The organism is Microbacterium sp. CSI-V, assembly GCF_001984105.1.
Classification (GTDB): domain Bacteria; phylum Actinomycetota; class Actinomycetes; order Actinomycetales; family Microbacteriaceae; genus Microbacterium.
Map to the genome: position 1 here is coordinate 112553 of NZ_MTQM01000007.1, position 57255 is coordinate 169807.

Genomic DNA, 57255 nt, shown 5'->3' on the forward strand with positions numbered 1-57255 from the left:
GCCACGATCGAGGTGCCACCGGATGACGACCTGGGCCGGTGTCTTGCCGTACCGTGCGGCGATGTCGGCGAGGACGGGTTCGTCGAGCAGCCCGCCGCGGGCCAGCGGCGCCCACGACTCGGTGACGATCCCGTGCGCGGTGTTCCAGTCCACGAGCTCGCGCTGAGGCAACCGCGGGTGCAGCTCGACCTGATCGATGACCGGCAGTACGCCGGTTTCGTCGCGCAGCCGTTCGATGTGCGTCGCCGAGAAGTTGCTCACGCCGATCGAGGTCGCGCGCCCCTCCTCCCGGAGCCGCACGAGGGCGCGCCACGTGTCGACGTAGCGATCGGCACTCGGGATCGGCCAGTGGATGAGGTAGAGGTCGACGCGGTCGAGACCGAGCCGGTCCAGGCTCGCGTCGAACGCCCGCAGGGTCGCGTCGAAACCCTGATCGTCGTTCCAGACCTTGGTGGTGACGAAGACGTCCTCGCGCGCGAGTCCGGAGGCCCGCACGCCCTCGCCGACCTCCCTCTCGTTGCTGTAGAGCGCCGCGGTGTCGATGTGGCGGTAGCCCGCGGCGAGCGCCCCGGCGACGAGATCGGCCGTCACTTCGGACGGGACCTTGTACGTGCCGACGCCGAGCTGCGGGATGGAGGAACCGTCGGACAGGGGCACGCGGGGCGCTGCGATCATGGCATCCACGCTATCCGCCGTCGGCACGCGCCGGGTCGCGGTCTCAGCCCTGCAGGCGCGCGAGCGCCTCGGCCACCGGCAGCGTGTCGCGCTCCCCCGTCCGGCGATCCCACAGCTCGACCTCGCGGTCGGCCGCACCACGGCCGACGATGAGGATGCGCGGGATGCCGACCAGTTCGGCGTCGCCGAACTTCACGCCCGGCGAGACCTTGGGGCGGTCGTCGTACAGGACGTCGAGACCGGCGGCTTCGAGCTGCTCCGACACCGACGCGGCGAGGTCGAACGCGACCGCATCGCGGCCGGTCGCGACGACGTGCACGTCGAACGGGGCGACCGAGGCGGGCCAGATCAGGCCCCTCTCGTCGTTGTTGAGCTCGGCGATGATCGCGAGGATGCGCGTCACGCCGATGCCGTACGAGCCCATCGTGACGGTGGCGAGCTTGCCGTTCTCGTCGAGCACCTTGAGGCCGAGGGCCTCGGCGTACTTGCGGCCGAGCTGGAACACGTGTCCGATCTCCATGCCGCGCGCGAGCTCCACCGGGCCGGAGCCGTCGGGGGCAGGGTCGCCGGGGCGGACGGTCGCGGCCTCGACGAAGCCGTCGCCCGCGAAGTCGCGGCCCGCGACGAGCGAGTGCACGTGCTTCTGGTCGATGTTGGCACCGGTGATCCAGGCGGTCCCGTCGACCACGCGCGGGTCGAGCAGGTACCGGATGCCGGTCGCCGACTCCTCGCCGAGGACCGGGCCCGTGGGCGACCAGGGTCCGATGTACCCCTTCACCAGGAGCGGGTGCTTCGCGAAGTCCGCCTCGGTGGCGGCCTCGACCTCGGCCGGGGCGAAGGCCACCTCGACGCGCTTGTCGTCGACATCGCGGTCGCCGGGGATGCCGACGACGACGATCTCGCGCGTGCCGTCGAGGTGCGTGAGCGCGAGCACGACGTTCTTCAGCGTGTGCGCGGCCGTCCATTCCGCGGCGTCCGCCGTCGCGGGGCCGGCGATGCCGGGCGCGGGGACGTCCAGGTGCGCGTTGGCGTGGTCGACGAGGGTTGCGATCGTGGGGGTGTTCGGCGAATCGAAGATGACCGGCGCGGGCTGCCCCTCGATGGGGAGCGCCTCGGGCACCTCGGTGGTGAACGCCTCGACGTTCGCGGCGTATCCGCCCGCGGAGCGCACGAACGTGTCCTCGCCGATGGGCGTCGGGTGCAGGAACTCCTCCGACTTCGACCCGCCCATCGCGCCGGCGTCCGCCGCGACGATGACGTACTCGAGCCCGAGGCGCTGGAAGATGCGCTCGTACGCGTCGCGCTGCGCCTGGTACGAGGCATCCAGTCCCGCATCCGTCGCGTCGAACGAGTACGCGTCCTTCATCGTGAACTCGCGGCCGCGCAGGAGCCCGGCGCGGGGCCGTGCCTCGTCGCGGTACTTGTCCTGGATCTGGTAGATCGTCAGCGGCAGGTCCTTGTACGACGAATACAGGTCCTTCACCAGCAGCGTGAACATCTCCTCGTGCGTCGGGGCGAGGAGGTAGTCGGCGCCCTTGCGGTCCTGCAGGCGGAACAGCGCGTCGCCGTACTCCTCCCAGCGGCCGGTGACCTCGTACGGCTCACGGGGCAGGAGGGCCGGGAAGTGCACCTCGAAGGCTCCGGCGTTCGCCATCTCCTCGCGGACGACCGTCTCGATCTTGGCCTTGACCCTCAGCCCCAGCGGGAGCCACGCGAAGACGCCCGGGGCGTTGCGACGGATGTAGCCGGCGCGCACGAGCAGGCGGTGGCTCGTGACCTCGGCATCCGAGGGATCTTCGCGAAGCGTGCGGAGGAAGTAGTTCGAGAGACGGGTGACCACGATCATCGAGTCTAGAGCGGTGGATGCCGGGGCTCAGCCGAGCGCGGCGATCACGGCCGCACCGACCTGCCTCATCTCCTCCTCGGTCATGCTCTGGGTTCCCACCGTGAGGGTGTTCGGTCCCGACTGGACCACCAGCAGCGATGCCGTGGAGGTGAAGCCCGGCAGGTACCACGCGGCATCCGCTCCCGACACCTCGACGCTCAGGCCCCCGTGCCGAGAGATCGCGTCGAGATCGGGGGACGAACCCGGGCCGAACATCATGTCGACCACCGTGGTCGTGCCCTCGGGTGCGGAGAGATTGTCCACGGCGCAGTACGCCGCCGCACCGCGTTCGCGGAGCACCTCCCAGTCGAACCCGCGCGGGTAGTAGTCGCCCCGATGGTCGACGATGTCTCCCCGCCCGCGGGCCGCGTCGATCGCGTCACGGATGTCGGCGCACTCCGGCACGGTCCAGGCGCCGGCCGGAAGCGACCGCGCCGTACCCGGGGAGCGAGCCGCGCGTTCCCCCACGGCGTCCGTGAGCGCCGCCAGCTGGGCATTGGTCGATCCCCAGACCATGACCGCCGCGTCGCCGAAGCGGTCGACGTACTGGCAGGAGAACCCGTCGATGGTGCAGTCCGGCATGATGCTCGCCTGCGATTCGACGGTCTCCGGACTCGGTGTCGGTGTGTTCGCGATCGGCGGCGCCGACAGGGTGGAGGTCGCCACCACCCCGCCCGCGATCGCGACGACGAGCACCGCCGCGATCGAGCCGGCGATCCATGCGTTCCGATGTGCCCCGACAGGAGCGATGTCGCGGGCCCCGCCCACGATCGGGGCGCGCATCGCCGCGCGCTCGTCGGGCGTCAGTTCGTCGTTCACGACAGTGCCCCTTCCCACGCGAGCTCATCGCGCAACTTCGCCTTCGCCCGCGAGAGACGAGATTTGACCGTTCCCGCGGGGATGCCGAGGGCCTGGGCGACCTCCCGCTCGGAGTCCCCTCCAGCACCGACAGCACCACCACCGACTGCTCCCGCTCCGGCAGACGCCGCAACGCCACCATCACGTCACTGTCTTCACGCCACCGGGACCGCCGCGGACTCCGCGACCGGCGCCCGGTCCAGCAACGCCCGGTACCGCCGCCCCGACCGCTCCAGATTCCGCGCGCAATGCGCCACGGTGTTCAACAACCACGGCAACGGCGACCCCTCCACCAGCCGCACCGACGCACGCTTGCGCCGCAGCTCGAAGAACGCCACCGTCACGGCATCCTTCGCATCCTCCCGGTGCGTCAACAGCCGCGAGGCGTCCCGGAAAACCCGCCCCTCGTACCGATCGAACAGCGCGGCGAGCGCGAGCTCATCCCCCTTGGCGCACCCGAGCCCACAGCCCGGCGCCGTCATCTTCCACACCCTGTAGTGTCCGCGACTCCCGGATCGGTTCCCGCACGCCGAGCCGATTCGATAACGAAACGACAACGCGCGCCGGCCGGACTCGCTGCGACCTAGGGTGAGCACATGCGTCCCCGCTGGATCGCGCTGTTGAGCGCGTCGACCGCCGTCCTCCTGGGCGTGCTGACGTGGGTCGCCATCGGCGCCGGGGTGGGCGCCGGAAACGCTCTCGCGGGGGCCGGGCGGGAGAGCATCGAGGCGTCCCCCGAGTTCACCACGACCGACGTCTTCACCGTCACGAGCGACGCCACCCTCACCCCCACGCCCGACGGGCGGTCGAGCCGGGTCTGGAGCGAGCTCCTCCGGGTGACGACCCCCGAGTTCGCGGCATCCATGATCACCGGGTACGAGACCGGAGACGACCCCGACAGCGACATGCTCGCGTACGTCGCGAGTGCCGACGACCCCACCAAGTGGGTGTTCGCCGCCAACCTCGCCTATGCCGACGATCGCGATCTGTTGATGACGACGCTCATCCACGAGTACGCGCACATGCTGAGCCTCGGGGCGGACGACACCGACCCCTCGGCCGTCGAGTGCGCGACCGAATGGGCCGGTGCCGGATGCCTGCTCCCCGGCTCGGACCTCCAGCGCTTCGCCGACCGATTCTGGGCCGGCTACGCGGACGCCCCCGCGCGCGACAACGTCGACGCCGACGTGGCGTGGGAGTTCTACCAGGCCCACGAGGACGACTTCGTCAGCGACTACGCGGCGACGAACGTGTCCGAGGACTTCGCCGAGACGTTCACGGCGTACGTGGTCGAACCCGACGTGGATGCCACCGACTCGGTCATCACGCGGAAGTTCGCGTTCTTCGACGCGGTGCCCGAGTACGCCGACGCGCGCGATCGTATCCGCGCCGAGTACGACCTGGTCTGGAGGAACGTACCGTGAGGGGGTGACGACCATCCTCCTCACGGGCTTCGAGCCCTTCGCCGGTGACGCGACCAACCCGTCGGGCGATGCCGTGCGCCTGATCGCCGAACGGTGGGCCGGTCCCGAGACGCTCGTCTCGGAGGTGCTGCCGGTCGAGTTCGCCGGGGCTTCGGCGCGTCTCGGCGCGCTGATCCACGAGCACTCCCCCGACGTCGTGGTGGCCGTCGGCCTCGCGGGCGGCCGAACGGGCCTCACGCCCGAGCGGGTCGCCATCAACCTCGCGGACGCACGGATCCCCGACAACGCCGGAGACCAGCCGCTCGACCGACCGAGCGTGGCGGGTGCACCCGCCGCGTACTTCGCCACGCTCCCCGTCAAGGCGATGACCGCCGCGATCGCCGCGGCGGGTGTTCCGGCATCCCTCTCCCACTCCGCCGGCACGTTCGTGTGCAACCACGTGATGTTCACGGCGCTGCACGAGACCGCCGCCACCCCGGGAATCCGCGCCGGGTTCCTCCACGTGCCCTACGCGAGCGAGAACGCCCCCGACGGCGCGAGCTCACTGCCGATCGGCGACATCGTGCGCGGGCTCGAGGCGGCCCTCCGGGCGGCGGTCGACTCTCCGGTGGACGCCGCGCTTCCGGGCGGCACACTCCACTGAGCGCGGCTCAGACGGCCCGTCGCCGTCCCGCGTGCAGCACCGTGCGCACCAGCAGCCCGGCCAGCAACGCCCAGAAGGCCGCGCTGACCCCGGCCACCGCGACGCCCGAGGCCGCGACGAGGAACGTCACCACGGCCGGCATCCGCTCGCCCGGGTCGTCGATCGCCTGCTGGATCGCCGAGCCGAACGCGGCGAAGAGCGCGACGCCCGCGACCGCGGGGATCACGCCCGCGGGGGCGAGCAGCACGAGCGCGGCGAAGGCCGATGAGAGAGCCGCGAGCACGAGGTAGGACCCGCCCGCGGAGATGCTCGCGAGCCAGCGGCGCCGCGGGTCGGGGTGCGAGTCGGGGCCGGCCGCGATCGCGGCGCTGATCGCGCCGAGGTTGATCGCGTGCGCCCCGGCGGTCGCTCCGAGTGCCGACCCGAGGCCCGTGACGATCATGGCCGGACGCCACGGCACCGTGTACCCGAGGCTCCGCATCACGGCGACTCCCGGAACGTTCTGCGACGCCATGGTCACCACGAACAGGGGCAGACCGATGCCGACCACGGAGCCGAGCGTCAGGGTGGGCGCGACGAACTCGACGCGGGGCACGAGAGTCGTGGCATCCACCCGCGCGCCCGATTGCACGATGCCCACCACGATCACGACCGTGGCGGCGACGAACGCCAGCGGCACGGCCCAGCGCGGCAGCAGCCGCGCGGCGACGAGCCAGACCACGAGCACGGGGGCCACGCCCCACGGATCCGAGAGCAGCCCGGTGAAGGGGGCCACGCACAGCGGCAGCAGCACGCCCGCGAGCATCGCCTGCGCGATCGACGGCGGGATGCGGGCGATGAGGGCGCCGAGCGGCGGGAAGAAGCCGGCGAGCAGGATCAGGGCCGCCGAGACGAGGAATCCACCGACGACGGCCGGCCACCCGCCGTCCACCGCACCGGTGGCCGCGAGAAGAGCGACCCCGGGGGTCGACCACGCGATCGTGATCGGCATCCGGTACCGCGCACCGACGAAGAGGCATCCGAGACCCACCATGACGCACAGGGCCAGGAGGCCGCTGGCGGCCTGGTCGGCCGTCGCGCCGACGCCGCGGAGGCCCGTCAGGACGACCGCGAACGTGCTGGTGAACCCGACGAGGGCCGTCACGACACCCGCGATGAGCGGGCGGGACGCGGGCGCGTCGGAAGCGAGGGAGGCGGTCATACGGCCTCCGACGCTACCGGGTTCCGCAGAACCCGCGTGCGGGCCACGGCCGCACGGGTGGACTCGTCAGGCCGTGATGACCTGTGCGGTGCCGGGGGCTGCGTCGGGGCCCATTTCGTCGGCGAGGCGGTTGGCCTCTTCGATGAGCGTCTGGACGATGTCGGCCTCGGGCACGGTCTTGATGACCTGGCCCTTGACGAAGATCTGCCCCTTGCCGTTGCCGGACGCGACGCCCAGGTCGGCCTCGCGGGCCTCGCCCGGACCGTTCACCACGCAGCCCATGACGGCGACGCGGAGCGGGACGGTCATGTCCTTGAGGCCCTCGGTGACGTTGTCGGCGAGGGAGTACACGTCGACCTGCGCGCGACCGCACGATGGGCACGAGACGATCTCGAGCTTGCGCTCGCGGAGGTTCAGCGACTGCAGGATCTGGTGACCCACCTTGACCTCTTCGGCCGGGGGCGCCGACAGCGAGACGCGGATGGTGTCGCCGATGCCCTCGGAGAGCAGGATGCCGAACGCCGTCGCGCTCTTGATGGTGCCCTGGAACGCCGGCCCCGCCTCGGTCACACCGAGGTGCAGGGGCCAGTCGCCCCGCTCGGCGAGCAGGCGGTACGCCTTCACCATCACGATGGGGTCGTTGTGCTTGACCGAGATCTTGAAGTCGTGGAAGTCGTGCTCCTCGAACAGCGACGCCTCCCACACCGCGCTCTCCACGAGCGCCTCGGGGGTGGCCTTGCCGTACTTCTCGAGCAGGCGGCGGTCGAGCGACCCGGCGTTCACGCCGATGCGCAGCGACACGCCGGCATCCTTGGCGGCCTTGGCGATCGCGCCGACCTGGTCGTCGAACTTGCGGATGTTCCCCGGGTTCACGCGCACCGCGCCGCACCCGGCGTCGATCGCCTGGAAGACGTACTTCGGCTGGAAGTGGATGTCGGCGATGACCGGGATCTGGCTCTTCTTCGCGATGATGTGCAGCACATCGGCGTCGTCCTGCGACGGCACCGCCACACGGACGATCTCGCAGCCGGATGCCGTCAACTCGGCGATCTGCTGCAGCGTGGCGTTGATGTTCGTGGTCGGCGTCGTCGTCATCGACTGGACGCTGACGGGAGCGTCACCGCCGACGAGGACCTTGCCGACCTTGATCTGACGGGTCTTGCGACGAGGCGCGAGGACCTCCGGCACGCGGGGCATCCCGATGTTCACTGCAGGCACGCCCACAGCCTACGCCGCCGCACCCGGGCGGGGGCTGAGGGCCGCTCTGTGATAAATTCGGCGCCATGCGCGCGTATACCGGCTGGTGGCCCACCGTCTAGGCGGTGAGCACGCGTGCGACAGACCGCCCTCCCTCGGGATCGGGGCGGTCTTCGTGTTTCCGGCGGCCGCTCCGGACCTTCGATCACTGACGGAAGTACTTCGATGACCGGGCCCGACCCCTCCTCCTTGATCCACGACCTCCTCACCGGCAGTGCGCCGTTCGCGCTCATCGCCCGCGACGACGCGACCGTCGAGCTGCTCACCGGCACCGTCGTCGATGTCGAGCTGCTGGCCGACATCCCGCTCGTCGACGTCGACGGCGTCCCGCGCGAGGTGCTCGCGCTCGTCCCCTTCCGGCAGGTGCGCGAGCGCGGCCTCGTCTGTCACGACGACGGCGCACCGCTGCGCTGCCTCGTGATCGACGAGCGGATGCCGCTCCCCCGCGCCGAGGTTTTGGCATCCCTGCCCGCCACCCCGGTCGCCCTGGAGGGGGCCGGGTTCGACATCGACGACGAAGCGTACGCCGACATCGTCCGCCGGGTGATCGCCGACGAGATCGGGCGCGGCGAGGGGGCGAACTTCGTCATCCGTCGCGATTTCGTCGCCGGGGTCGACGCCGATCCGCGCGAGGCCGCCCTGACGTGGTTCCGCGCGCTGCTCGAGCACGAGAAGGGCGCCTACTGGACGTTCGCGGTCGTGACGCCGGGCCACGTCGCCGTGGGGGCGAGCCCCGAGGCGCACGTCAGCGCCCGCGACGGCATCGTGACGATGAACCCCATCTCCGGCACGTTCCGCCACCCGCAGGGCGGCGCGACGGCCGAGACGCTCGCGGAGTTCCTGCGTTCGACCAAGGAGACCGAGGAGCTCTTCATGGTCGTCGACGAGGAGCTGAAGATGATGAGCGCCGTGTGCAGCGACGGCGGTCGCATCACCGGACCCCATCTGAAAGAGATGTCGCGCCTGACGCACACCGAGTACATGCTGCGGGGCCGGAGCACTCTCGACCCGCGCGACATCCTGCGCGAGACGATGTTCGCTCCCACCGTCACCGGCTCGCCGATGCAGAACGCGTGCACGGTGATCGCTCGGCACGAGACGACGCCGCGCGGCTACTACTCCGGCGTCGCCGCCCTCTTCACCCCGAACGGCGCCGCCGAGGGCCCGACGCACGACCTCGACGCCCCGATTCTCATCCGCACCGCCTACCTCGTCGACGGTCGCCTGCGCGTACCGGTCGGCGCCACGCTCGTGCGCCACTCCGACCCGTACGGCGAGGTCGGCGAGACGCACGGGAAGGCCGCCGGCGTGCTGGGCGCGATCGGCGCGATCCCGCGCGACGCGGCCCCCGCGGCCGACCCCGACGCCGATCCCGACGCGCCGGTCGCCCCGCGCCGCCCGCTCGCCGAGGATCCCGCGATCGCGGAGCTGCTGGCATCCCGCAACGACCGGCTCGCTCCGTTCTGGATGAACCCGCAGGACCCCGACGGTTCGGGTCCCTTCGCCGGGCTCACGGCGCTGGTGGTGGATGCCGAGGACCGCTTCACCACGATGCTCGCCCACCAGCTGCGCCACCTCGGGCTCGACGCCCGGATCGTGCACTGGTCGGAAGTGACGGATGCCGAGGTGGACGGGGCCGACCTCGTGGTCGCCGGCCCCGGTCCGGGCGACCCTCGGGATGACGCGAGCGACCGCATCTCCGCGATGCACCACGTCGTCTCCCGCCGGCTCTTCCGTCGCGCTCCCCTGCTCGCGGTGTGCTTGAGCCACCAGATCCTCGCCGACCAGCTGGGCATCGATCTCGCGCCCCTCGCGCAGCCGCACCAGGGTCTGCAGAAGAGCGTCGACGTGTTCGGCGAGGACGCGTCGATCGGGTTCTACAACACGTTCACGGCGCGGGTCGCCCCCGGAACGACCGAGCGCGGGATCACGTTCGGGTCGGTCACGGCCGTCGCCGAGCCGACCGACGCGGTGTCCATCCTGCCCGCGGGCGACCGCGACATTCCGGTCGAGGTCGCGGCGGATCCGGTCACCGGCGACGTCTACGCCCTGCGCGGCGAGCGCTTCTCCAGCGTCCAGGGCCACCTGGAGTCGATCCTGTCGCGCGACGGCATGCGCACCCTCGAGCGTCTCATCGCCGCCGCCCTCTGACGCCGGGAGTCCCGCCTCAGAAGAGCTGGATCGGGTTGAAGACGTCCGCGAGGAACAGGATGCCGCCCATCCCGACGAGCAGGATGACCACGACGAAGGTCACGGGCACGAGCTTGGTGGCATCCACCGGTCGCGCGACCTTGCCTCGCACGCGGGCGAACCAGCGCTTCAGTCCGTCCCACAGCGCGACGACGACGTGTCCGCCGTCCAACGGCAGGAGCGGGATCAGGTTGAACACGAACAGCGCGATGTTCAGCGACGCGAGAAGGGAGACGATCGCCTGCACGCGGGCGAGGATCGGGGCGTCGACCGCGGCGAACTCGCCGGCGAGGCGACCGGCGCCCACGACGCTCAGCGGACCGTTCGGGTCGCGCGGCTGGCCGGTGAACAGGTCGACCGCGGTGTCGTAGACGCGCACGGGCAGCTGGGTCATGATCTGCGCCACCTGGCCGACCTGCTGGATCGTCGCCTCGGGGCCGTACCAGATGGGCTGCGGCACGAGGGCGGACTGCGGGCTGAGGCCCGCGAAGCCGACCGTCTGATACTCGGGCGACCCGGCGGCATCCAGGACGGGACGCCCGGTGGCATCCGTCACGGCCCGGTTCGACGTCGCCGGAGTGACCGTCACCGTCTGCTGCGCACCGTCCCGTTCGATGACGACGGGCAGCGCCTGACCCGGCGAACGCTGGATGATCGCGGCCATCTCGTCGAACGTCGAGACCGGGGTGCCGTCGACCGAGACGATGACGTCACCGGGAAGGATGCCGGCGGCCGCCGCCGGGGCGACCGGGTCGGTCGAGGCGCAGTCGGTGCGGTTGTCGCTCGCGGGGATGACGCACTGCGAGACGGAGGCGACCGTCGTCGTTCCCTGTGTCACGCCGATGGCGCTCACGGCGATGGCCGACAGCACGAAGGCGAGGATCAGGTTCATCACCGGCCCGCCGAGCATGATGACGATGCGCTTCCAGACCGGCAGCTTGTAGAAGACGCGGTCGGTGCCCGCGATCATCGTCTCGGCGTTGGCGTCGCGCACGTCCTGGATCATCGTCGCGAACAGCCGCGAGCGACGCGTGGGCTGCGCATCGCCGTCGGGGGCGGGCGGGTACATGCCCGACATCGAGATGAATCCGCCGAGCGGAAGAAGCTTGAATCCGTACTCGGTCTCGCCGATACGGCGCGACCACAGCGTGGGGCCGAATCCGATCATGTACTGGCCGACGCGCACGCCGAACAGCTTCGCGGGCAGTAGGTGCCCGATCTCGTGCAGGGCGATCGAGACGGCCAGGCCGATCACGAGCACGAGCACGCCGATGAGGAAGGCGATCGCGGTCACCCGCCGACGATACCGCCACGGCCCTTGGAACCTCCCGTGCGCCGCCGATGCGGGGCCTGTGCGGGGTCGGATGAGACAATGGAGGGGATGCCGATCGACACGCCCTCCCATCTCCCGCCCGTCCTCCGGCCGGAGCACCCGCCGCGCCGCGACCTGTCGGAGCTGGCCCGCCGTTTCGGCGAGCGCAGCGTCGGCGACGTCGAGGGCACCGTCCTCACGGGCATCACCCTGGCCACGGCGGATCTGCGCGCCGGAGAGGCGTTCGTCGCGATCCGCGGCGTCAACCGACACGGTGCGGAGTTCGCCGCCGCTGCGGCCGAGCGTGGCGCCGTCGCGGTCATCACCGACGAGGCCGGCGCCGAGATCGCCGCGGACGCGGGAGTCCCGATCGTCGTGGTCGCCGATCCCCGCGCGCTCCTCGGCGACCTGTCCGCGTGGGTGTACGGCACCGGACCCGACGATGAGCTCCCGCAGTTGCTGGCGACGACCGGCACGAACGGCAAGACCAGCGTGTCGCATCTGCTGGAAGGCATCCTGGGTCAGCTCGGGGTCGTCACGGGACTGTCGTCCACGGCCGAGCGCCACATCGCCGGCGAGGTCATCGTGTCGCGCCTCACGACGCCCGAGGCCTCCGAGTTCCACGCGCTGCTGGCCCTCATGCGCGAGCGCGGGGTCCAGGCGGTCGCTGTCGAGGTGAGCGCGCAGGCCCTCACGCGACACCGCGTCGACGGGCTCCTGTTCGACGTCGCCGGCTTCACGAACCTCACGCACGACCACCTCGACGACTACGCCGACATGCGCGAGTACTTCGAGGCGAAGCTCCCGCTGTTCCGCGCGGATCGCTCGCGTCGGGGCGTCGTGTGCCTCGACTCCCCCGCGGGCGCCGAGATCGCGGCGCGTGCCGACATCCCCGTCGTCACGATCGTCACGCCCGCGATCGCCGCCGACCCGACGGCCGAGGCGGACTGGACGGTCGAGATCGTCGACGAGCGCCAGGACGGCACGGAGTTCACGCTCCGTGACCGTGACGGGCGTTCGCTGACGACCGTGGTCCCGGTGATCGGACGCCACATGGCGGCGAACGCGGGCCTGGCGATCGTCATGCTGCTCGAGGCCGGTCACACGTGGGAGTCGCTGACCGCAGCCCTCCACGGCGGCCGGATCGCGGCATCCCTCCCCGGACGCACGCAGCTGGTGTCGGGACCCGAGGGCCCCGCGGTGTACGTCGACTTCGGTCACTCCCCCGACGCGTTCGAGAAGACGCTCGCCGCGGTGCGACGCGTCACGCCCGGGCGCGTCGTGATGCTCTTCGGCGCCGACGGCGACCGCGACGCGACGAAGCGCCACGACATGGGCCGCACGGCCGTCGAGGGCAGCGACATCCTGATCGTCACCGACCATCACCCCCGGCACGAGAATCCGGATGCCATCCGGGAGGTGCTCGTCGAAGGGGCGCGCCGCGCGCAGCCCGACGCCGAGATCCACGAGTTCACCCCGCCCGAGCGCGCCATCCTCGAGGCCGTCGCACTCGTCGGGGAGGGCGACGCGATCCTGTGGGCCGGCCCCGGTCACCAGGACTACCGCGACATCCGCGGGGTGCGGACGCCCTACTCGGCCCGCGAGCTCTCCCGCCGCGCACTCCGCGCCGCCGGCTGGCCGGTGCCCGATCCGCAGTGGCCGGTGCCGTACCCGACCGACCGCACGCCGTCGTCCGACCCCGAGCGCCCGGTCGACTTCCCCGCCTGACCGCGACCCCGGCCGCGCGCGCTCGCGGCCCCCGGCCCCGCTGACTTCGGGCGCGCGCGCGTCAGCGCGCGGCGATGACCGCGTCGGCCGTTCGGCGCGCCCACGCCTCCGCCTCGGCGAGGGATTCCCGCGTCAGCGCGTCGGGGGCTTCGTGCCGCTCCACCACGCGTTCGATGACCTCGACGATGTCGAGGAAGCTCAGACGCCCCTCGTGGAACGCGTCCACCGCCTGCTCGTTCGCGGCGTTGAACACCGCGGGGTACGTGCGCCCCGCGCGCCCGACGCGCTTGGCGAGGGCGACCGAGCCGAAGGCCTTCTCGTCGAGGGGCTCGAACGTCCACTGCGTCGCGGTCGTCCAGTCGAGGGGGACGCCGACGCCCGCGATGCGGTGCGGCCAGTCCAGACCGAGCGAGATGGGCAGGCGCATGTCGGGGGGCGAGGCCTGCGCGATCGTCGACCCGTCGAGGAACTCCACCATCGAGTGGACGATCGACTGCGGGTGGACGACGACGTCGATGCGCTCGTAGGGCACGTCGAACAGCAGGTGCGCCTCGATGACTTCGAGACCCTTGTTGACCAGGGTCGCGGAGTTCGTCGTGACGACGCGCCCCATGTCCCACGTCGGGTGGGCGAGCGCCTGCGCCGGAGTCACCTCCGCCAACTCGTCGCGGGAGCGCCCGCGGAAAGGGCCACCGGATGCCGTGAGCACCAGCCGCCGGACCTCGTCCGGTTCCCCCGAGCGCAGCGCCTGAGCGATCGCGGAGTGCTCCGAATCGACGGGGACGATCTGCCCTGGCGCGGCCAGTCGCGTGACGAGGTCGCCGCCGACGATCAGCGACTCCTTGTTCGCCAGCGCGAGCGTGCGCCCCTCTTCCAGCGCCGCGAGAGTCGGCCCGAGACCGACCGATCCGGTGATGCCGTTGAGCACCACATCGGCCGCGATGTCACGGACGAGCTGTTCAGCCTCGACGGCTCCGAGGGCGACGGCGTCGACGCCGAACTCCGCCGCCTGCGCCTCGACGCCCGCGCGGTCGCTGCCCGCGGCGAGGCCGACGACCTCGAATCGATCGGAGTTGGCCCGGATGACGTCGAGGGCCTGGGTGCCGATCGAACCGGTGGAGCCGAGGATGACGACGCGACGCATCCGCTCAGCCTACTGAGCGGCGGCCTCCGCGTGCTGGACGCCGAGGATGTCGATGACGAACACCAGCGGCGCATTGGCGGGGATGCTGCCCTGGCCGGATTCTCCGTATCCGTCGGATGCCGGCATCACGACCAGGACCTGGGAGCCCACGGTCTGCCCCTCGAGCGCCTTCTGGAAACCGGGCACGACGCCGGTCGTGGCGAACTGCGCGGGCGTGCCGCTGGTCCAGCTGGAGTCGAAGACCGTGCCGTCGTCGTACAGCGCGCCGGTGTACTGGACGATGACCTGGTCGCCGGAGTTCACCACGTCGCCGTCGCCCTGGCGCAGGTTGACCACGCGCGTCTCGGTCGGTGCCGGGGCGTCGGGCATCGTGATGGTCGGGGCGCCCGTGTCGTCGAACGTCACCGTGGGCATGCCCTCGGCGGGCGCGACCTCGGTGCCGGTGGCACGGGTCGGGAGCTCTTCGATCGCATCGGCGACGAGAAGGAAGGCGGGCGATCCCTCGCCCAGCACGCCGGCGGGGAAGGCCGAGACCGTGCGCGAACCGATGGTGGCGCACTCGAGCGCCGCACCGAAGATCTGCTGCGAGGAGATGAGGGTGTCCATCCCCTCGGGAGCCGTGGTCTGGGTCTCCAGCTGCACCTCACCGGTGGCGGCATCAACGAGGGTGAAGTTGGCCTTCAGGACGTCCCCGGCGCGCACCTGCTGGCCGGAACCGTCGACGAGCGTGGTGCGCTCGAGTCCTGCGGGCGTGTACCCGTCCGGGATCGTGACGGCGACCTTGCCCTGGAAATCGCCCGTCACCTGGACGTCGCTCGACACCTCACCCTGGGACAGGGCGCTCTGGCAGGTTCCCGCGTCGGCGGAACCACTGGCATCCGGGGTCGGGCTGTCGGGGGACGAACCCGTGCACCCCGCCAGGAGGAGCACCGCGGCAGCGGCGACGGACAGGGAAGCGATCGGGCGGATGCGCACGGCAGACCTCTCGGAGACGACGGGAACCGACCCATCATCCCCCATGCGGCTTTGGCGCCGCTGAGAGCCCCATGCACGGGGACGCATGCGGCGCGCAGTAGCCTCGACGAGTGAGTTCCGACGAACCGGGCGGCACCCCCACCGTCCCACCGAAGCAGATGGGCGCGGCCTACGGGCTCGGGCGCTTCTTCATCGCCCCGCTCGCCCGGGCCGTGTACCGTCCCCGGGTCGAGGGGCGGGAAAACGTCCCGCGGACCGGCCCGGTGATCTTCGCCAGCAACCACCTGTCGTTCATCGACTCGATCGCGATCCCCGTGGCCTCGCCGCGCCCCGTGCACTTCCTCGCGAAGTCGGCGTACTTCGAGAAGTGGGCATCGCGTCAGTTCTTCACCGCCATCGGCGCGATCCCGGTCGAGCGCGGCGCCGGACAGGCTGCTCTCGACGCCCTCGACCAGCAGCGTGCGCTGCTCGAGGACGGGCGCGCGGTGGCGCTCTACCCCGAGGGCACGCGCTCGCTCGACGGTCGCCTCTACAAAGGCCGGACGGGCGTGGCTTTCCTCGCGCTGCAGACCGGCGCCCCGGTCGTCCCCGTCGGCCTGATCGGCACCGACAAGGTCATGCCGGTCGGAGCCAAGGTCCCCTCCACGAAGGAACGGATCACCGTCCGCTTCGGCGAGGCGCTCGACCTGTCCCCCCATGGCGCGGCCTCCTCCGGCCGGGCACGACGCGGAGCGACCGACGAGATCATGTCGGCCATCCACGCCCTCAGCGAGCAGGAACTGGCCAACGCCTACAACGAGGTCCCCGCGCAGAATCCGATCGACAGGATCAAGCAGGTCCTCCCGCACGAGCGCATCTGAGCGGACGCCCTTGACGTGGCGGCCCGCGGCGAGCAGGGTCTGAAGGGGCGGGCCCGAACCCGCCGCAGCCACGACGAGGAGGCACCCGTGAAGAAGTTCGTGAACGACCCGGCCGACGTGCTGGCGGAGGCCCTGCGCGGCATCCACGCCGCTCATCCGGAGCTTCGCATCGACACCGAGAACCGCGTGATCCTGCGCGGTGAGCCCACGCGTGAGGGCAAGGTCGCCCTGGTCTCGGGCGGCGGATCGGGGCACGAACCGCTCCACGGCGGGTTCGTCGGCCGCGGGATGCTGGACGCCGCGGCCGCCGGCGAGGTGTTCACCTCGCCCACGCCCGATCAGGTGCTCGCGGCGACGCAGGCCGTCGACTCCGGAGCCGGCGTCCTCCACATCGTGAAGAACTACACCGGCGACGTGCTGAACTTCGAGATGGCCGCGGAACTCGCCGCCGCCGAGGGCGTACGCGTCGAGTCGGTCGTGGTCGCCGACGACGTCGCGGTGCAGGACTCCACGTGGACCGCGGGTCGCCGCGGCACCGGGACGACCGTGATCCTGGAGAAGATCGTCGGAGCGCTCGCCGAGGAGGGCGCCGACCTCGACGCGGTCGCGGCACTGGCCCGGCGCGTGTCCGAGTCGGGACGCTCGATGGGCGTCGCGCTCACCAGCTGCACCGTCCCCGCGGTCGGCCACCCGACCTTCGAGCTGCCCGAGGACGAGATGGAGGTGGGCGTCGGCATCCACGGCGAACCCGGCCGGACCCGCGTCAAGCTCGCCACCGCGCACGAGATCGCGAAGCTCATGGTCGACCCGATCGTGCACGACTTCGGCGAGGCCGTCGGGCCCGCGATCGTGCTGCTGTCGGGCCTGGGCGGCACCCCGCTCATCGAGCAGTACCTCCTGTACGGCGAGATCGCCCCGCTGCTCGCGGAGGCCGGGGTCGACGTCCAGCGCGTCCTGGTCGGCGACTACATCACGAGCCTCGACATGGCGGGCGCGTCGCTGACGGTCGTCAAGGCCGACGACGAGTTCCTGCGCCTGTGGGACGCCCCGGTGGTCACCCCCGGCCTCCGGTGGGGCGCATGAGCGGGGCCGTCTCGACCGACGACCTCGTCGCCTGGATCCGCGCGTTCCGCGACGCCGTACAGCAGCACCGCGACGAGCTCACCGCTCTGGACTCCGCCATCGGCGACGCCGACCACGGATCGAACATGGCCCGCGGCCTCGATGCCGTGGTGGCCAAGCTCGAGGCTTCGCCCGCTTCCGCCGCCGATCTCTTTAAGACCGTGGGCATGACCCTGGTCTCGTCGGTCGGTGGAGCGAGCGGGCCGTTGTACGGCACGTTCTTCCTGCGGATGGGGCCGGCTCTCGCGGAGGGGACGGATGCCGCCTCCCTCGGCGCGGCTCTCCGGGCCGGCGCCGAGGGCGTGGTCGCCCGCGGCAAGGCCGAGCCCGGCGACAAGACGATGGTCGATGCCCAGCTCCCCGCCGTCACCGCGTGGGACGACGCCGTCGCCGCCGGCGCGGACGCCGCCGGCGCGGCTGCGGCCGCCGCGGAAGCGGCCGCGCGCGGCCGGGACGCCACCGAGCCCCTCGTGGCACGCAAGGGCCGCGCGAGCTACCTCGGCGAGCGCAGCGCGGGGCACGTCGACCCGGGAGCGGCATCCACGGCGCTCCTCTTCCAGACGCTGAGCGACACTCTGGCGGCACGGGGGTGATCGGTATCGTCGCGGTCTCGCACAGTCGTCCGCTGGCCGAGGCCGCCGTGGATCTGGCGCTGCGGATGGGCGGAGGCGACCCGCCCACCGTCCTGGTGGCGGCCGGCGGTCCGGACGGCGATCTCGGAACTGATGCCGCGGCGATCGCGGAGGCCCTGGATGCGGCGGATTCCGGCGACGGCGTCCTGGTTCTGATGGATCTGGGCTCCGCCCTCCTGAGCGCGGAGATGGCGCTCGAGTTCGCCACGGCACCGGATCGCGTGATCCTGAGCCCCGCCCCGTTCGTGGAGGGTCTGGTCAGCGCGGTCGTCACGGCCGCGGGCGGCGCGACGCTCGCGCAGGTGGCGGCCGAGGTCGCGGGGGCGGCCGAGGCGAAGCGCGTGCACCTCGGCGCGACGGAGGCGGCCGCTCCGGTACCGGAGCGCGAGAGCGCGCAGTCGGGCGGCGAGCTCTCGTTCGAGACGACGGTCGTCAATCCCTCCGGATTGCACGCCCGCCCCGCCGCGACGTTCGTGAAGGCCGCCTCCCGGTTCGACGCCGATGTGCAGATCGCCGAGATCGGTGGCGAGACGCCCCCGGTATCGGCACGGAGCCTCCTCGCACTGATGGCCCTCGGCGTCCGCCAGGGCGCACGGGTGAGGGTGACCGCCACCGGCGCCCAGGCGGCCGAGGCGCTCGAGGAGCTGCGAACACTGATCGACGACGGATTCGGCGAGGTGTGACGCGCCCGGCGTCCCTCAGCGGGTGACGCTGAGCAGGCGCCGGGCCAGGGCCTCTTCGACGACGAGCTCGGTGACCAGTCCCGCCGCGAGCGCTCCGCGGAGCGCCGTCAGCTTGGACAGGCTGGACACCACGCAGAACCGGCGCGGGATGCGGCGCACGGTGTCGAGGTCGGGACCGCTGGACCGGGCGTTGAGTTCGGGGATGTCCCACGAGCCGTCGACACGGTAGAACACCGTCGCGCAGTCGCCGACGACGCCCTCCCGCTCGATGATCGCGCGGTCGCGCTCGTCGAAATAGTCGCCGCTGTAGACGTGCGAGGGGACCTCGGCGTGCGGGGAGCCGAGCCCGAAGACGAACAGGCCCACGCGCTGCTGGATCTCCAGGACCGACCGAACCGACCGCTCCCTCCACATGGCCTGCTTGGTGCGGGGATCGTCGAACAGCGCCGGCACCGGGAATTGGTGCACGGACGACGACCACGCCGCCCCCAGGCGGGAGAGGATCTCCCCCGCGTAGGGGATGCCGGAGGTGCGCAGGTTCGCGGCCCCGTTCATCTGCACGATGTGGGTGTCGTGCACGTCCTTCGCCGGCACGTGCCGCGCGATGGCCGAGAGCGTGGATCCCCACGCGATGCCGATCGTCATGGAGGATTCGATGCGCTCGGCGAGGATGCGCGCGGCGGTCAGGGCGGTGCGCTCGAGACGCTCGGCCTCGGAGGTGCGCGCCGGAGTGGGCACGACGTGGGCGGTGATCCCGAAGCGATCGGCGATGCGCTGCGCCATCTGACCGCGCGCATCGTCGGGCGGGCTGATCGAGATCGTGACGAGCCCCACGTCCCGGGCGTGCTGCAGGAGTCGGGAGACGGAGGACCGCGAGACGCGCATCTCATGGGCGATGGCATCCATCGTGAGGTCCTGCATGTAGTACAGCTGCGCCGCGCGCAGCGCGTCGCGCGAGCGTTCTTCCGTCTGCGTCGTCATGGCCGGCCTTTCTGCGCTTGCCCATTCTGCACGTTTGTTCAAGGGGCTTGCAACAACGTGCACGGACGCGCATTCTTCTTCGGTACCCACAACGAAAGGTCGCAGTCGACATGTCGTCCCCCTCTTCTTCGCTCCGCGCCGACGTCCAGGCGCTCCGTGACGCCGAAGACCTCGACGTCCTCATCATCGGAGGGGGAATCAACGGCATCGCCACCCTCCGCGACCTCGCCCTGCAGGGCGTGAAGGTCGCCCTCGTCGAGCGCGGCGACTTCGTCTCCGGCGCATCCTCGGCCTCGAGCCACATGGTCCACGGCGGCATCCGCTACCTCGAGAACGGCGAGTTCCGCCTCGTGAAGGAAGCGGTCACCGAGCGCAACGACCTCCTCAAGACCGCTCCCCACTACGTCAAGCCGCTCGAGACGACGATCCCGATCTACAAGACGTTCTCGGGCATCCTCTCGGCACCGTTCCGCCTCCTCGTGACCCACGGTCGCGGCAAGCCCAACGAGCGCGGTGCCCTGCTGATCAAGGTCGGCCTGATCATGTATGACACCTTCTCGCGCGACGGCGGCTCGGTTCCCCGTCACAGGTTCCTCGGCAAGAAGAAGTCGCTGGCGGAGCTGCCCCGGCTCAACCCCGACCTCGCCTACACCGCCACCTACTTCGACGCCTCGATGCACGACCCCGAGCGCATCGCGCTCGACGTGCTGCACGACGGCATCGTCGCCGGCGGCGGTCGCACGCAGGCCGTCAACTACGTCTCGGCCGTCGGTGCCGACGAGAACGGCGTCCGGGTGCGCGACGAGGTCTCCGGCGAGGAGTTCAGCGTCAAGGCCAAGGTGATCCTCAACACCTCCGGCCCGTGGACCGACCTGACCAACGGCGCACTGGGTCTCACCACGCAGTTCATGGGGGGGACCAAGGGCTCGCACATCGTGCTCGACAACTCGGAACTCCTCGCCGCCACCGGTGGACGCGAGATCTTCTTCGAGCACTCCGACGGCCGCATCGTCCTGATCTACCCGCTGAAGGACCGCGTCCTGGTCGGAACGACCGACATCGACGCCGACCCCTCCCAGCCGGTGGTGTGCACCGACGACGAGATCGAGTACTTCTTCGACCTCATCGGACACGTCTTCCCGACCGTGCCGGTCGACCGCTCGCAGATCGTCTACACCTTCTCGGGCATCCGCCCGCTCCCCCGCCACGACGACACCGCCCCCGGCTTCGTCTCGCGCGACTACCGCATCGTCGACGACGAGATCGGCGGCATCCCGGCCATGAGCCTGGTCGGCGGCAAGTGGACCACGTTCCGCGCCCTCGCCGAGCACCTCAGTATGAAGGCGCTGCAGAGCCTCCGCCGTCCGCACCGGGTCAGCACCCAGGGCCTGCCCATCGGCGGCGGCAAGGGCTTCCCGACCACTCCCGAGGAGCGTCGCCGCTGGGTGTCGGCTCGCACGAATGCGCACTCGACCGCGGTCGTGGAGGCCATGCTGGAGCGCTACGGCACGCGCGCCGACGCGATCCTCGGCGTCCTGCCGGCGGAGCCCGCCGCCCTCGAGCACGCTCCCGGCTACTACCGCGAGGAACTCGTCTGGATCGCGGAGCACGAGCAGGTCGTCCACCTCATCGACGTGCTGCTGCGGCGCACGCACCTCGCCTTCGTCGGCGGGATGAGCGAGCGCACGCTGCGGGAGGTCGCCGAAGCGGTCGCCGGGCCGCTCGGATGGGATGCCGCCCGCGTCGACGACGAGATCGCGACGACCACCGAGGCGCTGCGGACCGCGCACCGCGTCGATCTGGCCGAGGCCGGGGTGGCGCGAATCTGAGAGAACGTGCGGGCGCGCCGTCTGTTGCGCGCCCGCACGGCGGTCGTAGGTTCAGAACAACCGAGCCGCTACATGCCCGAGCCGATGGCGGCCGGGCACAACAGAAAGGTCGATGACGACATGCAAGAAGTGAATCTGGGGCTGTACTTCCTCTCGGAGGTCGTCGGCACCGCCATGCTGATCCTGCTGGGTTGTGGCGTGGTGGCCAACGTGGCACTGGCCAAGACCAAGGGCAATGCCGGTGGATTCCTGATGGTCAACTGGGGCTGGGGTCTCGCCGTGTTCGCCGGTGTGATCGTGTCGGCGTACTCCGGCGCTCAGCTCAACCCCGCCGTCTCCATCGGGCTCCTCGTCGCGGGCAAGATCGGCTTCGTCCAGTTCCTCGTCGCGGTCGCCGCGCAGCTGGTCGGCGCCATCATCGGTGCCGTCCTGGCCTGGGCCTCCTACAAGCAGCACTTCGACGACGAGCCCGACCCCGCCGCCAAGCTGGGCGTGTTCTCCACCGGTCCCGCCATCCGTTCGTACGGCTGGAACCTGGTCACCGAGATCATCGCGACCTTCGTCCTGGTCTTCGTGATCTTCGGATTCGCCGACTACGGCGTCGCCGACATCGGCGTCCCCGGCGGCATCGGCGGGCTCGCCGCCGTCCCGGTGGCGCTGCTCGTGGTGGGTATCGGCGCGTCCCTCGGTGGCCCGACCGGTTACGCGATCAACCCCGCCCGTGACCTCGGACCTCGCATCGCGCACGCGATCCTGCCCATCAAGGGCAAGGGTTCGAGCGACTGGGGCTACTCGTGGGTGCCGGTCGTCGGCCCCCTCATCGGCGGTCTCCTCGCCGGTGTCCTCTCCCCGGTCCTGCTGCACCTCAGCAAGTGACCTCCCACGGGGGCGCCCTGTCGGCGCCCCCGTGCCCACCCCTTCCCTCCTCCGTTCCACCTCAACCCACCACTGACAAAGGAGTCCATCCATGGCCGACTACGTCCTCGCCATCGACCAGGGCACGACCTCGACGCGCGCGATGATCTTCAACAAGTCCGGGGGCGTCGTCGCCGTCGGTCAGAAGGAGCACGAGCAGATCTTCCCCAAGGCCGGGTGGGTCGAGCACGACCCGCTGGAGATCTGGCGCAACACGCAGGAAGTGATCGGTCTGGCCCTCAGCCGCGCCGACATCACCCGCCACGACATCGCCGCCGTCGGAATCACGAATCAGCGCGAGACCGCGGTGGTCTGGGACAAGAACACCGGAAAGCCGGTGTACAACGCGATCGTCTGGCAGGACACGCGCACCCAGTCGATCGTCGACCGTCTCGCCGACGGCGACACCGAGCGCTACAAGAGCATCGTCGGCCTGCCGCTGGCGACCTACTTCTCGGGCACCAAGATCGTGTGGATCCTCGAGAACGTCGACGGCGCACGCGAGAAGGCGGAGGCCGGCGACCTGCTGTTCGGCACCACCGACACCTGGGTGCTCTGGAACCTCACCGGCGGCATCGACGGCGGCGTCCACGCGACCGACGTCACCAACGCCAGCCGCACGCTGTTCATGGACCTCGAGACGCTCCAGTGGCGCGACGACATCCTCGCGGACTTCGGCGTCCCGAAGTCGATGCTCCCCGAGATCCGCTCCTCCTCCGAGGTCTACGGGCAGGTCGAGTCCTCCTCGCTCCTGCGCGAGACCCCCGTCGCCGGCATCCTGGGCGACCAGCAGGCCGCCACGTTCGGTCAGGCCGCCTTCGACCCGGGTGAGAGCAAGAACACCTACGGCACGGGCAACTTCCTGATCTTCCAGACGGGTGAGGAGATCGTCCACTCGGAGAACGGCCTGCTGACGACGCTGGGCTACAAGCTCGGCGACCAGCCCGCGCGCTACGCCCTCGAAGGGTCGATCGCCGTGACCGGATCGCTGATCCAGTGGCTGCGCGACCAGCTCGGCATCATCTCCTCGGCTCCCGAGGTCGAGGCGCTCGCGAGCTCGGTCGACGACAACGGCGGCGTGTACTTCGTGCCGGCGTTCTCGGGTCTGTTCGCTCCGTACTGGCGTCCGGACGCCCGCGGCGCGATCGTCGGGATGACGCGCTACGTCAACAAGGGGCACATCGCCCGCGCCGCCCTCGAGGCCACGGCCTTCCAGACGCGCGAGGTGCTCGACGCGGTCAACGCCGACTCCGGTGTCGACCTGACCGAGCTCAAGGTCGACGGCGGCATGACCGCCAACGACGCCCTGATGCAGTTCCAGGCCGACATCCTCGGTGTGCCGGTCGTCCGCCCGGTCGTCGCCGAGACGACGGCGCTGGGTGCCGCGTACGCGGCCGGTCTGGCCGTCGGCTTCTGGGACAACCTCGACGACCTCCGCGCCAACTGGCAGGAGGACAAGCGCTGGGAGCCCGACATGGACTCCGCCGAGCGCGACCGCGAGCTGCGCCTGTGGAAGAAGGCCGTCACCAAGTCCATGGACTGGGTCGACGACGACGTGCGCTGAGCGCCCCCGTCACAACGGAACCCCGTCGGCTCGCTGCCGGCGGGGTTCCGTCGTTCCCGGGAGTTCCGGCATCCGGATGCCGAGGCTCACCGACCGCGCTTGGGGAACGCCGCTCGCACGGCATCGGACTGCAGGTAGTCCGAGACGCCGATGAGGAGGATCGCGAAGAGGATCTGCTCGGTGACGACCCAGAACGGGTACAGGCCCGGGATCGCGGCCAGGACGAGGGCGACGACCGGGAAGATCCGGCTGAACAGCTGGAGGCGCCGGAACGCCCAGTACCAGCCCGCCCGCGCCCGCCAGAGGAAGTAGAAGAGGGTCGTCGTGATGCCGAGCACGACGAGGCACCGCATCCACACGGCGAACCCGACGTCGTCCCCGCCGATCGTCATGACCGCGGCGACGACGACGGTTGCCACACCCAGGAGGAATCCGGCGGCGAGGAGGAGCGTGATCGCCCGGAAGGCGCGGCGGACCCGCGGATCGTCCGACGCGGGGACACGATGGTCGGCCTGTCGTCCGCCCGCGAGGCGGTCGAGGCGTCGCAGGGCGGGTTCGAGCTGCATGGCCCCACTGTACGACGCGCGAAGCGTCAGGCCGCGGTGACCACCGGCTCGTGACGCACCGGGAAGTTCACCGAGTTGGCGATGAAACACCACTCGCGCGCCTGCCGGTGGGCTGCGACCGCGGCGGCGACCATCGACTCGTCGGCGACGACGACGCGGGGACGCAGCAGGACGTCGGTGAACGCTCCTCCGCCCTTGCCGTCCTCCACCATCGTCCCGGTCGCGTCGTCGCTGTAGGAGACCACCACCACTCCCGTGGTCACGCAGGCATGCAGGTACGACAGGAGGTGGCACTCGCTGAGGGCGCCCAGGAGCAGCTCTTCCGGGTTCCACTTCGCCGGGTCGCCGCGGAACGGCTTGTCCGCGGACGCCTCCAGCAGCGGCTTGCCGTCGACCTCGAGCGAGACCGAGCGGTCGTAGTCCCGGTATCCGCTCGTGCCGCTCCCCCGGTCGCCGGTCCACGTGGCGTGCAGGCGGTACTGGTGCTCTCCGATCATGGTGTCCATCCTGCCCCCTCCCGTGTCGTCCGGAGCCGCCGGATACGATGGACGGATGCCTCTCACAGCCCCGGATGCCGTCGAACTCGCCGTCGTCGAGCGCAACGGATTCATCGAGTCGCGCCACCACGGCGTCGCCGTGGTGCTCTCCCCCGACGGGTCGGAGCATCTCGCTCTGGGCGACCCCTCGGCCCTGTTCCTCCCCCGCTCGAGCATGAAGCCCCTGCAGGCCCTCGCGTGCCTGTCCGCGGGTGCGGAACTGAGCGGAGAACGCCTCGCGCTGTCGATGGCGAGCCACTGCGGCACGGACCGCCATGTCGAGGTGGCCCGCGGCATCCTGCAGTCGGCCGGCCTCACCGAGGACGACCTGGGCTGCCCCGCGGCCTGGCCGAGCGACCCGCAGACCCGCGACGAACTGGTGCGCGACCACGGGGTGCCGTCGCCGCTGCGCATGAACTGCTCCGGCAAGCACGCGGCCATGCTGCTGACGTGCGTCACCAACGGCTGGTCCACGGCGGACTACCTCGACCCGCAGCACCCGCTGCAGGTCCACATCCGCGAGGTCATCGAGCGTCTGGTCGGCGAGCGCCTGACCACGACCGCGATCGACGGGTGCGGCGCACCCGTCTACGCCATGACCCTCACCGGACTCGCCCGTGCCATCCAGCGCATCGCAACCTCCTCGGAGCGGTCACCGTTTGCGCTGCACCGCAGCGCCGGCGCCCTGGTGCGCGCGGTCCGGGAGAACCCCTGGACGATCGACGGGCCGGGCCGGGCCGACACCGTGGCGATTGAGCGACTCGGCGTCTTCGCCAAGATGGGCGCCGAGGGCGTGCAGGTCATGACGGCGCAGGACGGCACCACCGTCGCGCTGAAGATGCTCGACGGGTCGAACCGGGCGGGGCACGCCGTGGCCCTGCGGCTTCTCGAGCGCGCGGGCGCACTGGAAGCCTCCGCGGTCGCCGACACGCTCGCGGCGCTGCCGCTCGGCGTCCTCGGCGGGGGTCAGCCGGTCGGAGCGATCCGCGCCGCAGTCTGACGCGGAACCGCGCTGACGGACGGCGACCTGGTCGCACGCGCGGCCGCGCCGGGCGCCCCCCGAGGAGGCGACCGGCGCGACGTGGATCAGATGCCGCCGTCGACCGACCGCGGGTAGGCGATCGGCTCCTCGGGCACGAGCACCTCGGTCTCGCGGTTCAGGCTCTCCCCTCGGAAGAACGGCTTCGACCGCGGGAAGGCGTACCAGAGCACCATCAGCACGACGCCGATCGCGAGCGAGCCGATTCCCAGCACGAACGTCCCGCCGATCCCGAACAGTACCGTGTTGCCGTACTCGGGGTCCCACATGTCGATCGCGGACTGCACGAACGCGTACGTGAGCATGAGCGCGCCCAGCAGGGGCAGGATGCCGCGGTAGAAAAGGTTCTTGGCCGAGGTGAACAGGTCGCGGCGGAAGTACCAGACGCAGGCATAGCCGGTGATCGCGTAGTAGAACGCGATCGCCAGCCCGAGCGACAGGATCGAGTCCTGCAGGATGTTGTCGCTGATGAGGGTCATGCCGACGTAGTAGACGCTCGCGACGATCCCCATGACGAGCGTCGAGAACGACGGCGTCTGGAAGCGCGGGTGCACCGTGCTGAATCGCTTCGGAAGCGCCTTGTAGGCCGCCATCGCCAGCGTGCCGCGAGCGGTCGGGAGGATCGTGGTCTGCGTCGACGACACGGCCGAGATCAGCACGGCCACGATGAGGATCCATCCGAAGGGGCCGAAGAGACCGTCCTTGAGCGCGAGGAACACGTCGTCGGCGTTGTCGACGTTGGCCAGTCCCGTCCCGTCCTCACCCACGCCCGCGTACATCATCGCCGCGACCGTGACCGCGACGTAGGTGCCGAGCAGGATGACGGTGGTCAGCAGGGCCGCGCGTCCCGGGATGCGCTTGGGGTCCTTGGTCTCCTCGTTGAGGGCGAGACACGTGTCCCACCCCCAGTAGATGAACAGCGCCAGCAGCACGGCCTCGGTGAACCCGCTCCAGTCGGTGAAGCCGAGCGGATTGAACCAGGCCAGGTCGAACGGCGTCGGGTTCGGGGCCGTTCCGTCGAAGAACTTCCACAGCGCGACGATGACGAACAGCGCCAGCACGAGGTACTGCACGCCCAAAAGGATGTTCTGGATGCGCTCGCCGATCTCCACGCCGCGGTAGCTCACCCAGGTCATGGCGGCGATGAATGCGACACCGGTCGCGGTCACCAGCGGGACGTTCTCGGCGAGCGAGCCGTCGCCGATGAGGGTCCAGAGGTAGATGCCGGCGATCTGCGCGAGGTTCGCCAGCACGACCATGCCGGCCACGGCGACGCCCCATCCGCCCATCCAGCCGACCCACGGACCGAATGCCTTGGTCCCCCACGTGAAGGTCGTGCCGCAGTCGGGGACGTCGTTGTTCAGCTCGCGATACGCGAAGGCGATGAACAGCATCGGGATGAAGGCGATGATGAAGGCGATGGGGGCCGAGGCTCCCACAGCGAGGACGACGAAGCCCAGGGTGGCGACGAGCGAGTACACCGGCGCGGTGGAGGCGAGACCGATGACGGTCGATCCCCAGAGGCCGAGAGTACCCGCGGCGAGGCCCTTGCCGGCCGTCCGTTCGGGTGCGGTGGTCATCTGCTGAACGTAGGAGTCAGCAGGCCCCCGGGTCAAGCACCGCGCTCAGGCGGCGCGTCGGGCCACGTCGAGCACGACGATGGTGATGTTGTCGCGGCCGCCGTTCTCGAGCGCCGCCGCCATCATGGCCTCGACCGCGTCGGCGGGGTCGGGGTTGGCCTCGAGGAAGTGACGGATGCCGAAGTCGGTGAGTTCCTTCGTCAGACCGTCCGAGCAGATGACGAAGCGGTCGCCGTCGAGCACCTCGAGTCGGAGGTAGTCGGGTTTCACGCTGTCGCTCGGGCCGACGGCACGCGTGATCACGTTGCCGTACGGGTGGTTCTCGGCTTCCTCGGGGCTCAGACGGCCCGCGGCGATGAGCTCCTGCACGACGGAGTGGTCGGTGGTGATCTGCACGATGTCGTCGTCGCGCAGCAGGTAGACGCGCGAGTCTCCGATGTTCAATGTCACCCAGTGGGGCTCGTCTCCCCCGGCCTCGAGGTAGAGGCCCGTGAGGGTCGTCCCCGTTCCCTCGTCGGTGGTCTCGGGGTGGGCGACGATGTCCTTCACGGCGCGGGAAAGCGCCTTCTCGATGTTCTTCGGCGACACGATGCCGCTCTCGACGACGGCGCGGAGGCGGTCGACGGTGCTGGCGCTGGCGATCTCACCGCCGAGGTGGCCGCCCATGCCGTCGGCGACGACGAACAGGGGGAACTCGGCGAGCAGCGCATCCTGATTCACCTCACGGCGCTTGCCGGTGTCGGTGGTCGCCGCCCAGGAGAGATCGAGTGCGCCGCCCGTCAGGGGAACGGTGCGCGTGTGCGTGGTCACCTCGGGCACGAAAAGATCCTCCGGTTGGCCGACATCTCCGCCGGCGGAACCGCGCGGCCCTGTCATCCTAGTCGACCGCCGGACGGTGCCCACGGATGCCACGGGCGCGGCGTTCCCGGGGGAAACGATGACGAGCTCCCCGCGACGGACGCGGGGAGCTCGTCATCGTGTGCGTGTCAGACCTGCGGGCCCGCCGGGGGCGGGGGCGTCGGACCGGCCGGGGGTGCCGGCGGGGGCGGCGTCGTGCCCGCAGCGGGCGGCGCCTGCGGCGGCGCGTAGGGCTGGGCCGGCGGCGCGTAGCCCGCGGGAGCGCCGGGGCCGGCGGCAGGAGCTGCCGGCACCGGCTGACCGGGCTGCACGGGGACACCGTTCCACACCGTCTTGTCCGCGAGGAACGAGTTCGCCCACGGCGAGGGCTGGATGTTCGGGTTCCACGGGTTGCTGCCGAACGCCAGGATGCCGAGCCAGATCCACTGTCCGAGCGGGCCGAGGATGAACAGCAGGAGGATCGGCCACTCGCGACCGAACTTGGCGTTGACCCGGTAGGCGACCATGATCAGCGCGACGAACAGAGCCAGACCGGACAGGTACTGGAGGATCGGGATGACCGAGGCGACCACGAGGGCGAGGATCACCCACGGCGAGAGGTCGCCGAGCTTGGCCAGCACCAGGTAGTTGTAGACCGGCACCCAGGCGCGCCACTTGCCCTGCACGCCCGCCTTCTCGAAGACCTTCGACAGCAGGAACGCGCTGATGAGGTAGCCGACGATGGCGAACAGGAAACCGAACAGGGCAAGGATCAGGAAGGCGGCGGCCGACGCGGCATCGCTGGCGCCGTAATCGTTGTAAGCCAGATGGATCATGGTGACGAAGTTCCTCTCGGGCCGGATGCGAGCTGGCGCTCGTATCAGCGACGGGTGTCTCCCGCGTACGTCATGCTAGCGAAGCTGAGTGTTGGCTGACAGTACCTTGACCCGTGGATCTCAGACCAGCAGCTCGACCTCGCCGACCCCGCGATCGCGCATCACGATCCCCTGCGACCGGGCCCACCCGACGAGGGCTCCGCGCGAGCCGATCTGCGCGTGCGTGCTCGCGAGGGCGCGGGCGAGATGCCCCTTGGCCTTCTTGTTGAAGTGGTTGAGCGCGCGCACGGTTCCGTCGGACGACTCCGACACCACCCGGACGTAGACGCCGTCCACGTCCGCGGGGACCGGCCCCAACGCGGCGTACGCCTCGGACCTCAGGTCGACGACGAAATCCGGTCGGGCCCGCCCCATCGCCGTCGTGACGGCATCCGCCCAGATCCGTCGCGGGGACGGCAGGCCGGGCAACGACGTCGAGGCCGCGAGCCGGTAGACCGGGATGCCGTCGAGCGCGCCCACCGGGCCGAACGGCGCCGAATGGATCAGGACATGGGAGCCCAGCCACGCGCGGGCGGACGCGTCGAGGGTCCCGGCATCGAGAGCGTCGAAGAGCACCCCGGTGTAGCGGTCCACCGCGGGGAGGGTTGCGGCGGAACGCAAGGCCGCGTTGTCGGCGATCTCGTGCAGACGGCGCGCGCTGAGCTTCAGGACGCGGGCGGATGCGTCCTCGTCGGCGCTCAGGGCGATCAACCCGTCGACGACCTGCTCCCGGAGCGGGCGGAGCGAGGGCAGCGCGAGCGCGCCCAGATCGATCGGCGGGCCGTCGCCGCCGGGACGTTTGGTCTCGGAAGGGGGCAGGAGAACGAACATGCGACCTCGGAGGAACGAACGACGCGCGCCGCCCGGCGAACCGGACGACGCGCGTCGAGGAGAAGAGTGTCAGACCAACGAAGCGTGACCGGCGACGATCGTCAGCTCATCGCCCGCCATCGACAGGAACCCGTCCTCCGCGTTCGCGAGGACCTTGGTACCGTCGACGCCCGTGATGCGGACCTCGCCCTGGGCGAGGATCGCGAGCACGGGTTCGTGACCCTGCATGAAGCCGATCTCGCCTTCGACCGTCTTGGCGACGACCAGCGACGCCTCCCCGGCCCAGACCTCGGCGTCGGCCGAGACGAGGTTCACGCGCAGCGGCATGTCAGCCGTTCTCCTTCTGGATCTGCGCCCACTTGGCCTCGACGTCGGAGATGCCGCCGACGTTGAAGAACGCCTGCTCCGCGACGTGGTCGAAGTCGCCCTTGACGATCGCGTCGAAGGACTCGATGGTCTCCTTGATCGGGACCGTGGAGCCCTCGACACCGGTGAACTTCTTGGCCATGTAGGTGTTCTGCGAGAGGAACTGCTGGATGCGACGTGCACGCGACACGACGATCTTGTCTTCCTCGGAGAGCTCGTCGACACCGAGGATCGCGATGATCTCCTGCAGTTCCTTGTTCTTCTGGAGGATCTGCTTGACCGACGTGGCCACACGGTAGTGGTCGGCGCCGATGTAACGCGGGTCGAGGATGCGGCTCGTCGAGGTCAGCGGGTCGATGGCCGGGTACAGGCCCTTCGACGCGATCTCACGGGAGAGCTCGGTCGTGGCGTCCAGGTGCGCGAACGTGGTCGCGGGAGCCGGGTCGGTGTAGTCGTCGGCGGGGACGTAGATCGCCTGCAGCGAGGTGATCGAGTGACCGCGCGTCGAGGTGATGCGCTCCTGGAGCACACCCATCTCGTCGGCCAGGTTCGGCTGGTAACCCACGGCCGAGGGCATGCGGCCCAGCAGCGTGGAGACCTCGGAGCCGGCCTGCGTGAAGCGGAAGATGTTGTCGATGAAGAGCAGCACGTCCTGCTTCTGGACGTCGCGGAAGTACTCCGCCATCGTCAGGGCCGACAGCGCCACGCGCAGACGCGTCCCCGGCGGCTCGTCCATCTGGCCGAACACGAGGGCGGTCTTGTCGAAGACACCGGCCTCTTCCATCTCGCCGATGAGGTCGTTGCCCTCACGGGTGCGCTCGCCGACTCCGGCGAACACCGACACACCGCCGTGGTCCTGCGCCACGCGCTGGATCATCTCCTGGATGAGGACGGTCTTGCCGACGCCCGCACCACCGAAGAGGCCGATCTTTCCACCCTGCACGTAGGGGGTCAGGAGGTCGATCGACTTGATGCCGGTCTCGAACATCTCGGTCTTGGACTCGAGCTGGTCGAAGCTCGGCGCCTTGCGGTGGATGCCCCAGCGCTCGGTGACCTCGATCGTCTCGCCGGGAGCCGCGTTGAGCACCTCTCCGGTGACGTCGAAGACCTTGCCCTTGGTGACGTCGCCGACCGGCACCGAGATGGGGCCGCCGGTGTCGCGCACCTCCTGGCCGCGGACCATGCCGTCGGTCGGCTTCAGGGAGATGGCGCGGACGAGGTCGTCACCGAGGTGCTGAGCGACCTCGAGGGTGATCTCGGTCGAGTCGTCCCCGATGGTGATGGTGGTCTTGAGCGCGTTGTAGATCTCGGGGATCGCGTCGTGCGGGAACTCGATGTCGACGACGGGCCCGGTGACACGCGCGACGCGGCCGACGACGGCTGCGTCGGTCTTCTCGGCGGTGAGGCTCATGGCTTCTTCTCTCCTTGGGAACTTACTTGCCGGATGACAGAGCATCGGCGCCGCCGACGATCTCGGCGATCTGCTGCGTGATCTCCGCCTGACGCGCGTTGTTGCGCAGGCGGGTGTAGTCGGTGATGAGCTTGTCGGCGTTGTCGCTGGCCGACTTCATCGCCTTCTGCGTTGCGGCGTGCTTGGCCGCGGAGGACTGCAGGAGGGCGTTGAAGATGCGGCTCTGGATGTACACCGGCAGCAGCGCATCGAGCACGGTCTCGGCGTCGGGCTCGAACTCGTAGAGGGGGTAGACCTCCGCCTGGGCGGGGGCCTCGTCCGCCTCGAGAACCTCGAGCGGCAACAGACGAACAGACTCGGGAGACTGCGTCATCATGCTGACGAAGCGGTTGTAAACGAGGTGGATCTCGTCGACGCCGTCGTTCTCTCCCCCGGCGCGGTAGGCCTGGAGCACGGCATCCGAGATCGCCTCCGCGGTCGAGAACTGCGGTGTGTCGGTGTCGCCGACCCACTGCGCTGCACTCGGCATGCGGCGGAACTGGAAGTAGCCGACGGCCTTGCGCCCGACGAGGTAGAACACGACCTCTTTGCCCTGCGTCCGCAGGAGCTCGGCCAGCTCGAGACCCTCGCGGAGGATCTGCGAGTTGAACGCGCCGGCGAGGCCGCGGTCGGAGGTGAAGATCACCACGGCGGAGCGACGGATGTTCTCGCGCTCCGTCGTCAGCGGGTGGTCGATCGAGGAGTGCGTGGCCACCGCGGAGACGGCGCTCGTCACGGCTCGCGCGAAGGGCGACGCCGCGCGCACACGCGCCATCGCCTTCTGGATGCGCGAAGCCGCGATGAGCTCCATCGCCTTCGTGATCTTCTTGGTCGTCTGAGCAGAACTGATCTTCTGCTTGTAGACCCGCAGTTGTGCGCCCATGATTCCGTTCTCGTGTCGTCGCTGTTAGCGACGGCCCTTGACGATTCGCTCCTGGTTGACGTCCTCGGCCTCGGCGGCGTCGACCTGCTCGGCACCCACGACGCCCTGGTCGTCACCCGGCTGGAACTCGAGGAGGAACTCGTCGATCTTCTTCTCGAGCTCGGCGACGGTGTCGTCACCCAGCGCGTTGGTCTCGCGCAGCGTGTCGAGGACGGTCGAGTTGCGCCGCAGGTAGTCCAGCAGCTCGCGCTCGAAGCGGAGCACGTCGGACACCTCGACGGTGTCGAGCTTGCCGTTGGTACCGGCCCAGATCGAGACGACCTGCTCCTCGACCGGGTACGGCGAGTACTGCGGCTGCTTCAGCAGCTCGGTCAGACGCGCACCACGGGCCAGCTGACGGCGCGACGCGGCGTCGAGGTCGCTCGCGAACATCGCGAACGCCTCGAGCGAGCGGTACTGCGCCAGCTCGAGCTTCAGCGTTCCCGAGACCTTCTTGATCGACTTGACCTGGGCGTCGCCGCCGACGCGCGAGACCGAGATACCCACGTCGACCGCGGGACGCTGGTTGGCGTTGAACAGGTCGGACTGGAGGAAGATCTGGCCGTCGGTGATCGAGATCACGTTGGTCGGGATGTACGCCGAGACGTCGTTGGCCTTGGTCTCGATGATGGGCAGACCCGTCATCGAACCGGCGCCGAGCTCGTCGGACAGCTTCGCGCAACGCTCGAGCAGACGCGAGTGGAGGTAGAAGACGTCACCGGGGTACGCCTCGCGGCCCGGCGGGCGACGCAGGAGCAGTGAAACGGCGCGGTAAGCCTCGGCCTGCTTCGACAGGTCGTCGAAGATGATCAGGACGTGCTTGCCGCCGTACATCCAGTGCTGGCCGATGGCCGAACCCGTATAGGGCGCGAGGTACTTGAAGCCGGCGGGGTCGGACGCGGGGGCCGCGACGATGGTGGTGTACTCCATCGCGCCGGCCTCTTCGAGGGCGCCCTTGACCGAAGCGATCGTGGAGCCCTTCTGGCCGATGGCGACGTAGATGCAGCGGACCTGCTTGTTGACGTCGCCCGACTCCCAGTTGGCCTTCTGGTTGATGATCGTGTCGATCGCGATGGCCGTCTTACCGGTCTGGCGGTCGCCGATGATGAGCTGGCGCTGGCCGCGACCGACGGGGATCATCGCGTCGATGGCCTTGATGCCGGTCTGGAGCGGCTCGTGCACGCTCTTGCGCTGCATCACACCCGGCGCCTGGAGCTCGAGGGCACGACGCCCCTCCGTCGCGATCTCGCCGAGACCGTCGATCGGGTTGCCCAGCGGGTCGACGACGCGACCTAGGTAGCCGTCGCCCACGCCGACCGAGAGGACCTCGCCGGTACGGGTGACGCTCTGGCCCTCTTCGATGCCGGAGAACTCGCCGAGGACGACGACGCCGACCTCGTGCTCGTCGAGGTTCTGGGCCAGGCCCAGGGTGCCGTCCGCGAAGCGGATGAGTTCGTTCGCCATGACGCCGGGCAGTCCCTCGACGTGGGCGATGCCGTCAGCCGCATCGACGACGGTGCCGACCTCGGTCGCACCCGCGCCCGTCGGCTCGTAGGCGTTGACGAAGTCCTTCAGCGCGTCACGGATGACGTCGGGGCTGATAGAGAGTTCTGCCATTGTCTTCCTTCGTTCGTGGGGCGCGAGCCCCCAGATCTCCACCCGCTCGGGCGGGAAAGTCTTAGCCGGCGATGCGCTGGCGAAGGTCGGCGAGACGTGCGGACACGCTCGCGTCGATGACGTCGTCGGCGACCTGCACGCGCAGTCCACCGACCACCGTCGGGTCGATCACGGTGTTGAGGCTGACCGCCGACCCGTAACGCGCGCAGAGCGCGTTCTGGAGTCGCGTCTGCTGCGCGTCGTTCAACGGCGCCGCCGCGTAGACGGTGGCCACGATGCTCGAGCGCTGATCGGCGACGATCGACTCCGCCCGGCGCAGGAGCGACCGGACGCGACGACCGCGCGCGTTCTGCACGAGCGAGGACACGATGAGCGCGGTCGGGGCGCTGGCACGGCCGTCGAGCAGCGTCGAGACGAGCGACGCCTTGCCGGACGCGTCGCCCAGGCGACCGCCCAGGGCGAGCTCGAGTTCGCCGTTGGAGGCGACGGTGCGGGAGAACTGGAACAGCTCTCCTTCGATGTCCACCGACGCGTCGGCGACGGTGGCAGCACGCACGGCCAACTCCTCCAGCCCGTCCACGAACTCCGCCGCGGTCGACCACCGCTGCTCCGCCGCACGGCGCAGAAGCGAAACGGTCGTCTCACGGTACGCGGAGCCGAAGACGGCCGTCACCAGAGCACTGCGAGCGGCAGCCGGTGCCGACGAATCGGAGAGCGCGCCGCTCAGCTGCGCCGACCCGTTCACGGCGCCGACGGCCGCGAACAGCTCGCGGGCGACGTCGAGGTCGACACCGGAGGCGTTCGTGAGCGCCTCCGCCGTCGCGGTCCGCGCCTGAGTGGTCGCGCTGCCCATTACTGGGCCGCCTTCTCGGATGCCTCGAGCTCGGCGAGGAATCGATCGACCACGGCCTGCGCGCGGGCATCGTCGGAGAGGGTCTCACCGATGACGTTGCCGGCCAGGTCGACCGCGAGCGTGCCGACCTCGGCGCGGAGCGACACCAGCGTCGACTGACGCTCGGCCTCGATCTGCGCGTGCGCCGCGGCTGTCAGGCGTGCAGCCTCGGAGGAAGCGGCTTCCTTCGCCTCGGCGACGATCTTCTTGCCGTCCTCGCGGGCGGCCTCGCGGATCTCGCCGGCTTCCTTGCGGGCCTCGGCGAGCTGAGCGGTGTACTGCTCCAGCGCGGCCTCGGCCTGACGCTGCGCCTCATCCGCCTTGGCGATGTTGCCCTCGATGGCGGCACCACGCTCGTCGAGGAGCTTCGCCATGCGGGGCAGGACGACCCTCCAGAACACGAAGAGGATGATGACGAAGCACACCAACGACCAGACGATGTCGTAGACAGCCGGAATCAGCGGGCTGTGCGCCTCTTCGCCGGCGGGTTCGGCGGCGAGGGTGACAAGAGCACTCAGCATCTCGTCTCCTTTACGTAGATCGTGCGCCGGATCAGAAGCCGAAGATGAAGCCGGTCGCGATACCGATGAACGCGAGCGCCTCGGTGAAGGCGATACCGATGAACATCAGGACCTGCAGGCGACCGGCCAGCTCGGGCTGACGGGCCACACCCTCGATCGTCTTGCCGACGACGATGCCCACGCCGATGGCCGGGCCGATGGCGGCGAGGCCGTAGCCGACGGTGGCGATGGAACCGGTGACCTGGGCGAGAACCGTAGTTGCGTCCACGGGTTTTTCCTTTCGGTTGGGTGGCTCGGCGTGCGCCGGGCCGCTCAGTGCTCTTCCGCGACCGCGAGCTGGATGTAGACCGCGGTGAGAATTGCGAAAACGTAGGCCTGGAGGAAAGCCACCAGGATCTCGAAAAGGGTGAAGGCGAAGCCGAACGCCAGGGTTCCTGCGCCGAGCGCCGTCCACCAGCCGCCGAGGCCGAAGACGAAGAACTGGGTGGCGGCGAAGAAGAGGACCAGCATCAGGTGGCCGACGATCATGTTCATCAGCAGACGGAGTGTCAGCGTGATCGGTCGGATGATGAAGGTCGAGAGGAACTCGAGCGGGATGATGATGATGTACAGCGGCCACGGCACGCCCGAGGGCATGAGCGCGTTGCGGAAGAACTTGCCGGGGCTCTTCTTCACACCCGCGTAGATGAAGGTGACGTACGCCACGATCGCGAGCAGGAGCGGAACGGCGATGACGCTGGTACCGGCGATGTTCAGGCCGGGGATGATGCCCGTGATGTTCATGAACAGCACCATGAAGAAGATGGTGGTGAGGATCGGCAGGAAGCGGCGACCGTCCTTGCGACCGAGTAGGTCTTCCGCGATGTTGACGCGGACGAAGTCCAGCCCCATCTCCACGACGCTCTGGAAGCGCCCGGGGACGAGCTTCATGCGACGGGTGCCGACCACGAAGAGGATGACCAGCACGGCGGTGGCCAGCATCTGCACCAGGTTGATGCGGGTGATCGCGAAGATCGTGCCCTCGAACAGGACCGCGTCAGGGAAGAACTCGTTGATGGAGGGCGGATGGAACTCCGCACCCGCAGACGCGAAGTTCGTGATCAGGGTCGCAGCTTGAGTGGACAGCGCTGGCTCCAGCTTCGGGGCATCGGTGTGAACCGTTGCGACGATGGTCGGTGATGGCACCCGAAGTGCGAGTCTGGGGAGAGTCCCCGTCGCGGGTGGGTACTTACCCCACCCTATCAAACTCCCGGCTGATCCATGAGTCTCGGCCGATCGTTCGTCTCGCCGACGGACTAACGTGCCCGCGGTACGAGAACCCCGGGTTATAGAGGGTCAGGCGCGACGGTCGCCCTCATCGGGATCGGTCGGCAGGTCCACGTCGCTGGCGCTGGGCACGCGCATCCGCAGGAGCACGACGACGTCGACCGCGAGGGAGGCGATGACGCTGACGACCAGGGCCACGAAGAACACCTTCGGATCGACCCAGTCCTGGCCGCGCAGGATCACGATAGCGACGATGAACAGCACGAGCTTGAGCAGCCACCCGCCGAGCACGATGCCGAAGAAGATCGGGACGTAGAGCGGATCGCCGAACCAGCGGTTGGCGATGAGGATGCTCGCGGCCGTCACCGCGAGGAAGACGGCGCTCACGCCGACGCCGGACACCGCGCTCCCCACTCCTCCGGGGCCGGCCACGGCGAAACCGATCACGGCGCCGGCCACGAGGAGGACCGCGGTGACGATCCCGCCCCAGACCAACGCCGTTCTGAGGAACGGCGTGCTCGAGAGGGGACGGCGGGCGGCGGGGGAAGCGGTGGTCATGAGGAGGTCTCCGGGGATGCGGGCTGCGCACGACGGGCACGCCGACGCGAGGGACGGTAAGAGGGAAGCAGGGTCAGCACGACGCACGCCGCGACGCCCACGGCACCGAAGCCGATGCCGATCCAGTAGTCGCCGGGCCAGCTCTGCTGCGTGCCGATGTACATCAGGAGGAACGACAGGCTGACCACGGCCGTCCAGGCGTAGAAGATGAGCACCGCGTCGCGGTCGCTGTGCCCCATGTCGAGCATGCGGTGGTGCAGGTGCTTCCGGTCGGGCGAGAACGGCGAGCGTCCGGCCCACTGGCGCCGGATGACGGCGAGCCCGAAGTCCAGCAACGGCAGCAGCACGATGACGACGGGCAGGAGGATCGGGATGAAGGCACCGAGCAGCTGGGAGCGGCCGAGCTGCTCCGGGTCGAGGACGGCCGGGTCGAGCTGCCCCGTGATGGCCACGGCCGAACTGGCCATCAGCAGGCCGAGCATGAGTGCTCCGGAATCCCCCATGAACAGCTTGGCCGGCGTCCAGTTCATCGGCAGGAATCCGAGACACGCTCCGATGAGGACGGCGGCGATGAAGGATGCCAGGTTGAAGTACGTGCTCGCGCCGGTATCGCGCACGAGCAGGTAGGAGTAGGCGAAGAACACCCCGTTGGCGATGAGGCAGACGCCCGCGACCAGACCGTTCAAGCCGTCGATGAAGTTGACGGCGTTCATGACGACGACCAGCGCGAAGACGGTCAGGAGGAAGCTCACCCAGCTCGACCCCACCGTGAGCGCCCCCATCGGCAGCGACAGGATCTGCAGTTGCCCGAACCACGCGATGATGCCCGCGGCGATGAACTGCGCACCGAGCTTGATCATCCAGTCGAGATCCCACAGATCGTCGACGACCCCGACCAGGACGATGAGCAGGACCGCGCCCAGCAGCGACAGCACCGGCACGGGATCGGTCCAGAAGATCGCGAAGTAGGGGTTCCGGCTCGACAGCGCGAAGGCCGCGACGACGCCCAGGAACATCGCCACCCCGCCGAGGCGCGGAGTGGGGGTCTTGTGCACGTCGCGATCCCTGATACCGGGGTACAACCGGAAGCGCAGGGCGAACTTCCACACCACCCACGACAGGGCCAGAGTCACCGCCGCCGTGAACAGGATGGTGAGGAGGTACTGGGTCACGGACCCGGCGCCTCGGCATCCGCGGCGGTGTCCGGCGCCGACGAGGCGGCACCGTCGGCGGGGCCCGTCTCGGGATCCGGCTCGAGCAGGTCGCCCAGCACCTCGCGCAGACGCGCGCGGGAGATCGTGCCTTCGCGGAGCACGCGGATCAGCGGCTCGCTCCCGCCGACGAGGGACGTGGCATCCACGATCGTCGAGGCGAGGCCCCACTCGCTGGGTCCGGCGTCGAGGTAGACGGCGACGCTGTCGCCGAGCATGTCGCGCGCCTCGTCGATGCTGACCGCAGCGGGCATTCCGGTGCGATTGGCGCTGGAGACCGCTAGCGGCCCGGTCTCTTCGAGCAGCTCGAGCGTGAGGTTCTGCGCGGGCATGCGGACCGCGACGGTGCCGTGCGTGTCACCGAGGTCCCAGGACAGGGACGGCTGCGCGGGCAGGACGATGGTCAACCCGCCGGGCCAGAACGCGTGGACGAGGTCGTCGACGGCGGTGGGCACCTCGGCGACCAGAGCACGGAGGGTACCGACGCCGGGGACGAGGACCGGCGGCGGCTGCTGCCGTCCGCGTCCCTTCGCCTCGAGCAGGCCCGCGACGGCGCGCGCGTTGAACGCGTCCGCGGCGATGCCGTAGACGGTGTCGGTGGGGAGCACGACGAGTTCGCCTCGGCCGATCGCCTGACGCGCATGGCGCATCCCGGACAGCAGCTGCGACTCGTCACGGCAGTCGTAGACGGGTGACATGTCGGGCGACAGTCTACCGAGACGCGGACCGCTGCGCGGTCAGGGGCGGACGGCGGTCGTGGCGCGGTCGCGCGTCGTCAGGTCGGGGTGGGTCGCCGCGGACCGCCACCCGTCCGCCGTGAGGATCTCGCGGATCGCGGCGCCCTGCCACTCGCCGTGCTCGATCACGATGGTGCCGCCGGGATGCGCGAGGCGCAGACCGACGCGGCTCAGCACGCGCACGGCATCCAGCCCGTCCGGTCCGCCGTACAGGGCCGCCGGCGGGTCGAACAGCCGCACCTCGGGGTCGCGCGGGATCGCGTCGTCCGGGACGTAGGGAGGGTTGGATGCCACGACCGAGACCGTTCCGTCGAGCTCGGGGAACGCATCGGCGAGGTCGATGAACGCGAGCGTGAGGTTCGTCGCGCCGATGCGGGCGACGTTCTCCTTCGTCCAGATGAACGCGTCGACGGAGTTCTCGGCGGCGAACACCCGCGCGTGGGGGACCTCGGTCGCCAGGGCGAGGGCGATGGCTCCGCTGCCGGTGCCGAGGTCCACGGCGATCGGCGATCCGGGTGCCGCCGCGCGCAGGGCGTCGATCGCGAGCTGCGCGACCATCTCGGTCTCGGGGCGCGGGACGAAGACCCCCGGTCCGACGGCGAGTTCCAGGGACCGGAAGGGGGCGAGCCCCGTGAGGTGCTGCAGCGGCTCGCGCGCGCAGCGCCGGTCCACGAGCGGGGCGAGGGCCGCCGCGGCATCGGCGGACAGACGATCGCCGCGGACGGCGGCGGCCTGCACTCCCCCGCGCGACGTGGACAGGACGTGGGCGACGAGGAGTTCGGCATCCACCTGGGGGTCGGGGATGCCCGCGGCGGCGAAGCGCGCGGCGGTGGCACGGACGACGTCGGCGACGGGGGACGGGGCGAAGGGTACGGGCTCGGGCATGACGGCTCCCGAGCCTAGTCGCGCAGCGTCACACACGGCCGCGGTGTCCGGCCGCTCACCTAGGATTGTCGCGATCCGACCGACGGCGAAAGGCGAGCCATGCCCGGCATCCACTCCGACATCACCTCCGCGTTCGGCGACACCCCGCTGGTGCGCCTCAACCGCGTCGCGGAAGGCGCCGGGGGCCAGATCCTGGCCAAGCTCGAGTTCTACAACCCCGCCTCGAGCGTCAAGGACCGCCTGGGCATCGCGATCGTCGACGCCGCCGAAGCCTCCGGCGAGCTCAAGCCCGGCGGCACCCTCGTGGAGTCCACCAGCGGCAACACCGGTATCGCGCTGGCCATGGTCGGCGCGGCGCGCGGATACAAGGTCATCCTGACGATGCCCGCGTCGATGTCGAAGGAGCGTCGCGTGCTGCTCCGGGCGTTCGGCGCCGAGCTCGTGCTCACCGACCCCACCAAGGGCATGTCGTTCGCGGTGGAGGAGGCCAAGCGCATCGTCGCCGAAACGCCCGGCGCCGTCTGGGCCCGCCAGTTCGAGAACGAGGCGAACCCCGCGATCCACCGCAAGACCACCGCCGAGGAGATCCTGCGCGACACCGACGGCAAGGTGGACTACTTCGTGGCCGGGATCGGCACGGGCGGCACCATCACCGGAGTCGGTCAGGTGCTGAAGGAGCGCGTCCCGGGTGTGAAGGTCGTCGCGGTCGAGCCCGCCGACTCCCCCATCCTCACCAAGGGCCACCCCGGCCCCCACAAGATCCAGGGCATCGGACCGAACTTCGTCCCGGCGATCCTCGATCGCAGCATCATCGACGAGGTCATCGACGTCGAGTTCGACGACGCCATCCGGCTGGCCCGCGAAACGGCGGCGAAGGACGGCATCCTGGTGGGCATGTCCTCCGGCGCCGCCATCTGGGCCGCTCTCGAGATCGCACGTCGCCCCGAGGCCGAGGGCAAGAACATCGTGGTCATCATCCCCTCGTACGGCGAGCGTTACCTCTCCACCGCCCTGTACGAAGACCTGCGCGACAACTGACGTGGGGGCCCTCTCCCGCGTTCGCGAGGATGTCGCCGCGGCGAAGTTCCGCGACCCGGCCGCCCGTGGCGGCCTCGAGATCGCTCTGCTCTACCCCGGCCTGCACGCCGTCTGGTCGTACCGCGTGTCGCACCGCCTGTGGCTGCGGGGCTTGCGGTTCCCGGCTCGGGCGATCTCGCAGGTCACGCGATGGCTCACGGGCATCGAGATCCACCCCGGCGCGACGATCGGGCGCCGTTTCTTCATCGACCACGGCATGGGCGTCGTGATCGGTGAGACGGCCGAGGTCGGCGACGACGTCATGCTGTACCACGGCGTCACTCTCGGGGGACGCCAGCGCGAGGGCGGCAAACGCCATCCGACGCTGCACGACGGTGTGGCCGTGGGGGCGGGGGCGAAGATCCTCGGCCCGATCACGATCGGGGCCCACAGCCTCGTCGGCGCCAACGCCGTGGTGACCCGGGACGCGGCCCCCGAGAGCGTGCTGGTCGGGGTCCCGGCGAAAGCGCGGGCGCGCCGGTCGAGCGACGACACCCGAGCGCTGCTCACCGCGCCCGAATACTGGATCTGATCGGGTTCAGCGCGTCGTCGACGGCAGCGTCCGGGCCCGCCGGTCGATCAGGACGACTGTCAGCACCCACGTCACGACGGCGGACACGATCCACACGACGAGCGGCGCCAGGAACCAGGCAGCGGCGGTCGTGATCCGCACGCCCGCGGAGGGCAGCACCACCACGACCAGCAGTGAGACGAACGTCGCGATGATGCCGATCCCCCCGAGGAGGAGCGGAGCGTGCTTCTGCGCCAACCGGGTGGCCAGCGGCGTCGCGAGGCTCTGGACGATCGCGAAGACGACGATCGCGACGAGGAAGCCCCACCAGTCGAGCCACGAAATCCGGAAGCCGCCGACGAACAGGTCGGCGAGCACGAGCCCCGCCGCCGCCGAGGCGAGGTAGACGAGCACGCGCAGCAACCGGGTCTTCATGCTGCGAGGTTAGCGGAGCGACGGGCCTAGGCTCGAAGAATGACGCGCCTGCACGATCTGTCCCTCGTCGCACAGGTCGCGGCGCTCCGGGACGGCAGGATCGGGCCTGTCGAACTGACCTCCCACTACATCGACCGCATCGCTCACGCGTCCGATCTGGGCGCCTTCGCCGAAGTCAGCGCGGAGTCCGCGCTGGCGCGCGCCACCGCGCTCGACGGGGGCGGACACCGTGGCCCGCTCTGGGGCGTGCCCTCGGCGGAGAAGGACCTCGTCGCGCGGGCGGGTGTCCCCACGCGGTACGGATCGCGCGCCCGCGCCGACCACGTGCCGGCGGTCTCGGACGCCCTCGCGGAGGCGATGGATGCCGCGGGCGCGGTGAGCCTCGGCAAGACCAGCACCTCGGAGTTCGGTCTGACCGGCTTCACGGAACCGCTCATCCACGCCCCCGCGCGGGACCCCTGGCGCCCCGAGGCCGGTGCGGGCGGCTCGAGCGGGGGTGCCGCCGTGGCCGTGGCCGCGGGACTCCTCCCAGCCGCGGTCGGATCGGACGGCGGCGGCTCCATCCGCATCCCCTCGGCGACCGTCGGCGTCGTGGGGCTCAAGCCGTCACGCGGACGGCTGCCCATCGGGTCGGGGTTCGACTCCCCCGACGGGCTGTCCGTCACCGGTCCCATCGCCCGCACCGTCGAGGACGCAGGCCTGCTTCTGGACGCGCTCGTGGGGCTCGCGCCGTTCCCCTACGCGACGGCGGCCCCGGGGCACGGCCCCTTCGTCCGTGCCGCACGCACCGGATCCGGGACGTATCGGATCGGCGCGACGACCGTCTCCCCCTGGGACGACGACGAGGACATCGTCCTCGACCCCGCCGCCCGTACGGCGTTCGAGACGGCGGCCGTCTGGTTGAGCGACGCCGGACACCCCGTCACGGATGCCGATTGGCATCCGGTCGGCTATCCCGCCCTGTTCCGCGTGCTGTGGCGCGCGAGCGCTGCGCGCATCCCGCTGAGCGCCGACGACATGGACCTCGTCGAGCCGCTCACCGCCTGGCTCGTGAGGGAGGGCCGGGCGCTCTCGGCGCCGGAGCTGCTCGGAGGACTGACCGAGGCGCGCGCGTTCGAACGGCGGACGATCACCGACTTCGCGGCCTTCGACGCCGTCCTGACCCCCGCCCTGGCCCAGCCTCCGCAGCCCGTCGGCGGGTACGCCGGCCACGATCCCGAGCGCACCTTCGCGATGCAGGTGGAGTACGCACCGTACTCGAGCTTCGTCAACGTGGCGGGGCTGCCCGCCCTCACGCTCCCGGTGACCGTCGACGCGACGGGGCACCCGGTCTCGGTGCAGCTGATCGGACGCCCCGGCGGGGAGGCGACGCTGCTGGCTCTCGGCGCCGAGCTGGAGCGGCGACGAGGCCCGCTCCCCCACCCGCCCGCGTGGGACGCCTGAGCCTGCATCCGGCGCGGACTCAACGAAGGAGAATCGGGAACCGGTCCGCGAGAGACAGCGGTTTCTGCCCCGCCGGGGACAGCTTTCCTTCGTTGTGTACGCGACACGCACGAAGGGGGCGCCGCCGACCTGAGCATCAGCCCTCGGAGAGTGCGGCGAGGCGCGCTTCCTCGTCGGCGGTGATCGCCGACTCGATGATCGGGCCGAGGGCGCCGTCCATGACCTGATCGAGGTTGTACGCCTTGTACCCGGTGCGGTGATCGGCGACGCGGTTCTCGGGGAAGTTGTAGGTGCGGATGCGCTCGGAGCGGTCCATGCCGCGGATCTGCGAGCGGCGCGCATCGGCGGCCTGCGCGTCGCGCTCCTCCTGCTGCTTGGCGAGCAGCCGGGCGCGCAGCACGCGCATTCCGGCCTCGCGGTTCTGCAGCTGCGACTTCTCGTTCTGCATCGACACGACGATCCCCGTCGGCACGTGCGTGATGCGCACCGCCGAATCGGTGGTGTTCACCGACTGGCCGCCCGGGCCCGACGAACGGAACACGTCGATCTTCAGGTCGTTGGGGTCGATCGCGACCTCTTCGGGCTCGTCTACCTCGGGGAAGACGAGCACCCCGGTCGTGGACGTGTGGATGCGTCCCTGCGACTCGGTCGCCGGCACGCGCTGCACGCGGTGCACACCGCCCTCGTACTTCAGGTGCGCCCAGACGCCCTGCGCGGGGTCGCTCGAGGATCCCTTGATCGCGACCTGGACGTCCTTGTAACCACCGAGGTCGGACTCGTTGCGTTCGAGCAGCTCGGTCTTCCAGCCCATGGATGTCGCGTACTGGAGGTACATCCGCAGCAGATCGGCCGCGAACAGGGCACTCTCCGCGCCGCCTTCGCCCGCCTTGATCTCCATGATCACGTCGCGGGCATCGTCCGGGTCGCGCGGGATCAGCAGGCGACGCAGCCGCTCCTGACTCTCCGCCCACCGCTGCTCGAGCGCGGGCACCTCCTCGGCGAAGGCCTCGTCCTCGCGGGCGAGTTCGCGCGCGGCATCCAGGTCGTCCGCCGCGGACTGCCACGCCTCGTAGGCGTGGACGATCCGGTTCAGTTCGGCGTAGCGCCGGTTGACCCGCTTCGCGCGCGCCGCATCGGCGTGCACGGCGGGGTCGTTCAGCTCGAGCTCGACCTGCCGGTGCTCGTCGATCAGCCCGCGGACGGACTCGAGGATGCCGGAATCCGACACGGCTCAGCGGATGCCGTTGTCGTGCCCGTTGTCTCCGCGCGCGGGAGCCGGGATCGACTTCTGCATCTGGACGAGGAACTCGACGTTGGACTGCGTCTCCTTGAGCTTGCCGAGCACGACCTCGAGGGCCTGCTGGGGGTCGAGACCCGCGAGGGCACGACGCAGCTTCCAGGTGATCTTGACCTCGTCCGGCGACAGCAGCATCTCTTCGCGCCGGGTCGAGGACGCGTTGACGTCGACGGCCGGGAAGATGCGCTTGTCGGCGAGCTGGCGGTTCAGACGCAGCTCACTGTTGCCGGTGCCCTTGAACTCCTCGAAGATCACGTCGTCCATCTTGGAGCCGGTCTCCACCAGAGCGGTGGCCAGGATCGTGAGCGATCCGCCGTTCTCGATGTTGCGCGCCGCGCCGAAGAAGCGCTTCGGCGGGTACAGCGCCGACGCGTCCACGCCACCGGTGAGCACGCGGCCCGAGGTGGGCGCCGACAGGTTGTAGGCGCGACCGAGACGGGTGATCGAGTCGAGCAGCACGACCACGTCGCGACCGAGCTCGACGAGACGCTTCGCGCGCTCGATGGCGAGCTCGGCGACCGTGGTGTGGTCTTCCGCGGGCCGGTCGAAGGTGGAGGCGATGACCTCGCCCTTGACCGTGCGCTGCATGTCGGTGACCTCTTCGGGCCGCTCGTCGACGAGCACGACCATGAGGTGGACCTCGGGGTTGTTGTGCGCGATCGCGTTGGCGATCTGCTGCAGCACGATGGTCTTGCCCGCCTTCGGGGGCGCCACGATGAGCCCGCGCTGACCCTTGCCCACCGGGGCGACGAGGTCGATGAGACGCTGCGTGAGCTTCTCGGGGGCCGTCTCCATGCGGAGGCGCTCCTGCGGGTACAGCGGCGTCAGCTTGCCGAACTCGACGCGCGCGGCGGCGTCCTCGACCGACAGCCCGTTGATGGAGTCGACCTTCACCAGGGCGTTGTACTTCTGACGGCTGGACTGCTCATTCTCGCGCGGCTGCTTGATCGAGCCGACGACCGCGTCGCCCTTGCGCAGGTTGTACTTCTTCACCTGGCCGAGCGAGACGTACACGTCGCTCGGACCGGGGAGGTATCCCGTGGTGCGCACGAACGCGTAGTTGTCGAGCACGTCGAGGATGCCGGCGATCGGGATCAGGACGTCGTCCTCGCCGATCTCGCCCTCGAACTCGTCACCGGTGGTGGGCTGACCGCGGCGCTTGTTGCGCTGGCGGTTCCGGCTGTTCGCCTGGTTCTGCTGCTGGGCCTGCTGGCCGTTCTGCGCGGGCGCCTCGGCCTCTTCGGCGGGGGCGGGGGTGCTCGCCGCCGGGGCGGCGGCATCGGCGTTCTCGGCCTTGTTGCGGTTGCGGTTGCGCGACCGGCTGCGGCTGCGGCTGCGCGACGGCGTCTCGGTCGACTCGTCCGCCGACTCGCCGTCGGCGGCGGGGGCTGCGGTCTCGGCGTTCTCCTCGGCCTCGGGGGTCTCGGCGGCGGCCTCTTCGGCGGCGGGCGCGTCGGCGACGACCTCGGGCGCCTCCGCGCGGGCGGCGGGGCTCTCCTCGACCGGAGCCTCGACCGTCTCGGCCGGGGCCTCGGCCTCGGCCGCGGCTGCCTCGGTGGCGGCGGGCTCGGCGGGCGCCTCGTCGGCGGGGGTGCTCTTCGCACGGCGCGGGGCGCGCTTGCGGGGGGCGCGGGCGGGCTTGGCGGGCGCCTCTTCGGCGGCGGGCTCCTCCGCCGGAGCCGCGGCGGCCTCTTCGGCGGCCGGCTCCACGGCGGGAGCGGCGTCGGCGTCGGAAGCAGCGGCCTCGACCTCAGGCGCGGCGTCGGCCGCGGGCGCGTCGGCCTCGACGGGCGCGGCGTCGGCCGCGGGTGCGTCGGCCTCGACGGGCGCGGCGTCGGCGGCCGGAGCCTCGACGGGCGCTGCGTCCTCGGCCGGGGCGGCCTCTTCGGCGGGTGCCTGCTCGGCGGCGGGCTCCTCGTCCGCGGGGGCGTCGGCGCCCTCGGCATCGACGGGCGTATCGAACAACGTCTCGTCGGCGGGAGCGGTGGACTGCTCCTCGGTGGGGATGTCAGCGCCCTCGGGCGCGTCAACGGGCTGGGTCTCGGAGATGGACTCCACGAGTGCTCCTCAGAAATGAAACATGGTCAGATCGCGGGGTATCGCCGCAAGAGAGCAGACGAAGACTCACACCAGCGGTTCGGGAGACTGCAGCCGAGACCGGGTTCGCGATTTGTTGCGGATTTCGCAGGTGGTGCAGAGGCTCAGATTCGCGTGCTAAGCGGAACCCTCTGCGGGCTTCACTGTACCACCCTTGACGTCGACGGCGAGCATGAGCGCCTGCCACGGGGTGTCGACGACGGATGCGGTGAGGTCCGCCGCGGCGACGCGCTGCCCCGGACCGTCCGCGAGCACGAGCACGCTCGGTCCCGCGCCGGAGACGACCGCCGCGTACCCCGCCGCCCGCAACTCCCGCACGAGGCGGTCGGTCTCGGGCATGGCCTGGGCGCGATAGTTCTGGTGCAGCTTGTCCTCGGTCGCCGCCATCAGCAGCTCGGGGCTCTGGGTCATCGCCGCGATCAGCAGCGCCGAGCGCGAGACGTTGAACACGGCGTCCTCCCGCGGCACCTGCAGCGGCTGCAGGCTGCGCGCGACGGCCGTCGACATCGTGAACCCGGGGACGAGGACGAGCGGCGACACACCGCGATGCACGATGAGCTGCTTGTGCTGGGGGCCGGTGGCATCCATCCACGCGATCGTGAGACCCCCGAACAGACCGGGGGCGACGTTGTCGGGGTGGCCCTCCATCTCGGTCGCGAGGCGCAGCAGGTCGACGTCGGTGAACTCGACCTCACCCTGCAGCAGGCCCTTCGCGGCCAGGATGCCGGCGACCACCGCGGCACCGGAGGAGCCCATCCCCCGCCCGTGCGGGATGACGTTGTGCGCGACGAGACGCAGCCCCGGGAGCTCCCGCCCGACCGAGGCGTACGTGTGCGCGAGCGCGCGCACCACGAGATGCGACGCGTCGCGCGGCACGTCCGCCGTGCCCTCGCCCGAGACCTCGATCTCGAGGCGACCGGGCTCCAGTGCCTCGACGGTGAGCTCGTCGTACACGCTCAGCGCGAGTCCGAGCGTGTCGAACCCGGGACCGAGGTTGGCGCTCGTCGCCGGCACGCGGACCGCGACACGGCGCCCGAGGGCTGCGGTCACTCGGCCACCGGCTTCAGGTCGAGGACCGAGGCGACCTCCGAGGTGGTGGCGTCGACCACGGTCGGCTCGACCGTGGTGCCGTCGGCCCGGCGCAAGGCCCACTGCGGGTCCTTCAGGCCGTGGCCGGTGACGGTGAGCACGACCTTCGCCCCCGCGGGGACGACGCCCGCCTCGGCACGGCTGAGCAGACCCGCGACGCTGATGGCCGACGCCGGCTCGACGAACACGCCGACCTCGCCCGCGAGGATCTTCTGCGCCTCGAGGATGCCCTCGTCGTCGATCGCGCCGAACCAGCCGTCGGTGGCATCCCGCGCTTCGAGGGCGAGATCCCACGACGCGGGGTTGCCGATGCGGATGGCGCTGGCGATGGTCTCGGGGTTCTTCACGACCTCGCCGCGCACGAGGGGCGCGGAGCCGGCGGCCTGGAAGCCGAACATGCGCGGCACGCGCGTCGACACGCCACGGTCGGCCTCTTCGCGGTACCCGCGCGAGTAGGCGGTGTAGTTGCCGGCGTTGCCGACGGGGATGAAGTGGAAGTCGGGGGCGTCGCCCAGCTGCTCCACGACCTCGTACGCTGCGGTCTTCTGCCCCTCGATGCGGTCGGGGTTGACCGAGTTGACCAGGTGCACCGGGTAGTGGTCGGCGAGCTCGCGCGCGATCTCGAGGCAGTCGTCGAAGTTGCCGCGGATCTGGATGAGTCGGCCGTTGTGGGCGACGGCCTGGCTGAGCTTGCCCATCGCGATCTTGCCCTCGGGCACGAGGACGGCGGCGGTGATGCCGGCGTGCGCCGCGTAGGCGGCGGCCGAGGCCGACGTGTTGCCGGTGGAGGCGCAGATGACGGCCTTCGCACCGTGCTCGACGGCGCGGGAGAGCGCCACGGTCATGCCGCGGTCCTTGAACGAGCCCGTGGGGTTCATGCCCTCGAACTTGACGTAGACGTCGGCCCCCGTGCGCCGCGAGAGCGCGGGAGCGGGGATCAGGGGCGTGCCGCCCTCGCCGAGCGTCACGACGGTGGAGGCGTCGGTGACGCCCAGACGGTCGGCGTACTCGCGGAGGACTCCGCGCCAGACGTGTGCCATGTCAGTTCCCTTCCACGCGCAGTACGGAGACCACGCGCTCGACGACGCCGCTCGCGGCGAGACGCTCGACGGTCTCGCTCAAATCCTGCTCACGGGCCTGGTGTGTTCCGATGACCAGACGTGCGGAGCCCCCGGCGGCGGGGTTCTCGGCATCCGGCTCGATGGTGGTCTGCTCGACCGTCGCGATCGAGACGCGGCCCTCGCTGAGGATGCCGGCGACCGTGGCGAGCACGCCCGGCTGATCGTCGACCTCGAGCGTGATCTGGTAGCGCGTGATGACGCGCCCGATCGGCACGGTCGGGAGGTTGGCGCGGGTGGACTCGCCGACACCGACTCCCCCGGCGATGTGACGGCGTGCGGCCGAGACGACGTCGCCGAGCACGGCCGAAGCGGTCTGAACTCCGCCGGCGCCCGCACCGTAGAACATCAGGTCTCCGGCGGCCTCGGCCTGGACGAACACGGCGTTGTTCGCGCCGTGGACGCTCGCCAGGGGGTGCGTGCGCTCCACGAGCGCCGGGTAGACGCGCACCGAGATGGACTCGCTCGCCTCCCCCTCGGCGGCGGCGAGACGCTCGCACACCGCGAGGAGCTTGATGACGTAGCCGGCGTGACGCGCGGATTCGATCATCGCCGCGTCGATCCGGGTGATGCCCTCGCGGTGGACGGCATCCAGGGGGACGGTGGTGTGGAATGCGAGGCTCGCGAGGATGGCGGCCTTCTGCGCGGCGTCGAATCCCTCGACGTCGGCGGTCGGGTCGGCCTCGGCGTATCCGAGCGCCTGCGCCTGGGCGAGGACGTCGTCGAAGTCGGCGCCCTCGGTGTCCATGCGGTCGAGGATGTAGTTCGTCGTCCCGTTGACGATGCCCATGATGCGCACGACCCGGTCACCCGCGAGCGAGTCGCGCAGGGGCCGGATGATCGGGATCGCACCGGCGGCCGCGGCCTCGTAGTACACCTCGGCGCCGACCTGGTCGGCGGCCTCGAAGATCTCGGAACCGTGCGTGGCGAGGAGCGCCTTGTTGGCGGTGACGACGTCGGCACCCGAGTTGATGGCCTGAAGCACCTGCGTGCGGGCGGGCTCGATCCCGCCCATCAGCTCGATGACGATGTCGGAGCCGTTGATGAGGGCCTCGGCATCCGTCGTGAACAGCTCGCGGGGCAGATCGGCGTCGCGCTTGCCCTCGAGGTTCCGGACGGCGATGCCGGCGAGCTCGAGGTTCGCCCCGGCGCGGTCGGCGAGTTCTGCGCGGTGCTTGAGCAGCAGGTCGGCGACCTGCGAGCCGACGGCACCGGCGCCCAGCAGCGCGACGCGCAGCGTGCGGTAGTCGGTCATTCGGTGTCTCCGTGGGGTGGGGTGGGGGAAGCGGATGCCGCGACGCCGACGTCGCGGGCGAGCAGATCGTCGATGGTCTCGCCGCGCACGATCACGCGGGCCCGGCCGTCGCGGACGGCCACCACCGGCGGGCGGGGCGTGTAGTTGTAGTTGCTCGCGAGCGAGAAGCAGTAGGCGCCCGTCGCGGGCACGGCGAGGAGATCGCCCGGCACGACGTCGGCAGGGAGGTACTCGGCATCCACCACGATGTCTCCCGACTCGCAGTGGCGCCCCACGACGCGCGAGAGCGCAGGGGTCGCAGAGCTCGTCCGCGAGACGACGCGGGCGGAGAAGTCGGCGCCGTAGAGGGCGGGGCGCGCGTTGTCGCTCATCCCCCCGTCGACGCTGACGTACGTGCGCTCGAGGTCGTCTCCGACGGTGACCTTCTTGACCGTCCCGACCTCGTACAGCGTCACGCCGGCCTGTCCGACGATGACACGGCCGGGTTCGCACGCGACGTCGGGCATCGCGATGCCGCGCACCGCGCACTCGTCGGCGATGGCGTCGAGGATGCCGTCGGCGATGTCCTCGATCGGTCGCGGGTCGTCGACGGACGTGTACGAGATGCCGAATCCGCCCCCGACGTTGAGCACGGGGATGTCGCCCCCGGCCAGGAGATCGGCGTGGAGGTCGACGAGGCGGGCCGCGGACTCGCGGAAGCCCGCCGAGTCGAAGATCTGCGAGCCGATGTGGGCGTGCAGCCCCACGAAACGCAGGCTCGTCAGCTCGCGGATGCGCGCGACCGCCTCGGCCGCCCCCTCGAGCGAGAAGCCGAACTTCTGGTCCTCGTGGGCGGTGGCCAGGAACGCGTGGGTCTCGGCGTGCACTCCGGTGCGCACGCGCACGAGCACCGACTGCACCGCACCGCGGCGCGCGGCGATCGCGGCGAGGCGCTCGATCTCGACGGGGCTGTCGACCACGACGGAGCCGATTCCGACCTCCACCGCCCGCTCCAGCTCGCCGACGCTCTTGTTGTTGCCGTGGAACCCCAGGCGCGCGGGGTCGGCGCCGGCGGCCAGGGCGACCTCGAGCTCGCCGCGCGTGCACACGTCGACCGCGAGACCTTCGTCGGTCACCCACCGCACGACCTCGGTGGACAGGAAGGCCTTGCCCGCGTAGTAGACGCGGGACCGGATGCCGTGCCGCTCGGCGGCCGCGGAGAAGGCGGCGCGGGCGCGGCGGGCGTGCGCGCGGACCTCGTCCTCGTCGAGCACGTACAGCGGGGTCCCGAAGCGGTCGCGGAGGTCGAACACCGACACCCCGCCGATCTCGACGGAACCGTCGTCGGAGCGACGGGCCGAGGAGGGCCAGACGGAGGCGACGAGCTCGTTCGCTTCGGCCGGGGCGGTGAGCCACTCGGGCACGAGCGCGGAGTGCGAGGCGGACACGGAGGAACCAATCGGGTTTTGCGGCGACGCGACGGCCGCGGATCACGGCTCCTGCCCCCGCGGGGCGTCACGCGACGGGCAGTCCTTGCAGTCTAGGGCACGGCATATGCCGCCCCCGTCCCACGCCCGCTCCGCCCCGGAGGCGACCGCGGGTCCGCGGGCGACCGGGTCAGCCGCAGGTGCCGTTCTGCTGCAGCGCCGGATCGTTCAGCAGACGGCCGTCGATGGAGAAGGTCGCCACCACGTCCTCCCCCTGGACACTGACCGAATCCAGCTGCAATCCGGCGGGGAGGCGGTCGGCGATGCAGAGGGTCCACGTCTTCAGCGCCGCATCGGCGACCCCGCCGAGCTGGCCGCGCAGGGCATCGGCGTCGAGACGGTTGCCGCCCAGGTCGAACGAGCTGGGTGTCAGCGTGAGGTCTCCGTCGGCCGCGCCGGGCGTGGCCGAGATCCCGACCGGGATCGGCACGCCGAACACCGAGAACTGCGTCGTCAGGGTCACATCCGGGGCCGCGGTGCCGACCGTGTCGGCCGGGAAGCCCGGGATCTGCGCGAGGAGGGTGCGCAACTGGTCGGGATCGAGGCGAACGGATGCCGATCCCCCCGCCGCCGGGGCATCGCCCGCGACCGGCACGTCCTGCAGGTCGACGCGGACGTCGCCGTTCAGCGGGCCGAGCGCCACATCGTCCGCGGACACCGCCACCTGATCGAGGCGCCCCTTCAGAAGTTGGGGCAGCACGATGCCGGGGACCTCGACGTCGACCTGCTGGTCGGCAGGCAGGCCGACCTGCTGGACGACGAGCGAGCGCACGGTGTTCGCGACCGCCGACCGCGCGATGAACTCGGCTGCCACCAGCAGCCCCGCGACGAGGACGACGATGATGGCGACGACGGCGATCACTCGTCCGGTGCGCCGGCGGGGGCGTGCGGCATCCACCATGACTACATCCGCTCCGGGGCACTCACGCCGAGCAGCGCCAGGCCGTTGCGCAGCACCTGACCGGTCGCGTCGTTCAGCCACAGGCGGGTGCGGTGCACGGACTCGACCGGGGCATCGCCGAGCGGGATGACACGGCAGTTGTCGTACCAGCGGTGGTACAGGCCCGCGAGCTCCTCGAGGTAGCGCGCGACGCGATGCGGCTCGCGCACCTCGGCCGCGTAGGCCACGATGCGCGGATACTCCTGCAGGGCACCGAGCAGGGCCGACTCCGTCTCGTGCTCGAGCAGCTCGGGCGCGAAATCGGACCGGTCGACGCCCGAGTCCGCCGCGTTGCGGGCCACGTTGTGCGTACGCGCGTGGGCGTACTGCACGTAAAAGACCGGGTTGTCGTTGGTGCGCTTCTGCAGGATCTCGGGGTCGAGAGTGAGCGGCGAGTCGGCGGGGTACCGGGCGAGCGAGTACCGCAGCGCGTCGGTTCCGAGCCACTCCTGCAGGTCGTCGAGCTCGATGATGTTGCCGGCGCGCTTGGAGAGCTTCGCGCCGTTGATCGAGACGAGCTGCCCGATGAGCACCTCGATGTCCTTCTCGGGGTCGTCGCCGGCGGCGCCCGCGAGGGCCTTGAGGCGGTGCACGTACCCGTGGTGGTCGGCGCCGAGGAGGTAGATCTTGTGCGCGTACCCGCGGTCGCCCTTGTTGAGGTAGTAGGCGGCGTCGGCGGCGAAGTAGGTGTACTCGCCGTTCGATCGACGGATGACACGGTCTTTGTCGTCGCCGAAGTCGGTGGTGCGCACCCACACGGCGCCCTCGTCGTCGAAGACGTGCCCCTGTTCGCGCAGGCGGTCGACCGCCTCGTCGACGAGACTCGGCTGGCCGTCGACGCGGGCGTGCAGCGTGCGCTCCGAGAACCACACGTCGAAGTGCACGTTGAAGCGCTCGAGGGAGGCCTGGATCTCGCCGAGCTGGAACCCGTACGCCAGTTCGGTCGCGACCGTGATCTGCTCGGCGCGGTCGAGGTCGCGGATGTCGGGGCGCGCGGCGGCGACCCGCTCGGCCAAAGACGCGATGTACGCGCCGCCGTAGCCGTCCTCGGGGGTGGGATCGCCGTGCAGCGCCGCGACCACCGAGCGCCCGAAGCGCTCCATCTGCGCACCGGCGTCGTTGATGTAGAACTCGCGGACGAGCGTGGCGCCGCTCGCCAGCAGCACGCGCGCGATCGCGTCGCCCAGGGCCGCCCAGCGGGTGTGGCCGATGTGCAACGGGCCGGTGGGGTTCGCGCTGACGAACTCGAGGTTGATCGTGTTGCCGCGCTGGGAGTCGTTCGTTCCGAACGCCGCGCCCTGCTCGACGATGGTCTTCGCGAGGGCACCGGCGGCGGCGGCATCCAGTCGGATGTTGATGAAGCCGGGACCGGCGACCTCGACGCTCGCGATGCCGTCGACGCTCTCGAGGCCCGCGGCGATCTCCGCGGCGAACTCCCGCGGATTCGCCCCGACGACCTTCGACAGCTTCAGGGCCGCGTTGGACGCCCAATCGCCGTGGTCACGGTTCTTGGGCCGCTCCAGGGGCAGATCGGCAGCGGTGATCCCCGCGGACGAACCCTCGCGTCGCGCCTCGGCGAGCGGGGCGATGACGGCGAGCAGGGCGGCGGAGAGGGCTGCGGGATCCATAACCCTGCAATTCTAGGCCGAGGCGCCCGAGGGCCCGACTCAGCCGATCTGCACCAGAGCTTCGTGGTCGTCGGAGGACGCGGCATCCGCGGTATCCCCCTCGTGCACGGCGTCGACGTACATGCGGTCGAGCCCGACGTACCCGCCGTGGTAGCTCAGGAAGGCGCAATCCGCGGCGTCGCGTCCGGTCGCGATGCGGACGAGCGACCGACGGTCCGACAGCCGGGTCGCGTCGATGACGTACCAGGCACCGTCGAGGTACGCCTCGGCGACGGCGTGGAAATCCATGGGCTCGAGGCCGGGCGCGTAACACGCGGCGTAGCGGGCGGGCATGTCCATCGCGCGCAGGAGCGCGATCACGACGTGGGCATAGTCGCGGCAGACGCCCTGGCCGGTCATGAGGGTGGTCACGGCGCTGTCGGTGCCGAGGCTCAGCCCCGGGGTGTACGTCACGCTGGATGCCACGAACGACGAGACCGCGGCGATCAGATCGGCCCCGGCGAGTCCGCGGAACTGCCGACGCGCCTGCGCGAACACCTCGTCGGACTGGCAGTACCGGCTCGGACGCAGGTACGTGATGGTCTCGAGATCGCTCGTGTGCAGCGTCGGAGACGCCCCGGAGACGACCGCCTCGTACCGCACGGTCAGCGGCCCGGGCTCGCCCGCGAGACGGTGCAGACGACTGCCCGACTGGTCGACGATCTCGGTCGGGGTGTACACGCGATCGCCGCTCGAAAAGGTCAATTGCTCGCTGGCGAGCGGAACGCCCTGGGCGGCGGTGATCTGGAAAATGAGGTCGACGGACGCCCCCAGATCGAGGTCGAGTTCAGCGGTCACTCGGCGCGGCACCGGGCAATCCTCGCACGACGGAGGAGGGGTGCGGCGCGCCTCGCTCATCCGTCTTTCTTGCCCGGTCCGCCGGGGGCGGTGGGGGCGTCGCTCTTGCCCTTGCCGCTGTCGCCCTTGCCCGACTTCTCCGCGTCCTTCTCGCCCGGCCCCGCGGGCTCCTTCTTCTCGTCGTCGGTCTCTCCGTCGTCGGAAACCGTGCTCGGCGTCGGCTCGGAGGTCTCCTCCGTCACCGGCTCCGTCGTCTGTTCGGGAGTGGGCTCCGGGCTCGGCGCGAGAGACGCCAGGTCGGCTCGGACGGTCGCGATGCGGGACAGGATCGCCTCCGCCTCGGCCGACGCGATCGTCCCGGCGTCGCGCTGCGCGATGACGTCGGCCTCGAGCTGGTCCAACGTCGCGGACGCGGAGGTGTAGTCCCCAGCCGACGCCTGGCTCGCGAGCGTCTGCACGACACCCTGCCACGCGGTCGGCTCGGCGGCCGGCGGTGTGCAGCCCGCGAGCACGAGACCGACCGCCAGCGCGAGCACGGGAGCCAGGACACAACGCCGGGTCACGGTCCCACTTCCTTCCACAGGTCGTCGACGTGCTGGTCCAGCGGCGCGGGGAGCGACGGCAGCGACGGATCGGATGCCGGGGCCGAGGCGTTCACCCCGATCGCCGCGGCCGCACCGCCGACGGCCAGGACGGCCGCGATCACGGCGACAACGACGACCGTGCGACGACGGCCCCCGCGACGCGGCGGCGCCGCGACCGGGGGGAGGACCCGCGTGCGGGTGAGCTCCTCCGGCGCCGGCCCGTCGATCAGCGCCGTGGCGCCGAGCGGAGTGAGCGGCACCGACTCGCCGGGGAGGGCGCGCAACTCGGCCCCGAGGGCGGCGGCATCCGGTCTCTCGGCCGGGTCGATCGCGGTCATGCGCGACAGGAGGGCGCGCCACGGGGCGGGAACGTCGTCCGGGATGTCCGGCGGAGACACCAGACGCGCCGCGAGAGCCTCGTGCGGGGTGCGCCCTCCGAACGGGCGTCGACCGGTGAGGGCCTCGAGCAGCACGAGCCCCAGGGAGTACACGTCGCTCGCCGGGGCGGCCGGCATCCCTCGCGCCTGCTCGGGGCTGAGGTAGGCGGCGGTTCCGATGACGGTGTCGGCGCGGGTGACCCGCGTGGCGCCGACGAGCGCGGCGATCCCGAAGTCGGCCAGCGTCGCCCGCGTCCGCTCCCCCGTGTGGGCGGGCGGCCGCAGGAGGACGTTCGAGGGCTTCACATCGCGGTGGACGATGCCGCGCGAGTGGACCACCGCCAGGGCTTCCGCGATCTCGCGGCCGTAGCGGGCGGCGTCGGCGGGCGGAACAGGTCCGCGCTCGATGACGTCGGTGAGCGTCGGGCCCGCGATGAGCTCCATCGCGAGGTACGTGGGCGTCGACGACAGACGGGCGTCGTACAGGGTGACCAGTGATGGATGCGACAACGAGGCGAGCAGTCGGATCTCTGA

At 70.6% G+C, this 57255-nt stretch carries 55 protein-coding genes and 1 pseudogene (2 of these 56 only partly in view); 15 read left to right on the forward strand and 41 right to left on the reverse strand.

What is annotated here, in order from left to right:
- The 5 genes and pseudogenes from CSIV_RS04540 to CSIV_RS17825 all read right to left on the reverse strand — a co-directional run.
- Positions 1-675 carry the 5' portion of an aldo/keto reductase gene (locus CSIV_RS04540; RefSeq protein ID WP_077050230.1) on the reverse strand. Its footprint begins 147 nt before the window's first position, so 675 of the gene's 822 nt are visible here — the first part of the coding sequence; the start codon lies at positions 673-675; the stop codon falls past the left edge of the window.
- A 43-nt stretch (positions 676-718) separates the two neighbouring features.
- Positions 719-2515, reverse strand: coding sequence for a proline--tRNA ligase (locus tag CSIV_RS04545; protein ID WP_077050617.1), 1797 nt, complete (start codon positions 2513-2515; stop codon positions 719-721).
- A gap of 33 nt (positions 2516-2548) precedes the next feature.
- The gene (locus tag CSIV_RS17985) at positions 2549-3379 is read right to left on the reverse strand and encodes a hypothetical protein (RefSeq protein ID WP_077050231.1); all 831 of its coding nucleotides are present in this window, start codon (positions 3377-3379) and stop codon (positions 2549-2551) included.
- Positions 3376-3480: pseudogene (locus CSIV_RS18785) on the reverse strand (RNA polymerase sigma factor); the annotation flags it as partial. The gene CSIV_RS17985 and the pseudogene CSIV_RS18785, both read right to left, overlap by 4 nt.
- A 93-nt stretch (positions 3481-3573) precedes the next feature.
- Positions 3574-3900, reverse strand: a complete 327-nt coding sequence (locus tag CSIV_RS17825; protein ID WP_083734987.1) for an RNA polymerase sigma factor — start codon at positions 3898-3900, stop codon at positions 3574-3576.
- Between the two features lie 114 nt (positions 3901-4014).
- On the opposite strand from CSIV_RS17825, the gene CSIV_RS04560 reads away from it, so the two are divergent.
- Both CSIV_RS04560 and pcp read left to right on the forward strand, forming a co-directional pair.
- Positions 4015-4842 (forward strand): hypothetical protein, encoded by an 828-nt coding sequence (locus tag CSIV_RS04560; RefSeq protein WP_077050232.1) that lies wholly within the window; start codon positions 4015-4017, stop codon positions 4840-4842.
- 4 nt (positions 4843-4846) lie between these two features.
- The gene (gene pcp / locus CSIV_RS04565) at positions 4847-5485 is read left to right on the forward strand and encodes a pyroglutamyl-peptidase I (RefSeq protein ID WP_238592332.1); all 639 of its coding nucleotides are present in this window, start codon (positions 4847-4849) and stop codon (positions 5483-5485) included.
- A 7-nt stretch (positions 5486-5492) separates the two neighbouring features.
- Here the strand turns inward: pcp and CSIV_RS04570 are convergent, their stop codons facing one another.
- Both CSIV_RS04570 and ispG read right to left on the reverse strand, forming a co-directional pair.
- A complete protein-coding gene (locus CSIV_RS04570) occupies positions 5493-6686 on the reverse strand; it encodes a benzoate/H(+) symporter BenE family transporter (RefSeq protein ID WP_077050233.1) in 1194 nt (397 codons plus the stop codon).
- A 66-nt stretch (positions 6687-6752) separates the two neighbouring features.
- Positions 6753-7904, reverse strand: a complete 1152-nt coding sequence (gene ispG / locus CSIV_RS04575) for a flavodoxin-dependent (E)-4-hydroxy-3-methylbut-2-enyl-diphosphate synthase (RefSeq protein ID WP_175627553.1) — start codon at positions 7902-7904, stop codon at positions 6753-6755.
- 204 nt (positions 7905-8108) lie between these two features.
- Here ispG and CSIV_RS04580 point away from each other — a divergent pair, with 204 nt between their 5' ends.
- Positions 8109-10094 carry an anthranilate synthase family protein gene (locus CSIV_RS04580; protein ID WP_077050235.1) on the forward strand — a complete coding sequence of 662 codons (1986 nt, stop codon included), beginning with the start codon at positions 8109-8111 and terminating at the stop codon, positions 10092-10094.
- Between the two features lie 16 nt (positions 10095-10110).
- Here the strand turns inward: CSIV_RS04580 and CSIV_RS04585 are convergent, their stop codons facing one another.
- Positions 10111-11427: a M50 family metallopeptidase gene (locus tag CSIV_RS04585; protein WP_077050236.1), complete on the reverse strand. Its 1317-nt coding sequence runs from the start codon at positions 11425-11427 to the stop codon at positions 10111-10113.
- A gap of 87 nt (positions 11428-11514) precedes the next feature.
- On the opposite strand from CSIV_RS04585, the gene CSIV_RS04590 reads away from it, so the two are divergent.
- Complete coding sequence (locus CSIV_RS04590) at positions 11515-13173, forward strand: Mur ligase family protein (RefSeq protein ID WP_077050237.1); 1659 nt, start codon at positions 11515-11517, stop codon at positions 13171-13173.
- Positions 13174-13234: 61 nt separating this feature from the next.
- On the opposite strand, the gene dxr is transcribed toward CSIV_RS04590, so the two are convergent.
- Together dxr and CSIV_RS04600 are read right to left on the reverse strand one after the other, a co-directional pair.
- Positions 13235-14317, reverse strand: a complete 1083-nt coding sequence (gene dxr / locus CSIV_RS04595) for a 1-deoxy-D-xylulose-5-phosphate reductoisomerase (RefSeq protein ID WP_077050238.1) — start codon at positions 14315-14317, stop codon at positions 13235-13237.
- A 9-nt stretch (positions 14318-14326) separates the two neighbouring features.
- Positions 14327-15292 carry an FKBP-type peptidyl-prolyl cis-trans isomerase gene (locus CSIV_RS04600; RefSeq protein ID WP_077050239.1) on the reverse strand — a complete coding sequence of 322 codons (966 nt, stop codon included), beginning with the start codon at positions 15290-15292 and terminating at the stop codon, positions 14327-14329.
- Between the two features lie 158 nt (positions 15293-15450).
- Here CSIV_RS04600 and CSIV_RS04605 point away from each other — a divergent pair, with 158 nt between their 5' ends.
- From CSIV_RS04605 to dhaM, 4 genes are all read left to right on the forward strand, one after another.
- The gene (locus CSIV_RS04605) at positions 15451-16152 is read left to right on the forward strand and encodes a lysophospholipid acyltransferase family protein (RefSeq protein WP_238592343.1); all 702 of its coding nucleotides are present in this window, start codon (positions 15451-15453) and stop codon (positions 16150-16152) included.
- Between the two features lie 87 nt (positions 16153-16239).
- Positions 16240-17235 (forward strand): dihydroxyacetone kinase subunit DhaK, encoded by a 996-nt coding sequence (gene dhaK / locus CSIV_RS04610; protein ID WP_077050619.1) that lies wholly within the window; start codon positions 16240-16242, stop codon positions 17233-17235.
- Complete coding sequence (dhaL, locus tag CSIV_RS04615; RefSeq protein WP_077050620.1) at positions 17232-17867, forward strand: dihydroxyacetone kinase subunit DhaL; 636 nt, start codon at positions 17232-17234, stop codon at positions 17865-17867. The genes dhaK and dhaL overlap by 4 nt, the downstream gene beginning before the upstream one ends.
- Positions 17864-18589 (forward strand): dihydroxyacetone kinase phosphoryl donor subunit DhaM, encoded by a 726-nt coding sequence (gene dhaM, locus CSIV_RS04620; protein ID WP_077050241.1) that lies wholly within the window; start codon positions 17864-17866, stop codon positions 18587-18589. Before dhaL ends, dhaM begins: the two co-directional genes overlap by 4 nt.
- Before the next feature lie 15 nt (positions 18590-18604).
- Here dhaM and CSIV_RS04625 read toward each other — a convergent pair whose 3' ends face one another.
- A complete protein-coding gene (locus CSIV_RS04625) occupies positions 18605-19570 on the reverse strand; it encodes a sugar-binding transcriptional regulator (RefSeq protein ID WP_077050242.1) in 966 nt (321 codons plus the stop codon).
- 110 nt (positions 19571-19680) lie between these two features.
- Between CSIV_RS04625 and CSIV_RS04630 the strand changes: the two genes are divergently transcribed.
- The 3 genes from CSIV_RS04630 to glpK all read left to right on the forward strand — a co-directional run bounded on the left by CSIV_RS04630 (position 19681) and on the right by glpK (position 23878).
- Positions 19681-21399, forward strand: coding sequence for a glycerol-3-phosphate dehydrogenase/oxidase (locus CSIV_RS04630; protein ID WP_077050243.1), 1719 nt, complete (start codon positions 19681-19683; stop codon positions 21397-21399).
- 120 nt (positions 21400-21519) lie between these two features.
- A complete protein-coding gene (locus CSIV_RS04635) occupies positions 21520-22275 on the forward strand; it encodes an MIP/aquaporin family protein (RefSeq protein ID WP_077050621.1) in 756 nt (251 codons plus the stop codon).
- A 91-nt stretch (positions 22276-22366) separates the two neighbouring features.
- Entirely contained in the window at positions 22367-23878 is a 1512-nt protein-coding gene (gene glpK / locus CSIV_RS04640) for a glycerol kinase GlpK (protein WP_077050244.1), read from the forward strand.
- An 86-nt stretch (positions 23879-23964) separates the two neighbouring features.
- Here glpK and CSIV_RS04645 read toward each other — a convergent pair whose 3' ends face one another.
- Together CSIV_RS04645 and CSIV_RS04650 are read right to left on the reverse strand one after the other, a co-directional pair.
- Positions 23965-24444 carry a hypothetical protein gene (locus CSIV_RS04645; protein ID WP_077050245.1) on the reverse strand — a complete coding sequence of 160 codons (480 nt, stop codon included), beginning with the start codon at positions 24442-24444 and terminating at the stop codon, positions 23965-23967.
- A 26-nt stretch (positions 24445-24470) separates the two neighbouring features.
- A complete protein-coding gene (locus tag CSIV_RS04650; RefSeq protein WP_077050246.1) occupies positions 24471-24941 on the reverse strand; it encodes an OsmC family protein in 471 nt (156 codons plus the stop codon).
- A gap of 55 nt (positions 24942-24996) precedes the next feature.
- Between CSIV_RS04650 and CSIV_RS04655 the strand changes: the two genes are divergently transcribed.
- A complete protein-coding gene (locus CSIV_RS04655; RefSeq protein ID WP_077050247.1) occupies positions 24997-25980 on the forward strand; it encodes an asparaginase in 984 nt (327 codons plus the stop codon).
- Between the two features lie 86 nt (positions 25981-26066).
- On the opposite strand, the gene CSIV_RS04660 is transcribed toward CSIV_RS04655, so the two are convergent.
- The 16 genes from CSIV_RS04660 to prmC all read right to left on the reverse strand — a co-directional run bounded on the left by CSIV_RS04660 (position 26067) and on the right by prmC (position 40567).
- Positions 26067-27599 (reverse strand): APC family permease, encoded by a 1533-nt coding sequence (locus CSIV_RS04660; RefSeq protein ID WP_077050248.1) that lies wholly within the window; start codon positions 27597-27599, stop codon positions 26067-26069.
- Between the two features lie 45 nt (positions 27600-27644).
- Positions 27645-28418, reverse strand: coding sequence for a PP2C family protein-serine/threonine phosphatase (locus CSIV_RS04665; RefSeq protein ID WP_077050249.1), 774 nt, complete (start codon positions 28416-28418; stop codon positions 27645-27647).
- A 167-nt stretch (positions 28419-28585) separates the two neighbouring features.
- Positions 28586-29272: a DUF5684 domain-containing protein gene (locus CSIV_RS04670; protein WP_077050250.1), complete on the reverse strand. Its 687-nt coding sequence runs from the start codon at positions 29270-29272 to the stop codon at positions 28586-28588.
- A gap of 120 nt (positions 29273-29392) precedes the next feature.
- The gene (yaaA, locus tag CSIV_RS04675) at positions 29393-30142 is read right to left on the reverse strand and encodes a peroxide stress protein YaaA (RefSeq protein ID WP_077050251.1); all 750 of its coding nucleotides are present in this window, start codon (positions 30140-30142) and stop codon (positions 29393-29395) included.
- A 69-nt stretch (positions 30143-30211) separates the two neighbouring features.
- Positions 30212-30469: a F0F1 ATP synthase subunit epsilon gene (locus tag CSIV_RS04680; RefSeq protein WP_077050252.1), complete on the reverse strand. Its 258-nt coding sequence runs from the start codon at positions 30467-30469 to the stop codon at positions 30212-30214.
- Position 30470: 1 nt separating this feature from the next.
- Complete coding sequence (atpD, locus tag CSIV_RS04685) at positions 30471-31919, reverse strand: F0F1 ATP synthase subunit beta (RefSeq protein ID WP_076490916.1); 1449 nt, start codon at positions 31917-31919, stop codon at positions 30471-30473.
- Between the two features lie 22 nt (positions 31920-31941).
- Complete coding sequence (locus CSIV_RS04690) at positions 31942-32841, reverse strand: F0F1 ATP synthase subunit gamma (RefSeq protein ID WP_077050253.1); 900 nt, start codon at positions 32839-32841, stop codon at positions 31942-31944.
- A gap of 24 nt (positions 32842-32865) precedes the next feature.
- Entirely contained in the window at positions 32866-34497 is a 1632-nt protein-coding gene (atpA, locus tag CSIV_RS04695; protein ID WP_077050254.1) for a F0F1 ATP synthase subunit alpha, read from the reverse strand.
- Positions 34498-34558: 61 nt separating this feature from the next.
- Positions 34559-35350: a F0F1 ATP synthase subunit delta gene (locus CSIV_RS04700; RefSeq protein ID WP_077050255.1), complete on the reverse strand. Its 792-nt coding sequence runs from the start codon at positions 35348-35350 to the stop codon at positions 34559-34561.
- A complete protein-coding gene (locus CSIV_RS04705; protein WP_077050256.1) occupies positions 35350-35910 on the reverse strand; it encodes a F0F1 ATP synthase subunit B in 561 nt (186 codons plus the stop codon). The genes CSIV_RS04700 and CSIV_RS04705 overlap by 1 nt, the downstream gene beginning before the upstream one ends.
- A gap of 31 nt (positions 35911-35941) precedes the next feature.
- Positions 35942-36178 (reverse strand): F0F1 ATP synthase subunit C, encoded by a 237-nt coding sequence (atpE, locus tag CSIV_RS04710; protein ID WP_077050257.1) that lies wholly within the window; start codon positions 36176-36178, stop codon positions 35942-35944.
- Positions 36179-36222: 44 nt separating this feature from the next.
- On the reverse strand, positions 36223-37035 hold the full coding sequence (atpB, locus tag CSIV_RS04715) for a F0F1 ATP synthase subunit A (RefSeq protein WP_374114694.1): 813 nt from the start codon (positions 37033-37035) through the stop codon (positions 36223-36225).
- A 210-nt stretch (positions 37036-37245) separates the two neighbouring features.
- Positions 37246-37734, reverse strand: coding sequence for a hypothetical protein (locus tag CSIV_RS04720; RefSeq protein WP_077050258.1), 489 nt, complete (start codon positions 37732-37734; stop codon positions 37246-37248).
- Complete coding sequence (locus CSIV_RS04725) at positions 37731-38906, reverse strand: MraY family glycosyltransferase (RefSeq protein WP_077050259.1); 1176 nt, start codon at positions 38904-38906, stop codon at positions 37731-37733. Before CSIV_RS04725 ends, CSIV_RS04720 begins: the two co-directional genes overlap by 4 nt.
- Positions 38903-39643, reverse strand: a complete 741-nt coding sequence (locus CSIV_RS04730) for an L-threonylcarbamoyladenylate synthase (protein ID WP_077050260.1) — start codon at positions 39641-39643, stop codon at positions 38903-38905. Before CSIV_RS04730 ends, CSIV_RS04725 begins: the two co-directional genes overlap by 4 nt.
- Before the next feature lie 39 nt (positions 39644-39682).
- A complete protein-coding gene (prmC, locus tag CSIV_RS04735) occupies positions 39683-40567 on the reverse strand; it encodes a peptide chain release factor N(5)-glutamine methyltransferase (RefSeq protein ID WP_077050261.1) in 885 nt (294 codons plus the stop codon).
- A 99-nt stretch (positions 40568-40666) separates the two neighbouring features.
- Here prmC and cysK point away from each other — a divergent pair, with 99 nt between their 5' ends.
- On the forward strand, positions 40667-41605 hold the full coding sequence (gene cysK / locus CSIV_RS04740; protein WP_077050262.1) for a cysteine synthase A: 939 nt from the start codon (positions 40667-40669) through the stop codon (positions 41603-41605).
- Between the two features lies 1 nt (position 41606).
- Positions 41607-42176 (forward strand): serine O-acetyltransferase EpsC, encoded by a 570-nt coding sequence (epsC, locus tag CSIV_RS04745; protein ID WP_077050263.1) that lies wholly within the window; start codon positions 41607-41609, stop codon positions 42174-42176.
- A 6-nt stretch (positions 42177-42182) separates the two neighbouring features.
- Here epsC and CSIV_RS04750 read toward each other — a convergent pair whose 3' ends face one another.
- Positions 42183-42590, reverse strand: a complete 408-nt coding sequence (locus tag CSIV_RS04750; protein ID WP_077050264.1) for a phage holin family protein — start codon at positions 42588-42590, stop codon at positions 42183-42185.
- Positions 42591-42629: 39 nt separating this feature from the next.
- On the opposite strand from CSIV_RS04750, the gene CSIV_RS04755 reads away from it, so the two are divergent.
- The gene (locus tag CSIV_RS04755; RefSeq protein ID WP_077050265.1) at positions 42630-44033 is read left to right on the forward strand and encodes an amidase; all 1404 of its coding nucleotides are present in this window, start codon (positions 42630-42632) and stop codon (positions 44031-44033) included.
- A 136-nt stretch (positions 44034-44169) separates the two neighbouring features.
- Here the strand turns inward: CSIV_RS04755 and prfA are convergent, their stop codons facing one another.
- From prfA to CSIV_RS04810, 11 genes are all read right to left on the reverse strand, one after another.
- Positions 44170-45246, reverse strand: a complete 1077-nt coding sequence (prfA, locus tag CSIV_RS04760) for a peptide chain release factor 1 (RefSeq protein ID WP_077050624.1) — start codon at positions 45244-45246, stop codon at positions 44170-44172.
- 18 nt (positions 45247-45264) lie between these two features.
- Complete coding sequence (rho, locus tag CSIV_RS04765) at positions 45265-47388, reverse strand: transcription termination factor Rho (protein WP_083734990.1); 2124 nt, start codon at positions 47386-47388, stop codon at positions 45265-45267.
- Between the two features lie 156 nt (positions 47389-47544).
- A complete protein-coding gene (gene thrB, locus CSIV_RS04770; RefSeq protein WP_077050266.1) occupies positions 47545-48477 on the reverse strand; it encodes a homoserine kinase in 933 nt (310 codons plus the stop codon).
- Complete coding sequence (gene thrC, locus CSIV_RS04775; RefSeq protein WP_077050267.1) at positions 48474-49556, reverse strand: threonine synthase; 1083 nt, start codon at positions 49554-49556, stop codon at positions 48474-48476. The genes thrB and thrC overlap by 4 nt, the downstream gene beginning before the upstream one ends.
- 1 nt (position 49557) lies before the next feature.
- Positions 49558-50889, reverse strand: coding sequence for a homoserine dehydrogenase (locus CSIV_RS04780; protein WP_077050268.1), 1332 nt, complete (start codon positions 50887-50889; stop codon positions 49558-49560).
- The gene (gene lysA / locus CSIV_RS04785) at positions 50886-52316 is read right to left on the reverse strand and encodes a diaminopimelate decarboxylase (RefSeq protein ID WP_077050269.1); all 1431 of its coding nucleotides are present in this window, start codon (positions 52314-52316) and stop codon (positions 50886-50888) included. The genes CSIV_RS04780 and lysA overlap by 4 nt, the downstream gene beginning before the upstream one ends.
- A 169-nt stretch (positions 52317-52485) precedes the next feature.
- Positions 52486-53256, reverse strand: coding sequence for an LmeA family phospholipid-binding protein (locus CSIV_RS04790; protein WP_077050270.1), 771 nt, complete (start codon positions 53254-53256; stop codon positions 52486-52488).
- A gap of 2 nt (positions 53257-53258) precedes the next feature.
- Positions 53259-54923 (reverse strand): arginine--tRNA ligase, encoded by a 1665-nt coding sequence (locus CSIV_RS04795; protein ID WP_077050271.1) that lies wholly within the window; start codon positions 54921-54923, stop codon positions 53259-53261.
- 39 nt (positions 54924-54962) lie between these two features.
- Positions 54963-55772: a transglutaminase-like domain-containing protein gene (locus CSIV_RS04800; RefSeq protein WP_077050272.1), complete on the reverse strand. Its 810-nt coding sequence runs from the start codon at positions 55770-55772 to the stop codon at positions 54963-54965.
- Positions 55773-55816: 44 nt separating this feature from the next.
- Positions 55817-56323, reverse strand: coding sequence for a hypothetical protein (locus CSIV_RS04805; RefSeq protein ID WP_077050273.1), 507 nt, complete (start codon positions 56321-56323; stop codon positions 55817-55819).
- On the reverse strand, positions 56320-57255 hold the 3' portion of the coding sequence (locus tag CSIV_RS04810; protein WP_077050274.1) for a serine/threonine-protein kinase. It continues 201 nt past the right edge of the window; only the last 936 of its 1137 coding nucleotides appear in the window; its start codon lies beyond the right edge, outside the window; the stop codon is at positions 56320-56322. The genes CSIV_RS04805 and CSIV_RS04810 overlap by 4 nt, the downstream gene beginning before the upstream one ends.

Excerpts from the sequence above, each read along its gene's own strand:
- CSIV_RS17825 (WP_083734987.1), bottom strand. The coding sequence starts at position 3,900 with ATGACGGCGCCGGGCTGTGGGCTCGGGTGCGCCAAGGGGGATGAGCTC.
- CSIV_RS04560 (WP_077050232.1), top strand. The coding sequence starts at position 4,015 with ATGCGTCCCCGCTGGATCGCGCTGTTGAGCGCGTCGACCGCCGTCCTC.
- CSIV_RS04570 (WP_077050233.1), bottom strand. The coding sequence starts at position 6,686 with ATGACCGCCTCCCTCGCTTCCGACGCGCCCGCGTCCCGCCCGCTCATC.
- CSIV_RS04580 (WP_077050235.1), top strand. The coding sequence starts at position 8,109 with ATGACCGGGCCCGACCCCTCCTCCTTGATCCACGACCTCCTCACCGGC.
- CSIV_RS04590 (WP_077050237.1), top strand. The coding sequence starts at position 11,515 with ATGCCGATCGACACGCCCTCCCATCTCCCGCCCGTCCTCCGGCCGGAG.
- dxr (WP_077050238.1), bottom strand. The coding sequence starts at position 14,317 with ATGCGTCGCGTCGTCATCCTCGGCTCCACCGGTTCGATCGGCACCCAG.
- CSIV_RS04605 (WP_238592343.1), top strand. The coding sequence starts at position 15,451 with ATGGGCGCGGCCTACGGGCTCGGGCGCTTCTTCATCGCCCCGCTCGCC.
- dhaL (WP_077050620.1), top strand. The coding sequence starts at position 17,232 with ATGAGCGGGGCCGTCTCGACCGACGACCTCGTCGCCTGGATCCGCGCG.
- CSIV_RS04625 (WP_077050242.1), bottom strand. The coding sequence starts at position 19,570 with ATGACGACGCAGACGGAAGAACGCTCGCGCGACGCGCTGCGCGCGGCG.
- CSIV_RS04630 (WP_077050243.1), top strand. The coding sequence starts at position 19,681 with ATGTCGTCCCCCTCTTCTTCGCTCCGCGCCGACGTCCAGGCGCTCCGT.
- CSIV_RS04635 (WP_077050621.1), top strand. The coding sequence starts at position 21,520 with ATGCAAGAAGTGAATCTGGGGCTGTACTTCCTCTCGGAGGTCGTCGGC.
- glpK (WP_077050244.1), top strand. The coding sequence starts at position 22,367 with ATGGCCGACTACGTCCTCGCCATCGACCAGGGCACGACCTCGACGCGC.
- CSIV_RS04645 (WP_077050245.1), bottom strand. The coding sequence starts at position 24,444 with ATGCAGCTCGAACCCGCCCTGCGACGCCTCGACCGCCTCGCGGGCGGA.
- CSIV_RS04650 (WP_077050246.1), bottom strand. The coding sequence starts at position 24,941 with ATGATCGGAGAGCACCAGTACCGCCTGCACGCCACGTGGACCGGCGAC.
- CSIV_RS04655 (WP_077050247.1), top strand. The coding sequence starts at position 24,997 with ATGCCTCTCACAGCCCCGGATGCCGTCGAACTCGCCGTCGTCGAGCGC.
- CSIV_RS04660 (WP_077050248.1), bottom strand. The coding sequence starts at position 27,599 with ATGACCACCGCACCCGAACGGACGGCCGGCAAGGGCCTCGCCGCGGGT.
- CSIV_RS04670 (WP_077050250.1), bottom strand. The coding sequence starts at position 29,272 with ATGATCCATCTGGCTTACAACGATTACGGCGCCAGCGATGCCGCGTCG.
- yaaA (WP_077050251.1), bottom strand. The coding sequence starts at position 30,142 with ATGTTCGTTCTCCTGCCCCCTTCCGAGACCAAACGTCCCGGCGGCGAC.
- CSIV_RS04680 (WP_077050252.1), bottom strand. The coding sequence starts at position 30,469 with ATGCCGCTGCGCGTGAACCTCGTCTCGGCCGACGCCGAGGTCTGGGCC.
- atpD (WP_076490916.1), bottom strand. The coding sequence starts at position 31,919 with ATGAGCCTCACCGCCGAGAAGACCGACGCAGCCGTCGTCGGCCGCGTC.
- CSIV_RS04690 (WP_077050253.1), bottom strand. The coding sequence starts at position 32,841 with ATGGGCGCACAACTGCGGGTCTACAAGCAGAAGATCAGTTCTGCTCAG.
- atpA (WP_077050254.1), bottom strand. The coding sequence starts at position 34,497 with ATGGCAGAACTCTCTATCAGCCCCGACGTCATCCGTGACGCGCTGAAG.
- CSIV_RS04700 (WP_077050255.1), bottom strand. The coding sequence starts at position 35,350 with ATGGGCAGCGCGACCACTCAGGCGCGGACCGCGACGGCGGAGGCGCTC.
- CSIV_RS04705 (WP_077050256.1), bottom strand. The coding sequence starts at position 35,910 with ATGCTGAGTGCTCTTGTCACCCTCGCCGCCGAACCCGCCGGCGAAGAG.
- CSIV_RS04720 (WP_077050258.1), bottom strand. The coding sequence starts at position 37,734 with ATGACCACCGCTTCCCCCGCCGCCCGCCGTCCCCTCTCGAGCACGCCG.
- CSIV_RS04730 (WP_077050260.1), bottom strand. The coding sequence starts at position 39,643 with ATGTCACCCGTCTACGACTGCCGTGACGAGTCGCAGCTGCTGTCCGGG.
- prmC (WP_077050261.1), bottom strand. The coding sequence starts at position 40,567 with ATGCCCGAGCCCGTACCCTTCGCCCCGTCCCCCGTCGCCGACGTCGTC.
- cysK (WP_077050262.1), top strand. The coding sequence starts at position 40,667 with ATGCCCGGCATCCACTCCGACATCACCTCCGCGTTCGGCGACACCCCG.
- CSIV_RS04750 (WP_077050264.1), bottom strand. The coding sequence starts at position 42,590 with ATGAAGACCCGGTTGCTGCGCGTGCTCGTCTACCTCGCCTCGGCGGCG.
- CSIV_RS04755 (WP_077050265.1), top strand. The coding sequence starts at position 42,630 with ATGACGCGCCTGCACGATCTGTCCCTCGTCGCACAGGTCGCGGCGCTC.
- thrC (WP_077050267.1), bottom strand. The coding sequence starts at position 49,556 with ATGGCACACGTCTGGCGCGGAGTCCTCCGCGAGTACGCCGACCGTCTG.
- CSIV_RS04780 (WP_077050268.1), bottom strand. The coding sequence starts at position 50,889 with ATGACCGACTACCGCACGCTGCGCGTCGCGCTGCTGGGCGCCGGTGCC.
- CSIV_RS04790 (WP_077050270.1), bottom strand. The coding sequence starts at position 53,256 with ATGGTGGATGCCGCACGCCCCCGCCGGCGCACCGGACGAGTGATCGCC.
- CSIV_RS04795 (WP_077050271.1), bottom strand. The coding sequence starts at position 54,923 with ATGGATCCCGCAGCCCTCTCCGCCGCCCTGCTCGCCGTCATCGCCCCG.